The following is a 57671-nucleotide window of genomic DNA, read 5'->3' as shown; positions in this document are numbered from 1 at the left end:
GTCGAAATACCCCGCCTGTATCTGCTCAACGACAGCGACGGCTGCCCCAGCAAGGGCGAGGTAGCCTGCCGGCAGCGCAGCTACGTGGTCAAGGGCGACGTGGTGGTGTTGGCCCAGCACCGTGGCGGCTACGCCTGCGCGTCCTATCCCAACAAGGTGGGCGTCAGTGCCGGCTGGGTCGCCGAGCGCAGCCTGCAGCCCATCGCCAGCACCGCCACGCCACCCGCAAGTGCGTGGAACGCCCACTGGCATAACGGCGACAACACGCTACAGCTGACCGCCAATGGCGACGGCAGCATCACCGTCAATGGCGACGCCTACTGGCCCAGCGCCAATCCCAGCCCGGAGCAGGTGCCCGGCGGCCCACACTTCGGCGCGGTCACCGCACGCAGCTTTGCGGAGGGCAACCGTCTGGAAGTACGAGAGGATGACTGCACGGTACGTCTGCAGCTGCTTGGCGACTTATTGATCGTTGCAGACAACCTGCAATGCGGCGGCGCGAGTGTGAGTTTTAATGGGGTGTATCGGCGGGATAAGTGAAGCTTCACCGACACACTGATTTGCTGCTGGATGCGCCGGTCTTCGTGGCACTGGATCACCGCAACATGAGCGCACCGTAACCTGACCCCGTTCTTGGGCCACGCCTGCGACTGCGCTTGGGCGGTGGTTGGTGTTTGGGTATGTATAAGCTTGCGTGGCGGCGGCGACCTTGGCACTCAGGCGATTACCGGTGGCATCGTAGCTATAGCCGTCGATCACCGTCTCGGTAGTCCCATCCTTGAGCGCAGTGAGTCGGCCGAGCGTGTCGTAGTCCAAACAACGTTCTGATGTTGGGTTGGCGGCCGGGGTTGGGGCAATGAGGTACCGACCGGACCGAAGCCAATTCATCCTCTTAAGGCCCCTACACAGTTCTGCATGGATTATCTACTCAGGGAAAGGCCACTTCTTATGCCAAGGCAATTCACACCCTAGCCATTCCGTACCCTCTGAGAATATTGTTTTAATCTTTTCATACCGGCCAAGCATCTTTAAATGTAAAATTTGATCTGAATTTAAAAATTCAATTGAATTTCTCAAAATTAATTTTTCTTCTGAATTTTCTTTTATCTCAATGATGCAATCATGCTCATCGTCAAACAAAGTCCACACCCAGTAGCCGATTGACTTAACCGCATTATCGTCAGTTTTTTTTGGCCAATTACCCTCAAATTCATCCGAAGACAATCGATGTTCATCCAGCTTAAGCAGGAGTTCAACTCCGATATTTCTAGCAGCATGGTCGATCACTGAGCACCTCGACATTTTATAAAAGCATTCAGCGCTTCAACGTGCTCTGTTATTGCACCAATCCCTGCCCCGATAATACCTGCCCTCTTAATCACTGTTCCTATTCCGAGTCTACCAATGGTTCTCCCAACTCCATTTCCCAGGTAACGTCTGGAGTAGCTCGTGTAACGCCCGCTGGGACCTCCACCTGCTACACCACCGCGAGGCTTAATTGCTGATTTATTGACTACTTGCGCCGACCCACCAAAGATTGCGGAACCGGCGCCAAATCCCACAATCGAATTAACTGACTCTTCCATAGAGTAGGTACTTAAAGCAGCATCAAGACAGTCTTCTTTTGGTTTGTCTTCACATAGACCGGAAGGATCTACGTGGCTAACTGGGCTTCCTTCAACATAAACGTATGTACCAATTCCTGCTCTTAAGCCAATCGGATCACTCTGCCCATACCGACCAGTCGCCGCATCGTAATCCCGGAAGTAGTTCTGATTGAATCCGCTCGCTGCGTCAAAGCGCTGCCCTGGGAACCGCATGTCGAACACCATCGCGGTGCCATCCCCATCCGGATCCTGGTTGGGCGCAGTGTTGCCAAAGGCTTCGCCTTTCAGGCTCCAGCTCCACACGGCAACGTCGCGGGCGGCATCGACGACAACGCGAGGGCTGCCGAGGTGGTCGGGTTCGATGTAGTGCAGTTGACCGCCGTTGGCCAGCAGGCCTACCGGCAGGTCATCCAGCCAGATTGCTTGCTGCTTGGGTGCGCCGTTGGTGTCGTAGTCACCGAGCCAGTGGCCGGCCTCGTCGTAAAGCGTATAGGTGTTGGTGGTGCCCAGATAGCGGCGTACCTGCTCGCCTCGGCCGTTGTAGCGGTATTTCATGACCGCGGCGCCTGCGCGCTTGACCTGGGTCATGCGACCGGTGGTGTCGTACAGGTATTCGCGTGCCTTGCCGCCGATGGTGAGGGTGTTGCCCATCTTGTCATAGGTGCGCGCCACGCCTGCCACCGCACTCAGACGATGGTTGGTGGTTGGATATGTGTAGGTCTGCATGACGCCACCGACCTTGGCACTCAGGCGATTGCCGGTGACATCGTAGCTGTAGCCGCCAATCACGGTATTGGCGGCGCCGTCTTTCAGCGCTGTGAGCCGACCGAGGGCGTCGTAATCCAGTCGCAACTCCGGTGTCGGGTTGCCGGCCGGGGTCAGAGCGGTGAGGTCGCCAACAGCATCGAAGCCGAAGCCGATTTCCAAGCCGCCTGCGCGGGTGTCTTGGATGATGCGCGGTGGTAGTCAAGATCGTACATACGCGCCAGTTTGCGGCCGTTGCCGTAGGTCCACCTGGAGGATGGGCTGAATGCGACAAGTCAGCATATTCAAACTTTTAATCCCCTGGAATAATAGCGACAACACACTTAGTCAAAAAATTAGCTATCCACAGCCAGATTAGCGCAAGAGGCAAGGTCCACCAGCTCGGCCCATTAAAAGCACCCCATGCTCCAACAACCCCCAGGAAAAGTAGCAAGGAGTAGATTACGACTGCGATTTTTCGCTTGCTCTCAATATTCATTTCCAGACTCGCAACTCTCGATTGGATGCTGCCTTTCAAAATAATCAGGTAAACTATTTTTACCGCAATCCAGTTCAGAACATGACATTTCCGTTGGAGACATTGCCCATACGAAGATATTCGCCCTACCCAGAAAAGTAGTCGGCTTTGGCACAATTTGCCCGTATTTATTAACAGTACTTATACCCCCCGTGACTTTCCCTACAATCCATGACGAAAATAATTTATCTAAAAAACCTATTTTGGAGGTAGGGGTTTTAATAATTATTGGACCTAGAGCCGGATTGTAGCCAGACAAAGGATTTCCTGTTAGGCCAAATACGTCAGAGGTGGTTAAGGGATTAGCATTTGAATAATCATAGGTAGACACTCCTCCCGCCAACCCAATCGGATCACTCTGCCCATACCGACCAGTAGCGGCATCATAATCACGAAAGTAGTTCTGATTGAATCCGCTCGCTGCATCAAAGCGCTGCCCAGGGAACCGCATGTCGAACACCATTGCGATGCCATCCCCATCCGGATCCTGGTTGGGTGCGGTATTACCGAAGGCTTCGCCTTTCAGGCTCCAGCTCCACACGGCAACGTCGCGGGCGGCATCGACGACAACGCGAGGGCTGCCGAGGTGGTCGGGTTCGATGTAGTGCAACTGACCGCCGTTTGCCAGCAGCCCAACCGGCAGGTCGTCCAGCCAGATCGCTTGCTGCTTAGGTGCGCCGTTGGTGTCGTAGTCACCGAGCCAGTGGCCGGCCTCGTCGTAAAGCGTATAGGTGTTGGTGGTGCCCAGATAGCGGCGTACCTGCTGGCCTCGGCCGTTGTAGCGGTAATTCATGACCGCGGCGCCTGCGCGCTTGACCTGGGTCATGCGACCGGTGGTGTCGTACAGGTATTCGCGTGCCTTGCCGCCGATGGTGAGGGTGTTGCCCATCTTGTCGTAGGTGCGTGCCACGCCTGCGACTGCGCTCAGACGGTGGTTGGTCGTCGGATAAGTGTAGGCCTGCGTGGCGGCGCCGACCTTGGCACTCAGACGATTGCCGGTGGCATCGTAGCTATAGCCGTCGATCACCGCCTCGGTAGTGCCATCCTTGAGCGCAGTGAGTCGACCGAGCGCGTCGTAGTTCAGACGAAGGTCTGGTGTTGGGTTGCCGGCCGGGGTCAGGGCAGTGAGGTCGCCAACGGAATTGAAGCCGAAGCCGATTTCCAGCCCTCCAGCGCGGGTGTCCTGGATGCTCTGCGGCCGGTAGTCTTGATCGTACGTGCGCGCCAGCTTGCGGCCGTTGCCGTAGGTCCAGCCGGCGGATGGGCCGAACGGATAGTAGGTCGCTCCGCTCAGCAGACGCTGGCGGCTGCCGGCCGAGGCAGTCACCCCAACTTCGGTCGTCTGCCCTTGTGCGTTGCGGACGTAGTCGACCGTGGTGCCGTCCGGGTAGACCATCGACCGCAGGCGGCCGCCGGTTGTGTAGTCGTAGCGCAGCACCAACACCTTGCCGTTGACCGTCTGCACTTTGCGCACCACCTCGCCGAAGCGGTTGTAGCAGTATTGGGTGGTACCGCTGCCATCCTGGAGCTTGGCCAGGCGCCCGACGGTGAACGTCTCACCGCTGGCGCACACGTTCTGCGTGACGTCATAGGTATAGCTGACATTGAAGGCGGCGGTCGGGTAGCTGATGCTCAAAACCCGGTTGAGCGCGTCGTAGCCATAGGTGGAGATGACGCCGCGCGCATCGGTCTGCGTGGCGCGGTTACCGGCGCTGTCGTAGGTATAACTGGTGGCGCCGGTATCCGGGCTGGTCAGTTTCAGGATGTCGCCTAACCCGTTGTACGTGTAGCGCGTGTCCAGACGTTTCGGGTCCTTGACCTGCAGCGGGCGATCCTGCGTGTCGTAACCCACGTTGGTTTCGGCCTTGATGCCATCGACATCCTGCAACGTGCGCGCAAGCCGACCGAGTGGGTCGTGCTCTTGCAGGGTTCTACGACCGAATGCGTCGGTGATCAAGCGCAGGTTGCCGTTTGCATCGTAGGCGTAGTCGGTAGGATTTGCGGCTGCGTCCGCCTGCGTTTCCAGTTGCCCCAATTGATTGTAAATACGGCTCAAACTGCGCTTGAGCGCACCCTGCGCGTCCTTGGTCTGCTCTTCCAGACGATTGCCAGCCTTATCAAGCACGTAATGGAGGGTATTGCCCAGCGTATCGGTGACATCGGTGAGGCGTTGGGCCTGGTCGTAGACAAACGTGGCGTAGCTGCCATCGGGCTGGGTGATGCGTTTGACCAAGCCGGTGGGCCAGTACTCGAACGTGGTCACGCGATTCTGCGCGGAAGTCGCGCCATGCACGGTGGTCGATGCCAACCAACCACGCGGATGGTAGCTGTAATCGGTTAGTACCCGGTTCTCATCAACGGCAGAAAGAACGCGGCCTGCTGCGTCATAGCTCAGATTTTCCCGGATCTGGCCGCGGGCGTTGATAGTTTGCTTGAGGTCACCCTTACGGTACAGGCACGGTCCGGTGCCGGTCTGGCACCCAGCGGCATCGATGGGGTAGTAGTTGTAGGTCGTACGGTCGTCGATATCCGTGCGCGGGCCATCGATGGACTTCAGTAAGCCAAGTACGGGACAGTCGCTACCGGCAGCCACATCGGCTGGCTCGCAGTAGTTCATACTGAGAACCCTGGTCTGACCACTTGCGACGTCGGTCGTGATGACTTGCTGCGGCTGCAGTCGCGCATTTCGGACATAGCCTACTTGCTTGTCACTTGATTGAACTGACATCAATCGATTGCTGTCGACAGCGGTGCGCGTACTTGTGATTCGCTGACTGGGTAAACCAGCCGCCTCGGTGACCGTGTGCACATTGACTGGCACGCCAGCATCCGCAAGTTCGGCATAGGCGTGTTGCGTGATAACCCCGGCACGATCGGTAGAAGCTCTCAAGCGCCGACGAAAATCAACACTTGCGTCCAGATAGTCGCTGCTGAGAGTACCTGCGCTGTCGGTGACGTCATCTATTTTTCTAGGACCTGCGGAACGCTGGCTCAACGTATATGTCGTCTGTTCCCCCAACGCGTCGGTTACAACGGTGGCGCCATCGGTGTAATCAAGCGTCACACCGTCTGCGCCATCGTGATGTTGGCTTGACACAACACGCCCCGTAGCGTTGTAGGCGAATGTGCTGTAGCGCATTCCATCCTCCGCGACCACACCGGTCAGGAAGCGGTAAAAATCCTCGTCTTCATACAGATACGACCTGACCCGGCCGTCCGCATGGGTCACGCTCTCCAGCACCGCGCTGTCCGGGAAAGTGTCAGAGTAAGCGTAAGTAGCCAACGCGACTCCGTCCAGCGCAACTCGAATAAGCTGGGCATAACGGGAGCCATCAGCGTAGTTAAAAACCAACTTGCGTCCGGTAGAGTGCGTAATCGATTCCAACCTCGAGGATCGATCGTACGCGTATCGAAGATAACTACCGTCGTCCTTCGACACCAAGCCCAACGCGCCTGTAGCATCAAATTCCGAAACCGTTTCCGACCTAAAAAGTCTCCACCCGTTGGCTATTTTCTCAAGCCGATCCCCAGAGCCATCAGAAGCAATAAAAGAATTTCCGACCGATTCGAAATTACGTTGAAGCCCGTTTCCTTCAGCAAGTATTGCGTGAGAGCCATTTGAAGAAACACTGATTTCATGTGAGTTGAACCAGCCCGCCCCAAGGTTCGATCGCCGTCCAACCTGCGAGGACCGGAACGTTCGAACGAGACGTATCCATCCAAGATCGAAATCCTGTTCAGGTTGTGATTTTTCACCGGTCTTTACATCGCACGGATTGCCAACCGAACACGTATCCTCTAAAGAAGGCCCGGTCAAGTAAGCAAATATTTCCAGATTTACACAGGCTTGATAATCATCGTTCCAGGTCGTATATAAAGGACAGAATAGCCTGCGCTGGCGAGTACCGAACCCAGTGTGCTCTACGGGTAAGCACGTTCCATCGTAATAAAGCACGTTCGCTATAACATCAAAACGTTTTGAATCAATACGACCCTCGAATTCCGCCGAATATGGCGTCCATTCGGTTGCTGGCTTCAGAGAAACCTTGCCACATTCGTTAAATTGAGTGTAGAAGGACTCAATACCTGCAGCCATCTCGACCTCAGTTGCGTAGGAGCTACCTAGTGCAGAGTAAGTCCATTCGGGATCGGATGGTTGATCGTTACCAAGCCAGTATGTGAGCGTAACTGTCTGGTCTTCGTTCGTTTTTGTTTCTTTTACGTGCGTAGCTAAACGATACGCATACTCTGCATCGCTAGGACCAGCGATCTGCGCCATGGCCTCAATTGCACGATGTTGATTGTCAAAAACGCCAACGGTTGTCGTCGGAATTTCTGGGTGCTTGGCAGAAACCGTCCATTCTTGCTTGACCTCCTGCGCACAGACTCCGCAGACAGTGCTTAGCAACAATGCGCAAGCGTAACGACGCAGCCGCAGGGGCTTCAGAACTTCCATGTCCTATTCCTTCAAATTTTGGCAGCTGACGATGCTGCAGACGACATCAAGATGCCGCAGCTAAAAATCATCGTTATCATCTCCCGCAGAAATTTTCTTCGTCAAGCCTTGTTGATCGGCTTCAACTACGCAGCAGCCCGGCACGCAGCCAGTGCGTGGCTAATGTACATTTCCACCATCTTGATCGAGATGCCCATTGCTGCAGCCACTTGCGGGTAGATGAGGCTGCCGGTGCGATTGCGGGTAAAAGCCTGGCGTCACCCGTGCGGAGGGAAGGGGGGTCAGGTTCTAAGGTATCCCCACGTTTTACACCGTAAGCGTCATCTGCTCGCGCACTGCCGCAGGCAGTGCGCGCAAGCGCCCTATCCACCGTGAGACGGGTTCCATCGGCCACTGCCTGACCAGCGCTTCTCGGCCGATGCGTAGCGTGGAGTAAAGCTTGCGTGTGCTGTTGCGAGGAGACAGCCACTGGGCGATACCGGTCGCTTCGCATCCCAGCCCCGCCAACCAGCTGGCGAATGCAGCCAACGTATTGATCAGCAGCAGGATCTGCAGTCGCTCGCCGCGTCGGGTCAAACTGTCTTCCAGCGCCTGGCCGTAGCGATGTGATTTCAGATCGCGAAATGCAAGCTCGATCTGCATCCGTCGTGCGTACACATTGACCAACTGCTTTGCGCTGGGCGCCTGCAGCTGCGGGGATGCAACGATGAGCCAAGGCTCGCGCTCGCGCGCTGCGGCCTTCAGACTCGATGACGCACGCGAGACTTTGGCGGGTGAGCGGCGATTGCACTGTTTGCGCCCTTGCCGTGCCTTGGCGTAAATCACCAACCTGCAATCGAGTGGATCGCTGCGATTGGCCTGCATCGGCGGTAACTCGCATGCACGATTGGACGCCAACACATGCAGTTTCCGGCTGTCGATCCACTGATCTGCTTCATCCCGCACGTCCTGCGGCTTGACTTGCGTGCGCCCGCGCAGTCGCCCAACCCAACACCAGCCCATGGCCGATACAGCGCGGAACCACGGTGTCCGGAAGCCGGCGTCAGTGACCAGGATCGGGCGAACATCGTCCGGAACCAGTGCCCTCAGTTGTTGCAAGAAGCGTCTTTCTGCACCAGGCGATCCCTGCTGCTTTCCTGGCACTACCATGTCCAGCAAGGTAAGCGTGCGGCCGCCCACCGGCACCGCTGCGCGCAGCAGACACCACGATTTGTCTGGCTTCAGATCGCTCCAGTCGATGACGATTACCGGCTGCGCGCCGCGCAGCAGCCAGTGCGCCATCTCGTGGTCGATCACTGATCGCTCGACCTGCAAATTGCGATTACTCAACAGGCGATCAACTGCCTTGAGCGGCGCGCGCACCCGCAGTGCGCTCGGCCACGAACGTGCGATGTCCATCAGTGTCAGCCTGCGTCCGTGCAACAACGCCTCGACCGCATGCAGCAACGCGCGTTCGCGCAACGCATGCATCCCGGACAGTGAGTTGGGCAGGCACTTCTGCAATACTTCGCTGGCGCGCATGGTCGTCAACCTTCTCTGGCTTAGTCACCTTGAAGATTGCGCCATGCGCGCACTTTCTTCCAGGCAATTACGTCGCAAGTGATTGATTTGCCAGGAGGAAATGTGGGGAAACCTCAGAGTCAGATTGACTTATTAGTTAAACCTTACCCCGCTGTTTCCTTAGGGGTCAGATCGCCCTAAAGTGAACCTGGCCCGCTCGACTTAGAGCCTGTTTAGGTCGAAATCAGCGGCAGTTGCACACGACTCAAGCTTGTCGAGATAGATGATCAAGTTTTCCCCCTTCTCGTGGAGAATTTCTGCGTATTCATCCTTGCTGAGGTGGTCGGTGTACGAGCGATTGACCTCCAAGTCGTCGCGCAGGCTGCTGGAATGGATGTGCTCGCGACCAAGATATACAGCGCTTATGAGTTGCTCTTGTACATTGGAAGGAAGGGTGTCTAAGAAAACTTGTGCATCCGCGACGGACCGCGGAATGCTGGATTTAAGGAACCTCTGAACAACGCACCACAGATACGCGACACTACCCGCCTGATGTTGAGGGGTGATCCATGCAACTGACGTTCGGTGACGCTGAGGGCCTGGGCAAGCGCAAGCAGACGCGCCGGGAGATCTTTCTGGCCGAGATGGAGCAGGTCGTCCCGTGGCAGCAACTGCTCGGGCTGGTCGCGCCGCACTATCCGGTCTCGGGGCGGCCAGGTCGGCAGCCGTACGCACTGGCGACGATGTTGCGGATTCATCTGCTGCAGCAGTGGTATGCGTTGAGCGATCCGGCGATGGAAGAAGCACTGCACGAGATCCCGACCTTGCGGCGCTTTGCCCAGCTCGGTGGCTTGGACAACGTTCCGGACGAGACCACGATTCTCAACTTTCGCCGCCTGCTGGAGACCCATGGCCTTGCCGCGCGGATGCTGGAAGCGGTCAACGCGCATCTGGCGCGCAAGGGCCAGAGCCTGCGGTCGGGCACGATCGTCGATGCGACGCTGATCGCGGCGCCCAGTTCGACCAAGAACGCCGACCATGCGCGCGACCCTGAGATGCATCAGACCAAGAAGGGCAATCAGTGGTATTTCGGGATGAAGGCGCACATCGGCGTGGATGAATTTTCCGGGTTGGTGCACCACGTCCATTGCACAGCCGCCAACGTCGCCGATGTCACGGTGACGCACGCATTGCTGCATGGCAAAGAAGACAGCGTGTTTGGCGACAGCGGCTACACCGGTGCGGATAAGCGCGAAGAACTGCAGGACTGCGAGGCTGCATTTTTCATTGCTGCCAAGCGTTCGGTGCTTCAAGCCATCGGCAACAAGCGGGAGCGTGCTCGGGAACAGCGCTGGGAACACTTCAAGGCCAGCGTGCGTGCGAAGGTGGAGCATCCGTTCCGGGTGATCAAGCGCCAGTTCGGTTACACCAAGGTCCGCTATCGCGGCCTGGCGAAGAACACCGCGCAGGTGCTGACGCTGTTTGCGCTGTCAAACCTGTGGATGAAGCGAAAGCAGTTATTGCCTGCTATGGGGAGCGTGCGCCTGTAACGCAGGCAACACCCTGCAAACGCGCCGGAAACGGCAAAAAAATCGAGGATCTGAGCGCCGTCAGCCTGGCCGATGTAGTTGGGCTCATCCTCCGACGCCGTTGATCAGACCATCCTTAAGTTTATCTATTGCAGCGTAGATGTTCATGCATGCTCCTGCTGAAGTGGACGGCGGCTCTATGGGCATAACGCCTGAATTAACTCATTCCGCGAGCGGTGTCGATCTATATGAATTGCTAAGTAGTCACTGGCTCGTTAGCCGTATAAAAATCAACTGTAATGCCTGCCTCTATGAACATGTCACGAGCAGTCTTTCCACTTTTATCCCAATGAGATTCTGACTCACCAGGCGCAAGGGCAACTACTCTTTTTATTCCCGCCTGAATGATTGGACCGGCGCACCGCGCGCAAATTGGTTTTCCCCATACATAAATCGTTGAACCCTCTGCGCGAACACCTGCTGCGATAATGGCGTTGACTTCTGCGTGTACGACTAATTCTAACTTTACATCTTTGTCAGTCAACCGCTCTGCGGAGTCCTCAACACCGATAGGGAATCCGTTATATCCAATTGACACATTTCCGCCCTTCTTCGAGAAGAGAACTGCTCCAACCTTAGCGTTCGGGTCTTTAGACCAGGCTGATATGTATCTGGCCAAATCACAGAACCGGACATCCCACTTCTGCATCGGCCTTGATTCAATTAAATAATCCATGTATATCTCCTTGACACCTAACGCCTAAGTTAGGCCGCGCCGCGAAGCGACGTCGGCTTGCAAGAATTTTTTAGAGCGCGCCCCCCCCCCCCCCCTAGAAATCAACTAGCTCAGCGATTTTTGCAGCTACTTCAGACATCGAGTCCTCTGCGGTGTCAAGACCCGTTCTTGAAGCGAGCATTGGACTTATCTCGCGAAGCGCCTCGTATGTTGTCTTGTGAACGATAGGCACAAGTCGATTTCCCGCAAGCAGTGTTGAGAGCTCCTTGTCTGCGACACTTTCTTTTGGAAGGCGTGCCAAAAGTGCAGGTGTCACAAGCACGAGGCCGACTTTGGAGTTGGCTAGGCCCTTATCAATTGCGCGCATCATAGGGACGCCAAGTCCAAGGTCCTTCTCACTGAACCAGACTTTTACCCCTGCAGCTTCAAGAAGGTCATGCAGTTCTTTCGCAGCTCCCTGACGATCATCCCAGGCGTGGCAAAGAAATACATCTCGTTTGTCTGGGTGCCGCGCGACCTGGACCTCCACAGCCTCGCGGACCGGTGCAAGTGATTGCACCTCGGCCGGTGTGTAGAGAATAGTCGATCCTGTCTTTGACCAGCGCGGCTTTGAGCTCTTGCGCCCACTGCCGCTGCTTGAGCTGGTATAGCTAGGGCTACTCGTTGATGGGTAGTAGGAACCGCCATTTCCGCTGCTGTAACGAGAGCTGCTGCGGTAGCGACAAGCAGGACACGCGGCGGCTGCCGCTGCTGAACTGTGGCCACGAACTGGTGCTGTGCATCTTGCCATGAATCATTCCTCTGTCTGGGGCCTAATCTTCAATTAGGGGCGACAATGATTGGTGCGCTCTAACGTTTGAATTAAGCCAAAAGGGATCGGGTTCGGCTCGAATCAATTTTTAGTACTCATAAATCGATGAAATCCCCAGACTCGGCATCGTAGAATCGGGCACCAAGCAGATTGCACAACCTATGCAAGATTGCAGACTCTCTTTGGCCCCAGACGCCTGATACGGATATGGTCCGCGGCTCTCCGCTGTCCTCAGGTTCCTCGACTCGGAAATTTAGTGCCAAGCTGGTGTCGTCAGCTTGCATGCAACTTCCGATTGCAGCCAGGACATCTGCCCTTGAACCAAGCGACTCTGGCGCCCAGTCCTCAGACAACTCATCCAACTCTTCATTTGCTCGCAAGATAATTCCGATGCTTGCCATGAGTTCTAACGCCTGAATTAAAAAAACACGCTAAGCGGGTTCGGCTTGAATGAGTTGCTACGGCACGCCCCAAAGCGAAGCAGTCAGCACTGATAGCGGTCACGGATGTGATCGTTGTAGTAACGGCCTTGTGACCCCGCATCGCGGAGCCCCTGAAACACGTGCGAGGGCACACCGCAGAAGTCGTATGTGTGGCCCTGCACGAATTGAATTTTCATACGCATGCTAGCCGGGTCGTAGCCAATAGCGCTGATGGCCGACGAGGTGACGCGAATCATATCCATCGATTTTCCTAGCGTTTGAATTAAGTCGCACCACATCGTGGCTTCTGCTTGCATCAACTGTCAGCGCTAAGCTTCGTCACCTTGCGATGGCGAGCCAGCAGCATGCGGAGTATCAGAAGTGCCGGGAACGCAAGGACGGCGATTCGCAGTTGGAGCGTCGGCATCACGCCCTCCTTCGGCCAGAAAGAAAGCCAAATCGCGAGTGCCGCGAGGCAGCACAGTGTCAGCATCAGCAATCGCTTGGCAGCGCGTAAGGAAAACGGCGTTGCCAATGCAGGAGCGGCCATCACCAGAAATCCGATGCCGCTGATCAATGCGCCCGTCTGTCCCTCACGTACCTGGCCTGCTGTAACCAGCGCCACCAGCAATGCGCCTGTCGCCGCGAGCATGACACCGGCAAGGCCAGCCAGCAGCTTTAGGAGTTTTTGATAGCGCATTCTTCGCGTCCTAGTTCTTGCATTACGCTGCACTTCCGAGTGGCGTTGGCTCGAGGCCTGCTAGGACTTGTGACGCCGATAGTGGTTGTTGGTACTTGTGCTGCGGTAGCTGCCACCCTTGTGCGAGGCGCCGTGGCCTGCGCTGTAGTGGCCGCCATGACTGGTGGTGTGGTGCGTGCCGGCGGCCCTAACACGCGCCTGCGCGGATGCGGTAAACAATCCCAATGCGGCCACAGTCAGTGCCACGATGCTCCATCCCTTGCTCAACATTGTTTCTTCCCCCTGAAGAAATGTGTGGCTTTGCGGCTGCATTAATACTGCGTGCCTTGATCCTCGCCGAGTTTTTGGGTTGCGTCAATGCGCTTGCGCGACTGGTCGCTGGCTTTATCGGCTTTTTCTTCATCCGTCCTGCGTACACCTTCTCCCGCGTGCGGGAGAAGGGCTTGGTGTCTCGGGTTATTGACTGTTTTCTGCGATTGCCGGCTTCGCCTGCGCGGGTAGAGCGAGATTATTGTTGAGGTCGGTAATCTCTGCGACGTTGCCGTCGGTGATGACGCGCAGTTGCGCGGCTTTTGCGCTTGCTGCGTTGGTTAGCGGCAGGCGTACCTGCGTGGTGATGGGCTGCAGATCGCGTGGTGCCGCAAGTGCCGGGAATGCAGCTCTTGCCAACTCCTTGCCACGCGCATCTTCCAGCACCACAAACCCGGCCGGCGCGTCAGCATGGCCGAGGCTGTGCACGGTCACTTCAATGGCGTCTGCAGTCACGCGCACGTCGCCATGACCAATGCCCAGGTCCGGGCGTAGTTCGACCGGGGTGGTGGCTGCGATGCGTTCGAGCTGCAGGACGGTGGTGCGGCCTGCGGGGAAGTCGATGTCGAGGGATGCGCTTTTTTCGAAAGCCACTTCGCGCGTTTTGCCTGCGCCATCGAGCTTGTCGTCATTGGCTTTGCTCACGCCTTGGGTGATGCGCCATTGGCCCGGGGCGACGTTCCAGCCGGTCATGCTGGCGCGCTGCGCTTTGTTGGACGTGTTGTAGGCGATGACGGTGAAGCGGTCTTGCTGTGGTGCGGGGATGGCGATGGCTACTTGCGTGGCGGCCTCTGGGTCATTGAAGCGCCAGCTCACGGTGTGGCCGGGGTAGGTCTGGTTGCGCTTGAGGGCCACGCCGCCAAGGCGTGCGCGTTGCAGGTTGACCGTGGGGGATTCCACGCGGTCGCTCCACCAGTGGCCTTCGGTGTTCATGTAGAAGTTCTGCAGTTTCTCGCGTGCCTCGCTGCGGTAGAGGGTGGCGAGATAATCGAGATTGCCGGTTTGTTCCCAGGCCACATGGTGTGGGAAGTCCGGGGCGCTGCCGTCGTCCTTGTTTGCGGCGTCGATGAGCTTGCCGCTCCAGTCGCTGCGCTTGCCCATGACATCGAGGAAGTTTTCGTTGAGCAGCGAGAGGCCATTGGGGCCGCTGTTGGCGACGCGGTAGTTGATGGGCTTTAAGTAACGCGCATCGCCGGTGAAGCGGTAGGCGGCCCAGAAGGTGTGCAAGGTGTCGGCGCCGCCGCTGCCTTCGAACAGTTCGCCGCCGCGGGTTTTGCCGGTCTGCCAGTTGATCTCGTTGGGCAGCGCCCAGTTGCCCTTGCCGTTGGTGTAGGCGTGGGCGAGATAGCCGTCGGCTAATCCTGTGACGATGCGGCGGCTGTTGGGGTCGGCGTTATAGGCGCCCAGGATGATGGCGGGGTGCACCACCGGGAACGAATACGGTTTTTGCCATTGCCAGTTGGGTTCGCGGTAGACCTTGCGGCCGCCGAACCAGTTGCTGGCAAACAGCAGGTGGCCTTGCGGGTTGACCTGGATGACATTATCGAAGGCCTTGACGGTTTCCATCAGGCGCTCGACGGTGCGCGGGTCGCCCCAGTTGAGGTACAGCAGGGCGCTGTTGAGGTTGATGCCTTCTTCGTAGGCATGCAGCTCGTCGGTTTCGATGGTGGACAGGCCGTTGGTGAACATGCCGTTGCGGTAGTTGGCATCGGACAGCGCCAGCATGGAGGCGTTGAGCATGTCCGGGTCCACGCCCATCAGGGCAACGCCGGGCCATTGCTGCACCAGGTCCGAGTCGTCGGAGATGCCGCCGCCGAAATCGCCGTAGGCCACCTGGCGCTGCTCGATCCACCAGCGGATGTAGCGGCGCGTAGCGCTGAGGTCTTGCAGCTGCCAGAACGCCCAGGCCGGCACGCCCTTGGGCACGCTGGGCATCTCGACAGGCAACGCGCCCTGGTTGGCGTAGCTGATGTCGTTCCAGTACTGGCGGCCGAGGGCGTGGTCCGGGTCGACGCGCAGCAGGTCGGTGATGTCGGCATCCAGGCGCTTGTAGAGCAGCTGGCGCTTGGAGGTGGTGTGTTCTTCCACCAGAAAACCCCAGTTGTCCTTGACCTGGTTGAAGCGGTCGGCGACGTGCTCCTTGATCGCCTCGGCGCGCGGCTTGAACACCAGCTGCAGCTGGGTGCCATCGAGCGCGTTGGCATCGAAGCCGGGTGCGGCGGCGGCGATGCTGAGCATCAGGCTGTCGTTGCTCAGGATGCGATCGCGCAGATCCAGCCACAGCGTACGGGCCTGGCCGGGGGCGACCGCGACCGAGACATCGATCATGTCGCGTGCGGGCCAGATGGGGTCCTTGATGCGGATGTTGAGCGGGATGCTGCCGTTATGGGTGGCCGGCAGGTTGAGCGCGGGCAGCGTGATGGCGATGCCATCGAGGCCGTCGTGCATGTTTTCCCAGCCGTAGGACCAGCTGCGCATCAGCGGCTGGTCTGGCGGCGGGTCGCCCAGGCTGGACGGCACCAGGATGTGCACGATGGGGTGCTGCGCGCGGCTGGCGGCGGTCTTGTCGCTGGGGCGCTTGCGGGCCGGGGCCTTGGTGGGCAGCGCGACCACGGTCTGGCGCTCGCCCGGCGGGTAGCGGCCGGCGATGACATCGCGCAGCGTGGCGAGGTTGTCGTAGTCGGGCTGGATGTCGCTGCGCACGGTGTAGCTGAGCTGCGCGCTGACGGCGGGCACCTCGCCCGGCTGGACGTTGTAGGCCCAGATTTCCTGGATGGGGGTTTCCTGCGCGGTGTTGGCAAAGCGCAGCGTGCCACCACGGCGCTCGGCAAACGTATCCACGCTGCGCACCACGCCTTGCTTGCGGTCGAACAACGGTTGCGCTTGCGCGTTGGTTGCACCGGTGGCGGTGGGCGCGGTGTAGCTGGCCTGGCCATAGGCGGCGCCGCGCAGCTCGATGCGGTTGACCGGCTCGTCTGGCAGGGTGAGGTCCAGCGCCTTGCCGCCTTCGACGTAGGTGTTCCAGTCCGGCAGCTGGAAGTAGTCGTTGCGGCCGGGCAGGCGCGAACGGTTGTAGACACCGGGCCAGGTGGTTTCGGCGATGCCGTCGGTGGCCTTCCACATCCATTGCTTGAGATCGCGCGCGTCGGTGAATTCCACCTTGCGGATGCGGGTGACCGGTGCGGTGAGCGCAGGCGGCGTGTGGCCGTTGTCCCAGCCGTAGCGGTGCAGGAAGGCGGCGTGTTGCGCGTCGTTGGTGGGTGCTTCAGCGCTGGTGGGCTCCTGCAGGCGCGCCAGTGCGGCGGCGCCGGCGCCATCGAGCATGCGGTCGTAGATACGGATCTCGTCGAAGTCGCTGCCGCGCAGGAAGTTGTAGCGGCTCTGCACCTGGTGCGGCGACATCACGCGGCCGGCCAGGCCGAACTGGTCGAGCGCGGCGTCGAAGTCGAGCGCGCCGCCGTTGGCGCAGGGCGCACCGCAGTCCACGCGTGCGGCTTCCTTGCCGTCCACATACAGGCGTACGCCGCGGGTTTCATCCCAGGCGAAGGCAATGTGGGTCCAGTCGCTGGCAGTGGGATGTTTATCCAGCTTGAAGGAGACGCGGGTGCGCGCGAGGTTGGCGTCGGTGACGAAGGCATCGAAGCCGTGGCCGTTCCAGTCGATGCGCAGCCAGGCCATGTCCCAGCTGGTGTGGTCGGCGTAGCCGACGCGGAAGATCACGAACGGCGCTTCGCCAACGGCGTAGCGCGCGCGCCAGAAAAAGCTCAGCGTGCCGCGCTGGGTGTAGAGGTTGCCGGGCGCATTCCACGACAGCACGCCGTCGTCGGCCCATTCGATGGCGTTGCCGCGTTTGCCGGTGGGCACCAGCGCGATCTTGTCGCGGAAGTTGGGCACGCCATCGCCGCGTGCGACATCGGCCTCCAGGCTGCGGTCGGCCGAGACACGGAACAACAGTTCCGGCGCGGTGGGGGTGGCCGCGCTCAGCGGCAGCGCGATCATGCACAGCATTCCCAACAAAACCTTCGACACGCTCACCTCGTACTGTTCACCACGTACTGTTCACCACGTACTTTTCACCACGTAAAGCAGCCACCGCCTGGTTGGCGGTGGCGGAGACGCACTTGCTCAGCCCACCTTACAGGCCATTGGCGGCGCGCCACTTGGGCACGTCCTCCTTCAACAACTTGTCCGGCCAGGTGCCATGCCAGGCGTAGCCGACGCGGCGCTCGTTGGGCACTTTCATGTAGTCGGTCAATGCAACGCCTTCGCGGTTGGCATACAGCGGACGTTGATTCTGCAGGTCGTAGAAGCGCGCCCATAATGACGCACCCGGTTGCGCGACGAGGATCACATCCTTGCCGGTTTCCTGGGTGGGGTCGTCGATCTTCTTGGTGGCCAGGTCGCGCATGCGATGGGTGTCGAACCAGGTGGCGGCCGCTTGCACCGCGGTCTTGATCTTGGCCGAGGGGCTGGGCTGGCGCATCAGGAACCGCACGATGCTGACCGACTCACTGGACGACAGCGAAGCGAGCTCATACGCGCGCGCCTTGGCCGGCTTGAGCGTGACTTCGTCGTACTGCGCGCCCCAGATGGTGAGCGTGCCGCCGATCTTGACCTGGGTGGCGAGCACGCATTCCAGGCCCTTGGTCACCGCCTGCTGCGCGCGTGCGCCGTGGCTGCCACGCAGCTGCGCGCCGGTGTCGCCCTTGCCCTCGCCGATGTCCTGCAACAGGTTGAGCACGCGCACCATGGCGTCGTCGTTGTAGGTGATCTGGTGGTGGTAGGACGACAGGTCCGGATAGAACTGCGGCCAGCCGCCGTTGGCGTATTGCGCCTTGAGCAGGTACTCCACGCCACGACGTGCGGCGGCAATGTACTTGGCGTTCTTTTCGTTCTTGAAGGCGGTGGACAGGTACGTGATTTCATACGTGGTCGCCTTGTTGTCGATGGTGGCGTCGTCCTTGCGCCCGGGTTGCTTGAGCTCGGCGATTTCGGCGGCGGTGAAGGTGCGGGTGTAGTCCACCGCCACGCCCTTGTACTGCTTGGACCAGCCACCGGAGGCGGTCTGCAGCAGCAGCATGTTGTCGGCGATGTGGTCGGCCATGGCCGCCAATGGTGCGAGCAACAGGGCGCCGGCGAAGGCGAGCGTGGACAGGTGCAGCGTGCGCGAACGGTTCATCAGAACGGCCTCCAGGAGCCCAGCACGGTGGAGCGGTCCAGCGCAGCGGCCTGTGCGGCGGTGAGCTGGCGTGACCATTTCACGCGGCGCGACGGGTTGGCCCCGGCGCCGGTGTTCTGGTATTCGCTGTAGCGGGCGGTGGCCTCGTTGGCCGCGTTGCCCCAGTTGTTCCAGCCCTCGGGCACGATGTGCGCGCCGAGCTGGCTAGTGATGAAACTCACGCTGGCGTACGGCCGCCACGGCCGGCCCAGGAACACGCGCGAGACACCGCTGGCGGCGGTGATGCGTGCATTGCGAAACACGAAGCCGCGTGCGCTCTCCTGCGGCGTGGAAGCAGCGGTGAGATAGCCATCGCCCAGCGAATGCAGCTGCACGTTTTCGAACAGGGCAGTGCCGGCGCCGAAGACGAAATCCACGGTGCCTTCGACATAGCAGTCGAGAAAATACGAGAGCTTGGCGCCGCGCAGGTACAGCGTGTCTTGGTAGCCGAGGAAACGCACATTGCGGAACGCCGCGCGGTCGCCATCCACGCGCACCGCCACCGCCTGGCCCACCGGGCCCGCGTGGTTGCCGAAGCTCAGTTGCTCGGCGGTGAAGTCGTTGCCGGCGATGATGACGCTGGACGAGCCGGAGGTACCGTACTCCTTACCGGTGGCCGGATTGATGCGCGCGGCGTAGTTGTCGTAGGTGATGACGGTTTGCGTGGTGCCAGCGCCAACCATCTTCAATGCCGGTGCGTTGGCCGGCACCACCAGCAGCTCTTGATACACGCCCGCGCCGACGCTGATCTGCGCGCGCTTGCCGCCCTGCACGGCGGCGTCCACCGCGGCCTGCACGGTGCGGTAACCAGCGTTGCCCTGCTTGGCCACGGTATAGACCGGGTCTGCAGCGAAGGCCGCGGTACTGCCCAGTGCGCTCATCGCCAACACGGCGCTGGCGGCGATGCTGCGTAACACGCGTCTGCGATGTTCTTGCATGGCGGTTCTCCTGTCAGAACTTGTAGCGCGCGCCGACGTAGTACTGGCGCCCGGTGACGGTGTATTTGTCGGGCAGTTCCAGTGCGGAATCGACGTAGCGGCGGTCGGGGGTATCGAGCAGGTTGATGGCCTCAAACGTCAGCGACAGGTGGTCGCTGATCTTGTAGGACATGTTGAAATCGACGTTTTCCACGCTGTATTTGCCGGTGACATCGGCGGTGGCCAGGCGCTGGCCATCGAGGTTGTAGACGTCTTCCTGGGCGAGGATGTTGTTGATGTAGCCATCGCGGTAACTGGTGGATACGCGCGCACTGAAGCGGCCGTCGTCGTAGTAGACGGTGGCGTTGTAGGACTGCGGCGAGAGGTTGAGCAGGTCGCGCTCGGTGGTGGTGGTGGTGATGCTGGTATTGCTGTTGCCGGCGGTGCTGAACAGATAATTGATCTTGGAATCGACCTGCGTGTAGTTGAGCTGGATGCCGAAGTTGCGCCAGAAGCCGGGCAGGAAATCGAACGCCTGTTGGTAGGTCAGCTCGAAGCCCTTGAGCGGGCCGCCGGGCGTGTTGAAGTAGCTCTGCACATTGAAAATGGTGTCCGGCGTGAAGCCGGCCGGCAGCAGATCCAGCGAGTAGCCCATCGCTTCCCAGGTGGTGAGTACGCGGGTGCGCTGCACGTAGCTGTCGATGTCCTTGTAGAACACCGCCGCCGACAACAGCGAGCCTTCGCGGAAATACCATTCGGCGCTGAGGTCGTAGTTGGTGGAGCGGAACGGGTCGAGCTTGGGGTTGCCCAGGTTGATCGAGAAGAAGCGCCCGTCATCGAAGAACTGGGTGGGGCCGCCGCTGACGCTGGGCGACAGATAGGCCAGCGTGGGCCGCGCCATGGTCTTGGCCGCGCCGAAGCGCAGCACTACCTCATCACTGACATCCCAGGAGAGATTCAACGAGGGCAGGATGTCGCGGTAATTGTGATTGACGGTGGTGGGCACCAGCAGGCGCTCGCCGGCCGCGGCAGTAGCGCTGGCCACGCCGAAGAACGATTCGCAGGCTGGCGAAATCGCACCGCTTGCGGTGGCCGTGCACGGCGCATAGCCGCTGGCGGCGATCTGCGTCTGCACATAGCGCACGCCCAGGTTGCCGCGTAGCGCGCGGCCCCACAGGTCGGTGTTGAAGTCCAGCTGCAGGTAGGTGCCCAGGCTCTTTTCGTTGACCTGGAAATTGTTGTTGGACGAACCGAAGTGGCCGACATCGGCCAACCGGTAATCGCCGCCCGGCACGCCGGTGTCGCAGTTGCAATTGATGTTGAGCAGGTCGGCGACTTTCTGGAAATCCGGAATCACCCAACTGGTGGGGAAGTTGCCGTTCAAGCTGCGGCCAAAGCCATCCAGCGTAGTGCTCAGATCACCCACGCCCACGCCGGCCGGCAAGCCCTGCGCCAGGCGCCCGTAGGAGACATGCCGCGACTCCGACGTCTCCATGTCGTAGTCCTTGTAGGCCAGACCGGTGCGGAAGGTGAAGGTGGGGCTGATGTTGAATTCCAGGTCCACCTTGGCGGTGTCGAAGGTGTTGCTCACCGACTGCGGGTTGAGCCGCACCTCGCTGATGTTGGTGCCGCGCGCAGTGCCATTGCTGTTCACCGGCACCGCGCCATAGCCCAGCCATTGCCAGTTGTTGGCATCGGCGGCATTGAATGGGAAGGTCATGCTCGGGTAGTCGCCACCACCGCGCCGGTCCAGCACGAAACCATCCAGGTTGGTGTTGTCGAAACTCACCAGCGAGAACACCGGCCGCTCGTAATCGGAGGTGGAATGGCCGACCAGCGCGGTCATGCGCACCTGGTCATTGAAGCGGTGCTGCAGGTCCAGGCTGAATTGCTTGAACTCGGTGGATTCTTCGATGCTGCTGGATTCGGTGCGGTAGTCGACGTTGTCGAATACGCCGTAAACCAAGCGGTTTTGCTCGTCCACTTGCGCTTCGCGCACCGCAATTTGGGTCTTGCCGCCGAAGTTGGCAGTGCGGTGCAGGTTGGCGCCGACCGAATCTTCGCGCTGGTCCTTGTCCAGCTTCGAATACAGCATGTCGAAATTCAGCAGCGTGTCGTCGCTGACCTTGAACTGCAGCGCGCCGGTGACGCCCAGGCGCTTGATCTCGTGATCGGTGCGGATGTAGCGCGGGTAGCGTGGAATCCACGCATCGGTGGCTGTTTCGTAGGCCTGGATGTTTTCCGGTGTGTTGGCCGGGCGCGCGATGCCGGTGCCGCAGGTGGTGGCGCTGATGCCGTAGCTGCCCCAGCCGTTGTTGCGGTCCTGGTTGGCCTGCGAGCCCACGCCGGCGCGCGTTTCGTTCGACAACGGGTTACGCGGGGTCTGCGGGTTGTAGCCCACCGGCGAGCAGAAGCCGTAGGTGCCGTTGTTGGTGGCGGTGCTCTGGTTGGAGTTGCGGTAGTTGCCGTGCTCCCAGCGCACCGGGTTGTAGCCTTCTTCGCGCAGATGCCGCTCGCTGTAGGACACCGACATCAATGCGCCGAAGCGGCCATCGGCCCAGATGTTGCTGATCAGGCCGGAAAAACGCGGATCTTGTTCGCGCGAGAGATCGTTGTAGCCGTACTGGGTGGAGGCGGCTGCTTCGAAGCCGTCGAAGTCGAACGGGCGCGAGCCGCGCAGATCCACCGTGGCGCCCAGCGAGCCTTCGTCGGTCTGCGCCGACTGGGTCTTGCTGATGGTGACGCGGCTGAAGAGTTCCGAGGCGAAGGTATTGAAATCGAATCCACGGCTGCGGTTGACGCCATCGCTGCCGCTGCCGGCGGTGGCCAATGCTTCCAGGCCGTTGATGCGCACGCGGGTGAAATCCGAGCCCAGGCCGCGCACCGAAATCTGCTTGCCCTCGCCGCCTTCGCGGTCGATGGACACACCGGCGATGCGCTGCATCGATTCGGCCAGATTCAGATCGGGAAACTTGCCGATGTCTTCGGCGTAGATCGCATCCACCTGCTCCACGCTGTAGCGCTTGGCGTCCAGCGATTGCTGCAGGCTTTCGCGATAGGTGGCCTTGACCTGCACGCGGTCCAGGTCCACCGCATCGGCCGGGGTGGCCGGTGGGCCCACGGTTTGCGCGGCAGCGCCAACACCGTGCAAGGCCAGAACGATGGCCACCGACAAACGCGCGGCGGACAGGCGGGCGCCCGCCTCTTGGGCAGGACGACACGAACGGGCTTGCATGATGCGGCTCTCTCCAGGGCACTGGGGTGCAATGACGCGCTCAGCCCCCCTAGGCCACCGGCGTCGAACGAAACATCACGCCCACCGCGTTGCATGCGTGCGTCTCGGCAGCGCATACACGGCGATCAAGCGTTTGCAATGGGGCCCGCTGCGCGTGTGCGCAGCGGGCGGGTGACACTCAGAACTTGTAGCGCAGGCCCAGCAGGTACTGGCGGCCGGTTTCACCGTATTGCAGCGGCAGCTGGCCGGTGCGCGGCGACGACACCCATTCGTCGGAGGCTTCGTTGGTGAGGTTGATGCCTTCCAGGCTCAGTTCCAGCTGCTTGCTGATCTTGTAGCGCAGCGACGCATCGAGGATGGTGGTGCCGGTCATGCCGTGCACGCCGTCCACGTTGAAGCCGGCTTCCGCACCCGGTGCCTGGGTGAGGTAGTCGTCGCGGTTGGTGGCGGAGATGCGGCCTGCGAAGGTGTCGCCTTCGTAGAACAGCGTGGCATTCCACGACGAGCGCGACAGGCCGAGCAGGTCGTTCTTCATCACCGGTGCGCCACTGCTGGCCAGGTACTGGATCTGCGAATCCACCCAGGTGTAGTTGAGCTGCACGCCCAGGTTGGCCCACTTGCCCGGCAGGAACGTAAACGGCTGCACGTAGTTGGCTTCCACGCCCTTCAATTCGCCGCCCGGGGTATTGAGCGGAATGCTGAAGGCGAAGTCGTCGTTGACGCTGGCGCCGGTGCCTTCCAGCAAGGAGGCCGGCAGGCCGCTGCTGGAGTACGGACGCACTTCGCGCGCGGTCTGGATGAAGCTTTCGATGTCCTTGTAGAACAGGCCCACACCGACCATCGCGCCTTCGTTGAAGTACCACTCCAGGCCGAGGTCGACGTTGGTGGCTTCGATCGGGTCCAGATCCGGGTTGCCGCCGGCCACGGTGCGCGCACCACCGGCCACGGCCACGGTCACGCCGGGCGTGAGGCTGCCCAGGCCGGGACGCGACATCACCTTGGCGGCGCCAAGACGCAGCAGCAGGTCCGGTGCCAGCTCGGCGACCAGGTTGAACGAGGGCAGCGTGTTGTTGTACTTGCGGCCCACGGTGGTCAGCGCCGGTGCGTTGTTGATCAACGCATAGCCGGTGGATTCCTGCTCGGTGCGCACGTAACGCACGCCGAAATTGCCGGAGAACGGAATCGAGCCCAGGTCGGTGGAGAACTCGCCCATCAACCACACGCCGCGGTCTTTTTCTTCGACGCTACGGCTGTTGTTGACGCGCGGGGCCACAGCGAAGGTGCCGCTGTTGCTGTAGATGCCGAACTGGTCGGCCACGGCATCCAGGTTGGGCACGACCCACGCAGCGGGGCTGCCGTTGATGCCCTTGAGCCCGGCTTGTTCGGTGAGATCGGCCGGCACGATGCGCGTGCCATTGGCGAAGGTCGGCACCGACAATTCGTTGGCGCGGCGCAACTCCACCGTGCTGAAGGTGTAGTTCTTGGCCAGCACGCCGCCCTTGAGGCGGAAGCCGGGGCTGATGTTCCAGTTGAAGTCGATCTGGCCGGTATCGAAGTCGTTGTCCACGGTCTGCGGACGCAGGCGGATTTCCGCCAGTTCCCAGCCGGTGGGATCGGTCGGGTTGATGCCGTAGTTCAGCACCGGCGCGCGGTTGTTGCCGCGGTAGTCGTAGCTGTACCCGTCGACGTCGTACTTGTCCATGATGATGGTGGTCTGCACCGGGTTCTCGTGCGCGGAGCGCGAGGTGCCGATGCGCGCGTTCATGCTGAAGTCGTCGCTGAAGCGGTGCTCCACGTCGAAACTGATCTGCTTGAACTCGGTGTTCCACTCGTCGTGGCGGTTTTCGGTACGGATATCGACGTTGTCGAATTCGCCATACACCAGGGCGTTGTTGCGGATCTCGCCGTTGCGCACAACGGTGGCCGGCTTGCCAACCAGCACCGGGCGCGCATTGCCGCCGCGGCTGAAGGAGATCGCTTCGATGTAGTGCTCATCGCGCTTGGCATCGATCTTGGAATACAGCATGTCCAGCGACAGCGTGGTGCGGTCGGAGGGCTTCCACTGCAGCGAGCCGGTGACGCCCAGGCGCTGCTGGTCGTGGATCTGCTGGGTGTAGCGCGGGAAACGCGGGTGATAGACATCGGCCGAACGCGCCGCGGCAAACGGCGAGGTGGCGCTGAAGCCGCCGTTGCTCGGCCCATTGGCCCAACGGCCGGTGTTGGAGCCTTCTTCCAGCACTTCGCGCTCGGTGTAGGCCACCGACAGCAAGGCGCCGAAGGTGTTGTCGGCCCAGGTGTTGGAGATCAACGCGGCCACGCGCGGATTGGCCTTTTCGGCCATCGCGTTGTAGCCGGCCTGGCCGCTGGCGGCGAAGGTGAAGCCGCTGTAGTCGAACGGGCGCGCGGTGCGCAGATCGACGGTGGCGCCGAGCGAGCCTTCTTCCACGTCGGCCGAGGCCGTCTTGCGGGCGATCAGCTGCGAGAACAGGTCCGAGGCGAACACGTTGAAGTCGAAGCCACGGCCGCGGTTGGTGCCGCCGCTCTGGTCGCCGGCGCCCACGGTGGTGAGCGCTTCCATGCCGTTGATGCGCACGCGGGTGAACTCCGGGCCCAGGCCGCGGACCGAGATGGCGCGGCCTTCGCCGGCTTCACGGGTGATCACCACGCCGGGGATGCGCTGCAGCGACTCGGCCAGGTTGAGGTCGGGGAACTTGCCAATGTCCTCCGCGACAATGGCATCGACCACGCCGGCTTCGCCGCGCTTGATGTCCAGGGCCTTTTCCACGCTGGCGCGGTAACCGGTCACCGTGACGGTGTCCAGGTCCACGGCAGGTTCGGCAGGGGTTTGTGCTGCATCTTGTGCGGCCGCGTGGCCGCTCAGTGCCAGGCCGATCGACAGCGCCAGCAAGGTAACCGGTGTCTTCCGGTTGGTGGTCCGAAATTGCATGTCCTCCCCTCCCAAGGGTCCATGAACAATGTGAAATGTCTGGTTGTGAGCGGCAATGACACCGCTGGTCAAAACGACGTTACCAGCTGAATCGCCCCGCAACATCTTGCAGCGCAGCAGAAAACGTCACCAAATTCGCCCCAAAGGGATGCAAGCCGTCACTGGGCGTCGCATCATGGTCATCGCCGGACGTGTCAGGCGACAGCTAGAATGACACCGATGGTCATCCTAACGCGCGCGGAATCCCCCACCCCGTGACGCACCACACAGCCGAGGTAATTGCCGTATGAGTCGTGCCCGCATCCTGTGCTTTGGTGAGTTGTTGCTGCGCCTGGGGGCGCCCGGTCACGAGCTGCTGTTGCAGCAACCGCGACTGGAGGTGCACTGCGGTGGCGCCGAGGCGAACGTGGGCGTGTCGCTGGCGCACTTCGGCCATGACGTGGCAATGGTGAGCACGGTGGCCGACAACCCGCTAGGCGCGGCGGTGCTGGGCGAGTTGCGCCGGCACGCCGTCGATACCCGCCACGTGCGGCGGGTGGATGGCCGCGTGGGGCTGTACTTCCTCACCACCGGTGCGATCCACCGGGCCAGCGAGGTGGTGTACGACCGCGCCGATTCGGCGTTTGCGCTGGCGCCGGCCGATGCCTACGACTGGCCGCGCCTGCTTGACGGTGCGCAGTGGCTGCACCTGTCCGGGGTCAGCCCTGCGTTGGGCGCCGATGTGGCCCAGGCCACGCTCGCCGCCGCCCGCGCCGCGCGCGCGGCCGGGGTGAAGGTGTCGTTTGACGGCAACTACCGGCCCAAGTTGTGGCAGCGCTGGCAAGGCGATGCGCGCGGCATCCTGCACGACCTGTTCGCGTGTGCGGACGTGGTGTTTGCGGACTACCGCGACATCGGCGTGGTGTTGGGCGGCGAGTTCCCGCAAGACACGCTGGAAGCACGTGTGGAAGCGGCCGCGCAGCAGGCGTTTGCCGCCTTCCCGCAGCTGCAGCTGATGGCCTGCACCCAGCGCGTAGCGCATAACGTGGACCACCACAGCCTGGGCGCGATGCTGGTGCCGCGCGATGGCGCGGTGGCGTTTGCGCCGGCCGAAGAACTCACCCCTATCATCGACCGCATTGGCGGTGGCGATGCATTTGCAGCCGGTGTGTTGCACGGCCTGATCGAAGGCTGGTCGCTGGACGACACGGTGCGCTTCGGCCTGGCCGCCGGCTGCTTAAAGCACTCAATTCCGGGCGATTTCAATCCGCTCTCGGTGGCCGATGTGCAGGCGTGTGTGGGCGATGCGCGGTTTGATGTGAAGCGGTGAATCGGGAGTGGGGAATCTGACGTGGGGGATGCGCGGCGTCCCCTGCCCATGCTGCCTTCCCTTCAATCGGGGACCGGCGCCTCTCGATAGACTGCAGGCCTTTCCGGATTTTCCGAGATATCTATGGATGCTTCCCATCAGACCGTGATGCTGCCATGAGCCGCATCGCGATCGCCGCCGCCCTCGTCGCCGCACTGATGGGCGGCGTATGCCCCTGCCCGTCCTACGCACAGACGCCGTCAGCCCAGCCGGGATGGATTGCCAGCTGGGCAACCAGCCCACAGGCCGGGGAGGCCGATGCGGAAGAGCCGCTGGCAAACATCGACGGGCAGACGGTACGGCAGCGTGTTCGCATGTCCATCGGCGGTACCCAGCTGCGTGTACGCCTGTCCAACGAACTGAGTGCATCACCGCTGACCATTGGGTCGGCCTCCATCGCCGTGGCGAAGGATGCTTCGACCGTGGAACCAGCTTCGCTGCGTCAGCTCACCTTCGGCGGGCAGTCCTCCGTCAGCATCCCCGCAGGCGCTCCCATCCTCAGCGACCCGGTCGATCTGCAGGTTGCGCCGGGTGCACAGGTCGGCATCAGCCTGTTCTTTCCGGAGCGGGTCACGTCCAACACGCTGCACTCCCTGGCGCTCAAGCGCGCGGTGGTGAGCACACCCGGCGACCACACGCGAGAGACGTCCATCGCGCCGGCCGCGACGTCCACCTCGTCCATCGCGATCAGTGCGGTGTTGGTACCGCAGGCACGTGCGCAGCGGTTGCTGGTGGCATTCGGAGACTCGATCACCGACGGTGCGGGGTCCACGACCGACGCTGACCGCAGCTGGCCAGCCCAATTCGCACAGCGCGTGGCAGCGACCGACCCTGGCCTGTCCGTGGTGAATGCCGGGATCGCAGGCAATCAGTTGTCGCATGAGGGGTACGGCGCAAGCGGCTTGGCCCGCTTCGACCGGGATGTCCTGGCGCTGCCGGGCGTGACGCACATCGTGCTGCTGGAAGGGATCAACGACATCGCCGCGCCGGGGGTCAAGATCGGTTCGCGTTACTTTGCGCCGCCGACAGAGGTGAGAACCGCGGAGTACGTGATCAGCGCCTACCGGCAGCTCATCGCACGCGCGCACGACCATGGGATCAAGGTAATCGGCGCGACCTTGACGCCGTTCGCCGGCAATACAGTCCCCGGCTTTTACTCGCCGCAGAAAGAGGCGGCTCGGCAGACGGTCAACGCATGGATCCGCAACAGCCACGCGTTCGATGCAGTGATCGATTTCGATGCGGTGCTGCGCGATGCCGAGCATCCGCTCCAGCTTCAAGCCCGCTTTGCATCCCGCGACCGGCTCCACCCCAACGATGCCGGCTATGCGGCCATGGCGGACGCGATCGACGTGACGCTTTTCCGCTGAGCGCGCGCTACCTGTTAGTCGCTGCGCTGACGCGTATCAGCGCGCTACCTGTTATTCGCTGCGCTGACGCGTATCAGGCGGGCGCGCGGGCGCGGCGTTTGTTGGTGAACCATTTCAGCGCCGCGCTCAGCAGGACCACGCACAGCGAGGCCGGTACGCTGAAAAAAAGCGTGATCATCAGTGCGAACTGAAGCGGTGGCGCCGAGCCGTCTTGCATGACCACCGCACAGACAACGGCGGTAGTGATCACCAGATTGATGATGGCCTTGAGTGACCAGTGCAGCGTGGCGAACCGCAACAGCACGGCACAAATCACGCTGACCAACAGGGCCAGCAGCAGAAAAATGATTAATTTGTCCAACACGTCGTGCGCTCCATGCTGTGCGGATGAGATTCAAGGACGACGCTGCTTTTTAGCGATGTACAGACACGTCAGCGATTCGTCGCAACGCCTTGGCTGGCAGGCCAAAGCGTATGCGTCAAAGACACTGCGTGCTGCACAAGAGCCGTGACATGACGCCACGGCTCTTGCGAATCCCTAATCCCTAATCCCGACAATCAACCCAACTCGATGCAATCGAACTTCACGTCCGGATCCACATCGGCGTCGTAATCCACATCTTTGCGCTCGAAGCCGAACAGCTTGAGGAACTCGTGCTTGTAGCCGGCGTAATCAGTGAGTGCGAACAGGTTCTCGGTGGTGACCTGCGGCCACAGCGCCTTGCAGGCGTCCTGTACGTCGTCGCGTAGCTCCCAGTCGTCCAGGCGCAGGCGGTTCTGCTCATCCACTTCGGCGGGCTGGCCGTCTTCGCGGTACAGGCGCTCGCGGAACAGGCGGTCGAGCTGTTCGATGGTGCCTTCGTGCAGGCCCTTTTCCTTCATGATCTTGTAGACCATGGAGATGTACAGCGGCATCACCGGGATGGCCGCGCTGGCCTGGGTCACCACCGACTTGAGCACGGCCACATTGGCGCCGCCGCCACTGGCCTGCAGGCGCGCATCGAGCCGCTGCGCGGTGTGGTCCAGGTCGACCTTGGCCTTGCCCAGCGCGCCGTGCCAGTAGATCGGCCAGGTGATCTCGGTACCGATGTAGCTGAAGGCCACGCTGCGCGCGCCCTTGGCGAGCACGCCGGCGCTGTCCAGCGCGTCGATCCACAGTTCCCAATCCTGCCCGCCCATCACGGTGATGGTGTCTTCGATCTCCTGCTCGGTGGCCGGCTCGATCGAGGCCTGGATGATGGTGTCCTTGTTGGTGTCGATGGCGGTGGCGGTGTAGGTGTTGCCGATCGGCTTGAGCGCCGAACGCTTCACTTCCCCGGTGCTCGGCAGCTTGCGCACCGGCGAGGCCAGCGAATACACCACCAGGTCCACCTGCCCGCCCATGTCGGTCTTGATCAGCTCGATGACCTTGGCGCGTGCTTCATCGGAGAACGCATCGCCATTGATCGATTTGCTGTACAGGCCGGCGGCCTTGGCATGCGTGTCGAAGGCGGCCGAGTTGTACCAGCCGGCAGTGCCGGCCTTCTTGTCGCTGCCGGGTTTTTCGAAGAACACGCCCAGCGTGTCCGCGCCGAAGCCGAAGGCCGCGGTGATCCGCGAGGCCAGGCCGTAGCCGCTGGATGCGCCGATCACCAGCACCTTCTTCGGGCCGTCGTTGCGCACGCCGCGCGCACGCGTGGCGGCAATCTGGTCGAGCACATTGCGCTCGCAGCCGAGGGGATGCGTGGTGGTGCAGATGAAGCCGCGCACTTTGGGATGGATGATCAACGTGGACTCCTGGTCAGCAAGATGCTGGCGGCATCTTAGGGCCTGACAGCGCGCTGGGGTAGGTCGCACACGCCACCCAGGCGGTGCTTACACACGCACGCAGGGTGTGAATCGCTTGTGCGCCAATGCACTGCGCGCACCGGGCAGCGCGTGCGCATGCAGCGCGCGGACATGCAACGGCGCGGCACTGAATGCGCTGGCTGGCGTGACGGCCAGTGCGTGCATCGGACTACGCGCGCTTCCACACGCTGCTGTATGGAAGCGCATCGGTCGGCAGCGCTGCGCACGCAACCGGTGCCTGTGCCGCAGGTGCAACGCCGCCCGCCGATACCGAGGCAGCGCGCCTTCACCTCAGCGCGTGGGCGCCCGCAATGCACCTTCACAGCACACCTTGGCGTGACCCCAGACGCCGCGCGGCGAACAGAGACCATGGTCGAATTTCGGCACCAGTGGCTGTGCTATGTTCCGGCCCTGCCGTGCCGTGCCTGTCCGCGCCCTATTGGCGATCGTCAAGGCCCCTTTCAGCTGTACGACCGGTAGTCAAGCGAATGTCCCTCCGAAGCGAGCGCGTCACGCAGCTGGGCTCTGTCCCGCGGTTCCGCCTTGGGCCATTGCTGGTCGAGCCGGAGCGGCTCATGCTGATTGGCGACGGCGAACGCATCACGCTGGAGCCGCGCATGATGGAGGTGCTGGTGGCGCTGGCCGAGCGTGCCGGCGAGGTGATCAGCGCCGAGCAATTGCTGATCGATGTCTGGCACGGCAGCTTTTATGGCGACAACCCGGTGCACAAGACCATCGCCCAGCTGCGCCGCAAGCTGGGCGACGACAGCCGCCAGCCACGCTTCATCGAAACCATCCGCAAACGTGGTTACCGGCTGCTGCCGAAGGTGATCTTTCCCGAGGATTACCGCGGTGCGTTGCCGGGCATGGGTGCGTGGGGGCACGGCAGCCCGTACGTGGGCCTGCGCGCGTTCGACCCGGACCATGCGGAGGTGTTCTTCGGCCGCAGCCACGCCATTGCGCAGGTGCTTGCCGCGGTGCGCGCGCAGTTGCAGAGCCAGCGCGCGCTGGTGCTGCTCAGCGGGGCCAGCGGCTGCGGCAAGACCTCGTTGCTGCGCGCCGGTGTGGTGCCGTTGCTGGCGCAGCCCGGCGGGCTGGATGGCCTGCAGGCGGTGGCGGTGGCGTATTGCAGCCTGGCGGCGTGCCGCGGCGGCGATGTGGCCGACACGCTGACGCGTGCATTGGCCGAGTGGGCAGCGGACGGGCGCGCGGTGTTTTCTGCCGCGCAGATGGCCACCTGCACGCAGTGGCTGACGCAGCCGGCGGCGTTGCATGCGGCCATTGCCGAGGCGATGCGCCACGCCGCCCCCGCCCGCGAGACCGTGCAGACCCACCGCCATCTGTTGCTGGTGATCGACCATGCCGAAGCACTGGTGGCCACACCCGGCATCACCGCGCAGGACCGTGCTGCGTGCACGGCGTTGCTGCAGGCGCTCTGCAGCAGCGCGCACGTGGCGGTGCTGATGGCGACCCGCAGCGATTTCTATCCACGGCTGATCGAAGCGGTGCCGGAGCTGGTGGAGCTCAAACGTGGCGATGGCCATGTGGATCTGCTGCCGCCACGCGACGGCGAGATCGGCCAGATCATCCGCGTGCCTGCGGCGATGGCCGGGCTGCGTTTCGAAGAAGACCACGACAGCGCCAGCCGCCTGGACGATGTGCTGCGCGACGCCACCGCGCGCCAACCCGATGCACTGCCGCTGCTGCAGCATCTGCTGCAGGCGCTGCACGAACGCCGCAGCGACGATGGCCTGCTCACCTTCGCCGCGTATCGCGCACTGGGTGGACTGGAAGGCGCACTGGCGCACCATGCAGAACAGACCTTCCGCGCCCTGCCCGCACCTGCGCAGGCGGCCCTGGGCGACGTACTCACCCAGGTGAGCGTGATCCACCCCGACAGCGCAGCAGTCACCGCGCGGCGGGCGGTGTGGTCGGCATTGCCCGATGCCAGTGGCGCGCGCGCACTGGTGGATGCCTTCGTGCAGGCGCGCCTGTTCGTCAGCGAACTGGTTGCCGGCGAGCCGGGCTTTGCGGTGGCGCACGAAGCCCTGCTGCGGCAATGGCCGCGCGCCAGCGAATGGATCCATGAAAACCGCCGCCTGCTGCAGGCACGCAAGCGCCTGCAACTGGCCGCGCAACGCTGGGCCAGCGAGGGCCGCCGTGACGATCACCTGCTCAACAGCGGCCGCCCCCTGAGCGAGGCACGCGAAGCGGCGCGGCGCATGCCGCAGGACCTGGACGCGCTGGACCTGGCGTTCCTGCACGCCTGCGAGCGCGCGCACCGGCAACGGCGCGGGCTGTATGCCGCGGCCGCGGCCTTGCTGGTGGTGCTGGCCAGCGCGTCGCTGCTGCTGGGCTGGCAGGCGCGCCAGGCGCAGCAAGTGGCCGAACAACGCCGCGACGAAGCGCAACAACTGGTGGGCTACATGCTGGGCGATCTGGCCGAGCAGTTGCGCACCGTGGGCAATCTCAAACTGCTCGACAGCGTGGGCACGCGCGCACTGCGGTATCTGGAAGAACTGCCCAATGCCAGCATGCAGGCCGGCGATCTGATCAACCACGCCCGCGCCCTGCGCACCACCGGCGAAGTACTGATGAATCAGGGCAAGCTGGACCAGGCGCATGCGGCCTTCACCCGCGCCGCAGCCACCGCCGCGCAGGCACGTACGCTTGCCCCGGATGTCTTGGAGGCGCATGCGGAAACCGGCCAGGCGGCGTATTGGCTTGGCGCCATGGCCTACCGCAACAAGCAGTTCCCGTTGGCGCGCAGGCACTGGGCGCAGTATCTGGCCGCGAGCGAATGGCTGGTGCGCGCCAAGCCGGACGATCCGCGCTGGCAGCTGGAGTTGTCGTACGCACTCAACAACCTGGCGATGCTGGCGACCACGCAAGGCAATGCCCCAACGGCAATTGGTTTTTTTGCGCGCGACATCGCACTCAAGCGCGTGCTGGTAGCGCGCACACCGGACAACGCATCGCTGCGTTATGAATTGATCGACAGCCTCTCGGGGCTGAGCCTTGCGCAGGAAAACCAGGGCCTGCTGGCGCCGGCCGAGCAGGGCTATCGCGAGCAACTCGCCATGCTGCGGGTGCTGGTGGATAAAGACCCGGATGCACATGCGTGGCGGCGGCGTCTGGCCGGCTCGTTGATTCGCACGTCCAACCTGGCGCTGGCGCGTGGCCACTTGGTGCAGGCGCAGCAAGATGCGCGAGAGAGTCTGCGTCTGCTGCAGCCGTTGGCGGCGCTGCAGCCGGACAATGTGGCGTGGCGGCGCGACCTGGCGCACGCCTATGCGCAGGCCGGTTGGGTGGCCGCGCTGGATGGGCACGCAGGGGACGCCGCGCAGCAGCTGGCGCGTGCGCAGCAGACCATGGCCGAGCTGCTGCAACAGGCGCAGCCACTACCGGAGTGGCAATGGCTGGATGCGGTCATCGCGCTGCGCATGCAGGCCGCGCGCGCACCACCGCTGGCGCAGGACTTCGCCCCGATCGTGGCCCGGCTGGAAACCCTGCACCGCGCAAAACCCGATGAAGTGGTCGGTATTTCAGCGCTGGCCCAGGCGCTGGTCTGGCACGGCGAACAACGCGCCGCCGCCAGCGATGACACCGGTGCGCGCACGGCGTGGCAACGCGCGCTGGCGGTGCTCGGCAAGGACGCGGGCAACAGCCGCGACAAGAATTTGCTTGACCCCTGGATCCGCGCGCACGTGCATCTGGGGCAACGCACCGCCGTTACGCAACAGCTCGGATGGCTGTACCAAGCGGGCTACCGCCACCCGGGGTTCGTCTCCCTCTATGCCCCGCTTTTCAAAGGACAGGACAAGTCATGACGGAACAAAAGGAAATGCACACGGAGCTCTCCGTTGCTTACGTCGATTTTGGCGGTAATACCGGGAAAGGCAAATACATCTATCGCTTTGAGCCCGACCTGATGCTTCTCGAGCCATTAGCGAGAAACGTGACGATCAAATATGCCTTCGACAAGGCTGTGCCTTTCAACTTTCGCATCAGAAACCTGATCAGCTCGGACTCGCAGAACCAGATCAGTCAGATCAAGTACGACGGCGATGGCCGCTGGGTCTCTTTCGTCAATGCCAATGACCGGGCCACACTGATCTTCTTCACCGTCATCGTCGAAGACATGCAGCGCGAGACGCGTTTCAGCTGCGACCCGCAGGTCGGGAACGACCCGCAAATCTCCCCGCAGTAAGGCATGGCCGCACCTGTCTGGCGGCCGGCCGCTGGACAGGTGTTTGCGTTGCCGCCGATGGCGCGTCACAGGTGGATGAGATGTACCGACTGAGCGCGTGATGCTGCAACGGCGCGTTGTCGGGGTGTTCGCTGGACCATGCCCGCAAGACGGGCGCATCGCTCGGACAGATCCCACGCTGCCCGATATTCAGGGCGCTGCCAGCACTTTCAGATCGCCCCTGCGCGCACCCATGCGTGCGGCTGCAACCGTACGCCCGGCTCGGGCTCGTTGCTGAAAGCCACGTTGATCTGGCCGCGGATGGCCAGCCCGCCCGGTACCCCGCCGTGGCCGTTCCAAGGCGGACAGCGGCGGTGGCGCGCGCAGGCCATTGAGCCCACGGCGATCGCCGGGCTGGCGCAAGGCCGGGGCGCCGCCGCCCCCGGTGCCACCGCGCAGGGGGTGATCAGCACCTTGAGGTCGCGCTCGCTTCGAGGCAGCGTATGCAGCGCAGCGCGTGCCCAGGCACCGGGGAGTTCGGGCTGGGTGGGTGCCGCCCAGGCGCTGGTGGAGAGCAGGACGATCAACACGATGAGGTATCGGACCAGGCGCATGACGGACTCCGCAGCGGACCGGAGCGCGATGCTTCCCCGAGCGGCTCTCATCGCCGAGGACGGCCTTCGTGCTTGGCCCGGCACCGGCGTGTCCCTGGCGGACCACGCCCGCCAGGGAGCACGGTTCAGTTCACGATTTTCTTGCAGTCCTTCAGGGTGCTGGTTGCGTTCTTCAGCGCGATTGCATGCCCCGGCTGGCCGGCCTTGATCTTGGTGATCAGCGTGGCCATCGCGTTCTTGCCCGGCTGATTCCAGTTCTTGTAGCTCGGCCCTCTCTTGAAGGCGTCCAGGTCCTTGAGCGTGCTGTCGAACGCGCCGTTGATCAATGTGCGCCGGTCCACGCAACTCTGCCATGCCGCCAGACGCAGGCGGTTGGCGGCATTACCGGCCGCCTTCTGGCATGCCAGCGCGTCGCAGGCGGTCGGGTCATGCAGGCCTGCATTTTGGTCCACGCAGGTGCTGCGCTTGGTGTCGTACGGGATCAGCTGGCAGCCTTCCTGCTTGGAACGTGCAATCACATCGGTTTCGGAAACGTCGGTGCCCTTGAACAGCGCCTGTGGCGGCGCAGAGGGCGCGGCCCGCGGGACGGGCGTGCTGCATGCCGCGAACAGCATCGACAGCGTCAGCAAGACAAACTTATGGAACAAGCGCATGGCGGTAGTCCTGGTCGGAGACCGGAGCGCGCAATGCGGTCTCCGGGCGGCGCGTGGGCCGCAGCGCCACCCTGCCGGCAACCGGCCGCGCGGACCTGACGGACAGCTTACGGTTGCGGCCGACGCGTCCCGCCACCTGTATTGCACATCTGCACCAGGCGACCCCGCCAGCGCCATGCAGCGAAAAAATCCCAAGCGCTTCATAGGCTTGCAGTCCGGCAGGTTGCGGTAAGGCAACGCCGAGGCGCGGCGCGGCAGGGTGGGCTGTGTCCGGCTCCGTGCCGACCGGACGCCACCGCCGCGATGTCGGCGGCCCCAGGCACCTGCCGCAGCAATCGCTGCGGTCCACCGAGACGCACCCATGCTCACCCATACCAACAATGCTTCCGACACCCCGACCGCCGAGGCGCACGATTCCCCGGTGTCGCTGTTCCGCCAGACCGCCGCGCAGCGTCGCCAGGCCGATGCCGCCGCGCTGCAGGCCGCCGACTACGACCAGAAGCCCTGGGGCCTGCTGTACCGCGCGCTGACCGATGCCATCGGGGCCACCCCGGATACGTTCCAGATGGTCTATCCGTTCACGACCTGGGCTTGGCCGATGCAGCAGGCGGGCTTCATCGGCACCGCACAGTACGACTTCTGCTCCACGTCGCCGCAATGGAGCGCGGTCGGCGCCTTCGTGTCCAGCGGCGATCGCCTCAACCAGGCCTACCAGGAATTCCTCAACGTGATCCCGGCCGCGACCGACGACGCCTCACTGCGGCAGAAGATCAAAGCGGCCGACGACGCGCTGACCGCCGCCAGCAACGGCTACACCATCGCCTACAACCAGGCGCGCTCGGTGTATCAGGACGATGTCACCGACAACGACCCGACCTTCACCAAATGGCTGGGTTCGCCGGCCGGCGCCGGTTGGCAGAACAAGATCAGCACCATGCAGGTCAAGATGGACCAGGCGCAGCTCACCTACAACGCGCTGGTCGTGCAGGCCAACACGCCGGGCCTGGGCGAGGCTCAGAAGCAGATGGCCAATGAGAACTTCTACGCCAAGCTCAACGATCCGGCGCTGTCCAAGTTCCCGCTGGTGCCTAACTGGTCGGTGGCACAAAGCGCCAGCGAGTGGATTGATGCGGTGCAGGCCGGCCAGGGCCCGGCGGGCGCCACCATGGGCTTCACCAACCGCGATGCGGCCTACGACTACAGCAAGACCTGGGCCGGCGGTTCGGCCAAGATTCGCCAGCTGTTCTGGGAAGTCCGAGTCGCCGGCAAGTGGCAGCGCATCGACGAGTTCGAGACCGACAACGAACTCGACGTTTCGGTGGAGTTCGAAGCGCTGGACCTGATCCAGATCCAGCCCAGCGACTGGTACAACGGCCCGTTCGTGCGCAGCAAGCGCAACGGCCCGTTCGTAAAGGGCTATAGCGCGTTCGGCGAGGACGGCACCCAGGCCGTGTTTGGCGAGAAGGGCTTCTTCGGTCTCCTCAAGACCGGTATGTACGTGGGCTACAAGCCGACCTTCACCATCACCACCAGCAAGTCGTCCTTCAGCAAGTTCTCCGAGATGTTCAAGGTCTCGACCGGGCTGCGCATCGGCCCGTTCACCTTCGAAGCCGAAGGCGGCAGCGAAAAGGCCGGTTGGAGCCTGAGCGAATCAGGGCAAAGCTTCACCGGCACCACGACATCCGAGCAGCCGCTGATCGTCGGGATCGCAATTTCCAAGCTGCCGCAGGAGTAAGCGCTGGCGGGCCGGCACGCCTGCAAGGGCGCACCGGCCCGCTGTCGGTACTCGCGGATCGCTGCAGCTGCGGCGCCGCGATTTAGAGCAGCTATCAAAACTACTGCGCAGCCGCCAGGCGGGCTCGGCCGGTGCTCGGAATCGGCATGTACCCCCGTACACTCCGGTTCCTCCGCGCCGTCCGCACCCACCTGACGGCTGCTCGCTACGTTTTGTTAGCCGCTCTTATAGTCTCGGTCGCGCTGCGGGTATGGAATGGCAGCAGCGCCGCCCTCAAATCACCCGCAACGTAATCGCCTTCAGCACCGCGCGGGTGCGGTCGCGGGTGCCGAGCTTGTCCAGGATGGTGGAGACATAGTTCTTCACCGTGCCTTCGGCCAGAAACAGGGTGCGGGCAATTTCCTTGTTGGAGTAGCCGCCGGCGAGCAGGCGCAGGATCGCCACCTCGCGTTCGTTGAAGGTCTCGCGCGGGGCCTGCTGGTCGCGGAACTGGTAGCGGGCGCGTACCGGGTCGGTGCTGACCGGCTGCAGCAGGGTCTCGCCGGCGGCCACGCGGGCGATGGCTTCGTGCAGGTCGTCCGGCGCGGCGTCCTTGAGCAGGAACCCCTGCGCGCCGGCCTCGCAGGCACGCAGCAGCAGCTCGCTGTCGTCGAAGGTGGTGAGCAGCAGCACGGGGGTACGGTCGCCGCGCGCGCGCAATTGTTCCAGCGCGGCAATGCCGTCCAGGCCGGGCATGCGGATGTCGCTGAGCACCACGTCCACGTTGTGCGTGGCCAGCGCATCGAGCAGGGCCTGGCCGTCGTCGGCCTCGCAGACCACGGTGATGCCCTGCTGCTGCAACAGCGCGCGCAAGGCCGCACGCACCAGCACCTGGTCATCGGCCAGGGCGATCCGGAGCGCGCTCATGCCGGCAGCCTGGCGGTGAGGTGCAGGCCGCCGTGGGCGGCGCGGCGCAGGTCGAGCTGCCCACTCAGGGCGGCCAGGCGTTCGCGCATGCCGGCAATGCCGTTGCCTTCGTGGATCTGCTCGGCGCAGCGGCCATCGTCCTGGATGTCCACACACAACGCGCCGGCGTCGCAGCGCACCGCCACGGTCACCGTGTCGGCATCGCCGTGGCGGGCGGCGTTGGTCAGCGCTTCCTGCACCAGCCGCACCAGCGCTTCGGCCACCTGCGGGTCGCTCACGCGCACCTGCGCATCGATCTGCAGCCGCAATGCCGGCCGCGGGAACGGCGCGGCCAGCGCGTGCAATGCGGTGTGTAGATCCAGCCCGGCATCGTCGCGCAAGGACTGCACCACGCTGCGGATATCGCCCAGCAGCTCGCCGGACAACTGCTCCAGCATGCGCAGGTCCTCGCGCGGGGCCAGCGCCGGTTCGGCCCGCAGCAGGCGCAGGTGGATGCGCATGGCGGTGAGTTTGTGGCCGGCCACATCGTGCAGCTCGCGGGCCAGGCGCAGCCGCTCGGCGTCGCGGGCGCTGTCGGCCAGCAGCGCGCGGGTGGCCAGCAGATCGGCATTGACGTAGACCAGCGCATCGCGGGCGCGCTCGGCGCTGCGCGCATAGTTGGCGGTGAGCGCGGCAAACGCCTGGAAGCTGGTGTAGATGGCCACCATCAGGAAGGGACGCGGCACACCCGCCAGCACGAACACCGCGTACATGGCCGCGTTCAATACCAGCATCAGCGCCAGCACCTGCGGCGGCGGCCAGCGCATGGCCGCCTGCGCGGCCACCAGCACCAGCAGCACCGGCGAGGTGCCGGTGCGTGGTTCCAGCCAGATCAGTGCCACCGCCAGCAGGGCCTGCAGCAGCAGCGCCGCATGCTGTGGCAGCGGCCGTGGCGGCAGCAACGCGCGAAACAGGAACAGGGCGGTGAAGCCGATCACCGTGGCCCAGCGCCACAGCCCGTGCGGCGCAAGATCCTGGCCGAACGACAGGGCGACCGCGGCGATGGTGAACACGCCGGCCAGGTTCAGGGGTTTGAGCAGATCACGCAGGAGAGTTGTCATGCGGCGATGCTGACCGCCGCACCCGCCAACAGCAATGGCGGCGATGCAGAAAGTGACTTCCGGCAGGTGGGATCGATGACCTGCGGCCACTGTGGCCGGTGCCGCGCCTGGGCAGACTGGGGTCACTGGCCGAGTGACGGTTCTGCCAGGTGATGCAGGCCCCTGGAAACACGCTGCAGGGCACCCGCAGCACCGGCCTTGCAGATGCGGCCCTTCTCCACCATGCACACCGTCGCCCTGGCACATCGCTCCTCACCACCGCCCTCATTCCTGGAGTCACCCATGTCTGCATCTCACCTGCTCACCGCGCTCAGCCTGCTTTGGGTGGGCTACGAACTCTGGTTGCGCCGGCAACGTCGCGCCCCTGATGGCGGGGCGCACGACCAAGGCACGCTGGGCCAGTTGTGGCGGGTGTTGTCGCTGTCGATCGCGGTGGCGGTGGGGCTGGCCTTCGCCGGCATCAGCCACTGGCCGCCGGCCTGGCAGGAGCCGCTGCGCTGGGGTGCCTGTGCACTGATCGCCGGCGGCCTGGGGCTGCGGGTGTGGGCGATCCAGGTGCTGGCGCGCTGGTTCACGGTGGATGTCACCATCCAGGCCGACCACCAGCTGGTGCGGAGCGGCCCATACCGCTGGTTGCGCCACCCCTCCTACACCGGCGCGTTGCTGTGCTTCTACGGGATGGCGCTGGGCATGGGCAATGCGCTGTCGCTGCTGGTGATCGTGCTGCCGGTGACCTGGGTCTTCCTGCGCCGCATCCGCGTGGAAGAAGCCGCGCTGCGCCGCGCCTTCCCCACCCGCTACGCCGACTACGCCACCCAGAGCTGGCGCCTGCTGCCACTGGTGTGGTGAACACGTGCGTGGTCACAGCGGGATCCCCGTGTGGCTACGCTTCGTTGGGATGGACAGCGATTCGGTGTGCATGGCGCCTGCGGTGCCGCCGCTATGCTGTGGCACCGCCGCAGGAGCGGCGTGATAGCGAAGATGCCGTGATTCGGCCGCGGCTGCGCATCCGGGCACATCCGCGGCGGCCGCCTGCATCGCTGTACACCCACGTGTGCGCGTTGGCCGCGACGGTTCGCGCCACGGGCGATCGTCTTACACTCTGAGGCTGCCCCCGCCGCTCCCCGCCTTCGATGATCATTTCTGCCGCTTCCGATTACCGCGCCGCCGCCGAAGCCCGCTTGCCGCCGTTCCTGTTCCACTACATTGATGGCGGCGCGTATGCCGAGCACACCTTGCGGCGCAATGTCTCGGACCTGGCGGATATCGCGTTGCGTCAGCGCGTGCTGCGCAATATGTCCGATCTCAGCCTGAGCACCGAGCTGTTCGGCGAGACGCTGGCGATGCCGGTGGCGCTGGCACCGGTGGGGCTCACCGGCATGTACGCACGCCGCGGCGAAGTGCAGGCCGCGCGTGCAGCCGCTGCGCGCGGCATTCCGTTCACGCTGTCCACGGTGTCGGTGTGCCCGATCGAGGAAGTGGCACCAGCGATCGACCGCCCGATGTGGTTCCAGCTGTATGTGCTCAAGGACCGCGGCTTCATGCGCAACGCGCTGGAGCGCGCCAAGACCGCCGGGGTGACCACGCTGGTGTTCACGGTGGACATGCCCACGCCCGGCGCGCGCTACCGCGATGCGCACTCGGGCATGAGCGGGCCTAACGCGTCGCTGCGGCGCATGCTGCAGGCGATGACGCACCCGCGCTGGGCGTGGGACGTGGGCCTGCTCGGCAAACCGCATGACCTGGGCAACATCTCCACCTACCGCGGCAGCCCCACCGGATTGCAGGATTACATCGGCTGGCTGGCGGCCAATTTCGACCCCTCCATCTCGTGGAAGGACCTGGAATGGATCCGCGAGTTCTGGACCGGGCCGATGGTGATCAAGGGCATCCTCGACCCGGAGGACGCACGCGACGCGGTGCGCTTCGGCGCCGACGGCATCGTGGTGTCCAACCATGGCGGGCGCCAGCTCGATGGCGTGCTGTCCAGCGCGCGCGCATTGCCGGCGATTGCCGATGCAGTGAAGGGCGAGCTGAAGATCCTGGCCGACTCGGGCATTCGCAGTGGGTTAGATGTGGTGCGCATGCTGGCGCTGGGTGCCGATGCCGTATTGCTCGGCCGCGCGTTCGTCTACGCACTGGCCGCCGGCGGCCAGGCCGGCGTGGAAAACCTGCTGACCCTGATCGAGCGCGAGATGCGCGTGGCGATGATCCTCACCGGCACGCATTCGGTGGCCGAGATCAGCGGCGACGCGTTGAGCCGGGTAACGCGCGAGGCGGCGGTTGTGCCTTGAGGCTGGAAATTGGGGATTGGGGATTGGGGATTGGGAATCGGGAATCGGGAATCGGGAATCGGGAATCGGGAATCGGGAATCGGGAATCGTTAGAGCATCGCGCGCGCACGGTTTTCGATGTCCTGGGCTTGCTGCTGTTGGTTGAGCTAGCAACAGACATGGTTACCTCACAGCAACCAACTCTGCGCCTTTCGTAGGAGCGCGCTTGCGCGCGCGATGGAGCGTTACCGGGAAAGCCTCATCGCGCGCAAGCGCGCTCCTACGTGGCCTGCGATGCCGCCGCGCGCACCTGATTGCATTGAAGACATGGAACCTAATCCAAGCCGGCACATCCGTTGTGTCTGGTCTGACCCCACCTCTCCGGACACGACAGCTGTCGTAGGAGCGCGCTTGCGCGCGATCGGGCATCACCGGGAAAGCCTCATCGCGCGCAAGCGCGCTCCTACGTGGCTTGATGCCCGGATGAACCCCAGATTGCATCGAGGTCTACGGCGCACAGGGCCGAGCCGACGCATCTTGGTGCGTGGTCTGATGCCGCGGCACTCCCGCAGCCGTCGGCAGTCGTAGGAGCGCGCTTGCGCGCGATGGGGCATTCCCGGGAAGGCTTCATCGCGCGCAAGCGCGCTCCTACGTGGCTTGATGCCCGGATGAACCCCAGATTGCATCGAGGTCTACGGCGCACAGGGCCGAGCCGACAAATCTTGGTGCCTGGTCTGATGTCCCGGCATTCCCGCAGCCGTCGGCAGTCGTAGGAGCGCGCTTGCGCGCGATGGGGCATTCCCGGGAAGGCCTCATCGCGCGCGAGCGCGCTCCTACGTGGCTTGATGCCCGGATGAACCCCAGATTGCATCGAGGTCTACGGCGCACAGGCCGAGCCGACAAATCTTGGTGCCTGGTCTGATGTCCCGGCATTCCCGCAGCCGTCGGCCGTCGTAGGAGCGCGCTTGCGCGCGATGGAGCGTTACCGGGAAGGCCTCATCGCGCGCGAGCGCGCTCCTACGTGGCTTGATGCCCGAATGAACCACATATTGCATCGAGGTCTACGGCGCATAGGCCGAGCCGACGAATCTTGGTGCGTGGTCTGATGCCGCGGCACTCCCGCAGCCGTCGGCCGTCGTAGGAGCGCGCTTGCGCGCGATGAGGCATTCCCGTGACAGCTTCATCGCGCGCGAGCGCGCTCCTACGTGAGAGGTGCTGCCCTCAGCTATTCCGATCATATCTAGCGCACGCCACCGGCAAAGTGCCGCAGGCCCATCATGCATGATCTGCACCTGGCACCTAGCCGGACAAAATCTGCACCTGGCACCTAGCCAGGCAACACCTGCTTCAACGCCAGCACATCCGCCCAGGGATCATTGCGCTGACGCTTTGCGCGCTGCACGGCCTTGTCCAGCGGGAATGCATCCGGGCCGCTGAGTTTGCCCAGTTCTTCCCAGCGTAGCGGCACCGCCACGGTGGCGTGCTCGCGCGCGCGTAGCGACCACGAGCACACGCTGGTATTGCCGCGCCCGTTGCGCAGCCAGTCGACAAAGATCACGCCGTGACGCTTGGCCTTGCTCATGGTGGCCACATAGCGCTCCGGGGCCTGAGTGGCCAAGGCCTGTGCGAAGGCTTCGCAGAAATCGCGTGCCTGGTCCCAGCTGGCCTGCGGCACGATCGGCACCACCACGTGCAGTCCCTTGCCACCCGACAGGCGCACGGCGCTTTCGAGCCCGGCCGCACGCAACTTGCTGCGGATCTCGCGTGCGGCGGCTACCACCTGCGTCCAGGCCACGCCTTCGCCCGGATCCAGGTCGAACACCAGCCGGTCGGGGTGCTCGGGGTCATCCACCCGCGCGCCCCAGGGATGCAGCTCCAGGGTGTTCATCTGCACCAATTCCAGCAGCCCGGCCACATCCTCGATGTACAGATAATCTTCGGTGCCGCTCTTCTGCTTCAGCGGGATCGCCTTGATGTGCGCGCCAAGATGGCGGCCTTCGTGCTTCTGGAAAAAGCACGCACCTGCAGCGCCATCGGGGCAGCGCAACAACGACAACGGCCGGCGCGCGATCTCCGGCAACACCAGCGGTGCCACCGCGCGGTAATACGCGGCCACATCGCCCTTGCTGATGCCGGCGGCAGGGAACACCACGCGCTCAGGATGGGTAATGGCAACGCCGTCTGGCGCGTTGGAGGCCGATGCCCTCGCTTTCCGTATGGATGACGCTGCCGTTGCTGTCGAGGTTTTCCTTGCCGATGACGTAGCTGGTGTGCGTGCCGTTTTGGACGATGCGGCCTTGCTCGGCGCGGCCGGCTTGCCGGACGCTGCGGACCCGCTGGAAACGCTGCGCTTGCCCGACTTCGGAGTAGACGATGCGCTGGCGGTAGACACCGCACCTCGTTTGGCCGCACGCGGCGAGGCAGTGCCCGTGGCCGCTGCGGACGACTTGCCCGGCTTTCCTGGCTTGGCAGCGGAACTGGCGGCCGGTGTCACACGTTGTTTGGCGACACGCGACGGTGTGCTGACATCCGCTGCAGTGGACGACTTGCCCGCCTTGCCCGGCTTCGCAGCCGAACCGCCAGCCGATACCGCCGCAGTGCGCGTCGCTGCAGCACGTGATGCCTTGCCCGCAGCAGCTGCAGCCGTCCGCGTGCGTGCTCCCCGCGACTTGCCCGGTGTGGCGCGGTCGCCGCCCAGATCGCTCATTGGTTTGTCCTCGCGTAAACGCTTGAAGGCCGCCTGCCGCAGCAGGCCCTGCTTGGCCCAGCCACGGAACGCCACCTCGGCGATCAACACCGGGCGCACCCAGTGCACATCGCGCGGCCGGCTGGGTATGTGCGCGGGTAATTCCAGCGTGGGCTGCGGGCTGTGCAATGCCTGCAATTGCGCGGTGATCTCGCCGAGCAGCGCACTATCGAAACCGGTCCCAACCCGGCCCACGTAGCGCAGCTGCGTGCCGTCGAGCTGTGCCAGCAACAGGGCGCCAAAGCCGCTGCGCGCGCCCTTGGGGTCGGTGTAGCCCACCACCACGAACTCGTCGCTGTCTTCGTGCTTGGTCTTGACCCAATCGGCGCTGCGCCCGCCACGGTACGGCGCGTCCGCGCGTTTGCTGACGATGCCTTCCCAGCCTTTGTCGGCACTGGCGGCAAACACCTCCGGTCCGCGGCCGATTACATGCGCGCTATAGGCCAGCGTGCCCGGCGTTTCGCCGAGCAACGCACGCAACAACTGCTTGCGCTCCAGCAGTGGGGTGGCGCGCAGATCCACGCCAGCAACGCCGAGCAGATCGAACACCAGGTAGCGCAACGGCTGGCGCGCAGTGCCGTCGATGGCACGTTGCAGCGCGGAGAAATCGCTGCGGCCTTGCGCATCGAGTACCACCAGTTCGCCATCCAGGCGCGCATCGCGCACCGGCAACGCCTGCACGGCCGTGGCAACTTCCGGAAAGCTGTCCGTCCAGGCCTGATCGTTGCGCGAGCGCAGTTGCGCCCGGCCATCGACCAGATCGGTCAACAACCGGTAGCCGTCCCACTTGATCTCGTGCGGCCACTGCGCACCATCCGGCGCCTCAGCGCGCAGCAACGTCAGCTGCGCGCGCAAGCCGGTAGGGCAGGCCGCATCGCGCGCGCCCGGCAAGGCCAGTGCGCGCGTGCGCCAGTGGGCCTGTGTGGCTGCGGAAGCACGCGGGCGGCTGGCGGATGCGGATTTTTCTGTCACCAACGCCTCGGCCGGCGTGCGTCGACGACGGCTGGCCTTGGCACGGCGCGCCGGTGCGGCTGCAGCCGATGGAGTCTCAATCGCCTGCGCTGTGGCATCGGAATCGGCTACCAACGCATCGGCGTCCAGATCGGCGGCATGGGCATCGTCGCGCTTGATCAATAACCACTGCGGCTGGCGTCCACGCAAGCGTGTGCGTACCAGTGCAAAGCCACCGCGCAGCTTGTCGCCCTGCAGGTCAAAGTCCAGCTTGCCGGCATCCAGCGCCGCCAACGCGTCGCCATCGCAGTGCCAGGTGCCGTGGTCGAATACCTGCACGTGCCCCGCCCCGTACTGCCCTTGCGGGATGTCGCCTTCGAAGCCCGCGTACGCAAGCGGGTGATCCTCCACCTGCACCGCCAGGCGTTTTTCGCCAGCACGCAGCGACGGGCCCTTGGGCACCGCCCAACTCTTGAGCACGCCATCGGCTTCCAGGCGAAAATCGTAATGGCGCGAGCTGGCGTGATGCAGTTGCACCACGAAGATCGGCTGCCGATGCGCTGTCGCCGCGGCGTCCTCGGCCGGCTCCGGGGTCTGGTCGAAGCGGCGCTTGCGAGTGTAGTCGCGCAACGACATCGGCGCTTACCCGGCCTTGCGCCGCGGCGCCGCCTTCTTGGTGGCTTTCGTGGCGGTTTTCTTGGTCGCTTTCTTTGCCGCCTTCTTGGTGGCGGTTTTCTTGGCCGGCGCCGTGTCAGCCGCGGCCGTGGTTTTCTTTGCCGGGGTACGCGTGTTGGCTTGCAGGCTCTTTTGCAACAACGACATGAAGTCCACCACGTTGGTGGTGGCGTCTTCGTGCGGGGCCGGTTCGTCGTCCACCTGCGTGGTGCCGCCCTTGGCCTGGATGCGCTTGCGCAGGATCTGCTCGAGCTTGCCGCGAAACTCGTCGTGGTAATCCTCCGGCTGCCACCTGCCGGACATCGACTCGATCAGCTGCTTGGCCATCTCCTGCTCCTTGGCGGTGATGCGGTACTCGCTCACCGCCCCGGACGGCAGCTTGAAATCTTCCGGGTCCACCACTTCCTGCTGATAGCGCAGCAGCAGCAGGATCAACGCATCGCCCTGCGGCATCACGGCGGCCAGGTATTCGCGGGTGCGGATCACCACCTTGGCAATGCCCACCTTGCCGGTATCGCGCATGGTCTCGCGCAGCAGCACATAGCCTTTTTCGGCCTTCTTGCCGGGCACCAGGATGTAGGGCTTTTCGAAGTAGCGCGGGTCGATGTCGGCGGCATCGACAAAGGTCTCGACTTCCACCGTCTCGTGACTTTCCGGCGCTGCGGAGCGGATGTCCTGCTCCTCGACGATCACATAGCTGCCCTTGTCGTACTCGAAGGCCTTGACGATCTCCTTCCACGGCACTTCGTCGCCGGTGTCGGCGTTGACGCGCTCGAAGCGGATGGGCTTCTTGTCGCGCGAATCGAGCATGCGGAAATGCAGGTCCACCTTGCGCTCGCCCGACATCAGCGACACCGGCACGTTGAGCAGGCCAAACGACAGCGTTCCGGTCCAGATCGGTCGTGCCATCAGTGCGCCACTCCGTGCACGGCCGCATCGGGAATATGGTCCAGCGCCAGCCAAGCGTCCTCGACCACATCGCGGGCATGCGGCCAGTCCAACCGCGAATCGCCACGCATGCTTTCCCACTGTGCGGCCAGTGCCTGCTCGCATTGCAGATCTGCACCGCGTGGCCAGTCGGCAGCGTGGGTGACGCGGGCGAATGCATACGCAGGAGAGAGATCGCGCCAGGTGGGCCCGCCGCGCCGGCGACGGCGCTGGAAATCGGCCACGCTGTAACAGTGGAAATCCTGCGCAACACCTACCGCATCGCTCTGCGGCGTACGGCACTTGCGCTCGGTTGGTGCCGGCGCAGCGTGCGCGCTGAACAGGCGACGATCGGGGCGACGGTCCAGGGGGCGCATGGCGGACTCCACGTGCTGGCGTTTGGGGGAGCACAGCAGTAACGCGGGCGCCGTGAGCCATGCGTGAGAAATTCGCTTGCAAACTGCGATTTGCGTCGCCTTCACCGCCGAGGCGGTGAACTGCGTACCCGACATCTGCTGGAGACCTACCATGTCCCGTGACCCCCTGCGCGAACAACCAACGCACCCCGGCGAACAGCACGGCAAGCGTGACGCCGAACATTACGAAGACCGTGGCGCTGGCGATGCCCCCGAGACCGTCATTCCCGCCGACGACGATACGCCCGCCAAGACGCCCGGCACTGCGCCGTAAGCGGCGCGCGTTGGACTGCATGCGGCATGTTGCAGGCGCCGGGAGGCTGCGGCGGGAAGGCTTCATCGCGCGCAAGCGCGCTCCTACCAGGGCGTGGTAATTGCGCCAAGGTGTCGTGAGCGCGAGCGCTAGGTGTTTGAGGCTTTTAGCGCATTCAGAACTGGATGCGCTGTGCCTTGGGAATTTCTCGGAAAACTGTGGCGAGTGATCCGGGCGCGCGGTTGATCTTGGCCCTGCGCGCTGTTTGGTATTCAGCCAACAAGCGAGGTCGTTACACGTCTGCCAACCCCCGCGCAGGGTTACACCCGCTTGGCCAGCTGCAGCTGCGCGAATTCGTCGTCGCTAAACAGGCGCGAGCGCACCAAAAAACGCACGCCCTCGCCGTTTTCCAGCGAAAACATCCCGCCGCGCCCGGGCACCACATCGATGATCAGCTGCGTGTGCTTCCAGTATTCGAACTGCGGCGCGCTGATATAAAACGGCGCACCACCGATCTCGCCAAGCAGCACATCACGGTCGCCCACAATGAAGTCGCCCACCGGGAAGCACATCGGCGACGACCCATCGCAGCAGCCGCCAGATTGATGGAACAGCACGTCACCGTGACGCGCACGCAAGGTGTCGATTAGCTGCAGTGCGGGTAGGGTCGCCATGACCTGCAGCGGTAACGTGACCTCGGTTGTGTTGTGCACTATCTCTCTCCGTTGCTCGCTCAGCAGCTCTGCACACTGGCAAGCAGTCTGCTCGAACTTGCTGACGCGTCGCCGTGAAGGCGTTTGTCTGCATCAATGCCCTTCGCGGCAAGCGCACCGCGGCATGCGGCAGGATGGACCTACCACATGCCGCTCGCCTTGCATCAGAAGAACCCCAGCGCCTTCGGCGAATAGCTCACCAGCAGGTTCTTGGTCTGCTGGTAATGGTCGAGCATCATCTTGTGGTTTTCGCGGCCGATGCCCGACTGCTTGTAGCCACCGAACGCGGCATGCGCGGGATAGGCGTGGTAGCAGTTGGTCCACACGCGGCCGGCCTGGATCGCGCGGCCCATGCGGTACAGGCGCGAGGCATCGCGGCTCCACACGCCGGCGCCCAATCCGTACAAGGTGTCGTTGGCGATCGCCAGGGCTTCGGCCTCGTCCTTGAAGGTGGTCACCGACACCACCGGGCCGAAGATTTCTTCCTGAAACACGCGCATCTTGTTGTGGCCCTTGAACACGGTCGGCTTGACATAGAAACCATCCGATAGCTCCCCGTCGAGCATGTTGCGCTCGCCACCGATCAGGATTTCGGCGCCCTCCTGCTTGCCTATGTCGATGTAGGACAGAATCTTCTCCAGCTGCTCGCTGGAAGCCTGCGCGCCGACCATGGTGTTGGGATCCAGCGGGTTGCCCTGCTTGATCGCGGCCACGCGCTTGAGCGCCTTTTCCATGAATGTGTCGTAGATCGATTCCTGGATCAGCGCGCGCGACGGGCAGGTGCAGACCTCGCCCTGGTTGAAGGCAAACAGCACGAAACCTTCCACTGCCTTGTCGAGAAAGTCATCGTCTTCGGCCATGACATCGGCAAAGAAGATGTTGGGCGATTTGCCGCCCAGCTCCAGCGTCACCGGGATCAGGTTCTGGCTGGCGTACTGCATGATCAGCCGGCCGGTGGTGGTTTCGCCAGTGAAGGCGATCTTGGCGATGCGCGGATTGCTGGCCAGCGGCTTGCCTGCCTCAAGCCCGAAGCCGTTCACTACGTTGAGCACGCCGGGCGGCAGGAGATCGCCGATCACCTCCATCAGCACCAGGATCGAGGCCGGGGTCTGCTCGGCCGGCTTCATCACCACGCAGTTGCCGGCGGCCAGGGCGGGCGCGAGTTTCCAGCAGGCCATCAGCAGCGGGAAATTCCACGGGATGATTTGCCCGACCACGCCGAGCGGCTCGTGGAAATGATAGGCAATGGTGTCGCTGTCGATCTCGGAGATGCCGCCTTCCTGCGCGCGGATGGCACCGGCGAAATAGCGGAAGTGGTCCACGCATAGCGGCACGTCCGCATTGAGCGTTTCGCGTACCGGTTTGCCGTTGTCCCAGGTCTCGGCGTAGGCCAGCAATTCCAGGTTCTGCTCGATACGGTCGGCGATCTTGAGCAGCACGTTGGAGCGATCGGTGGTGGAGGTCTTGCCCCACGCCTCCTTGGCCGCGTGCGCGGCGTCCAATGCGGCTTCGATATCTGGCGCGGTAGAGCGCGCGATCGAAGTGAACACCTTGCCAGTGATCGGCGTGGTGTTGTCGAAATACTGACCACCCTGCGGCGCCACCCACGCCCCGCCGATGAAGTTGTCGTAGCGTGGTTTGAAGATGGATTGCGGGTCGGTGTTGAGGGACTTGGCGGAAGGAAGTGCATTCATCGGAGTCTCCTGCAGGCGGCGAATCCGCACGTGTATACCCAAGCGCCATTTGCACGCAATGGTGCGCGCGACGCTGTTGCATTGCGTCATCGCTGCGCAGTTGTCGTAGTGCGCATCGAGCTGCAATTGCGCTGCAGCGCGTCATTGCCGAACGCCCCCGTGCAATCTTCAGCCGGCGTGAAATCCACGCCGGTGCGTGCGCGGGCGTGTCTGGCTCATGCGCGACTCAACCCTGCGATGCGGCGCCAGGCAGTGCAGCCATCGCGGCCGTGCAGTCCGGCACGCGCTCCAGTTCCGAGGCCTGCAGCTGCCAGCCGGCCTGCGCTGACGTTGCGTCCCAGCGATAGGTCCAGTGCAGGCGTGTGTCGCCGGCACAACTGTCGATACTCACTGCATCGCCCGTCTGCCCCCGCTCCGGGAATGCCACATCGGTCCTGGTCAGCAGTGCCCGGCGTGCAGGGTCGGACGCGTGCATGACGTAGCTGGTGCGCACCTGGCCCAACGCGGCGGCCGTCGCTGGTGGCCGCATCTTTGCAGGCTGCTCAAGCAACCAGCGATGCACCTGCGACACGGCCGGGCTATCGGCGGGAAACGTGCGGATCACCCGCAGTTGCGCCTGTTCAGTGGCAGGTGCAGCTGCAACCGCTTGCGCGCCGGTGGCACACAGGGCTGCAAAGAAAACCAAGATCATCGAACGCATCACATGCTCCGTGCGGTGTGCTTGGCCGCAGCTTAGCATCACGATTCCGGCGGGCACTATGGCGTTATCGCTCCACAGATCCAGATGCCATTGCCGGTGGTGTGGAGCTCACCCATGTCGCGAGCTGCTCACGTGGCTCGACCAGCAACATGCCGTCATCTTGCTCAGCCATCGCATACGGCATGCCCACGCCCGGGACCATGAACACCCTCTTGCGGGACGGTGTGACCTGCGTGCCGAAGACGTTCTCTCACCGCAACGCACGTTTTGTGCGCCGAACAGTTGCGCGGTAACCGCGTTGCCGCGCCGCGCGCGGAACGCGTGCGGTGGACTGTAGTGCATGCGCCCTGCCTGCCGACAGCCGTGACTATGCCGAACCTGCCGCACGCCAGGCGTGCACCGCTGCGGTCACGCGCGCGCCATGCACCGAGGAGATGTCACGCGCGGCAAAATCCCGCGGGCACTGCTGTACCTGCGCTGCAAGCTGCAGGCAAGCGGCGTGACCATGCGCTACTACGGTGTCACGCTCACCGGCATCCAACGCCAGCAAGATCGAGAAGCCCGTTGCAGACATGTTGCAGTTCACGTCCAGCCAATACCCATCATCTGCATCACGCAGCAGAAACCAGTCGGCCGGTGCGTGGTCTACGACGATCATGCGGGCCTCTCGTGTATGCAGGCGATAGCAGTCAGTGGGGAGGAGCGCGCTTGCGCGCGATGCGGTGTTGTCTGGTGCATCTGCATGCGTGCCAAGCCGCGCCAATCAAGTGCCCGGTGACGCTCTAAGGCGGCGCTCTACACACTTGAGACATTTAGCACATGAAGCAGAAGCGCGCGCGTGGCCAGGCGTCATGGGAATGCCCCATCGCGCGCGCGCGCGCTCCTACGAGGCAGTGTGCAGTCGGGCGCGTGCTTCATGGCGAGCGCCCGTCAGCTGCCAAAATCCCACTGCAGGCCTACGGTGTAAGTGCGGTCCGGGCCGGGTTCGTAATAGCGGCCGTTGCCGTCGTTGACGATCACCGAGCCTACATACGCGCGGTCCAGCGCGTTGTCGATGCGGGCGAAGGTACGCAGCGCGCCGTGGGCGGTGGTCCAGCGCCGTGAGGCTTCCAGGTTCACCAGCGCGTAGCCGGCGGCGCGCTCGGTGGCTAGGTCGTTGACCACGGTGGCATCGGAGACCACCGATTCGGCGGCGAACTGCCACTGCAACGGCTGCCATTGCCAGCGTGCGAACAGCTGCTGCCGCGGCACGCCTGGCAGCCGCGCGCCGCTGGCCACCGGTGCGGTGGGCGTGGCGCAGCCGCTACTGGCGCAGGTGAGGTAGCCGTCGCGCACGGTGGCGTCGACGAAGGTGTAGGCCAGTTGCACCTGCTGGGTCTGGCCGATTGGCTGCTGCCAGCTCAGCTCCGCGCCCTGGCGCCGGGTGGCGCCGATGTTGCGGAAGGTGCTGCGGCCGTTGGTGTTGCTGGCCACTGCCAGTTCGTCGTCGGTGTCGGCGCGGAACAGCGCCAGTTCCAGCGCCGCACCGCTTTGCGAGCGCCACTTGGTGCCCACTTCGACGTTGCGGCTTTTCGCCGCGCCCAGGTCCAGCGCCAGGCCGGCGCCGCCGTCGCTGCGGTAGCCCAGTTCGTTGAAGGTGGGCGTTTCGAACCCGCGTCCCACCGAGGCATACACCCGCAGATCGTCGCTGGCGCGGAACACGATGCCGGCCACCGGCGTGGTGGCCGAATAATCGCGCTGGCCGCTGTCGTCCGGGTTCCGCCCGACGATGTAGTTGTCGTCCGAACGGAAGCGCACCGCGCTGTGGCGCACGCCCAGCAGCGCCGACCAGCGGTTGCTCCACTGCCACCAGGCCTGCGCGAACTGGTCCACGTTCTCGACCTGATCGCGCTGGTTGCGGCGCAGCGCGCCCTTCACCCCGAGCGTGGTGCCGACGAAGTTTTCGTAACCGGTGCGGTGCTGGCGCTGGCGGTCGACGTTGGCCCCCACGGTGAGCTGCAGCGGCCGCCCCAGCGCCTGGCCTTGCCAGGCCCAGCGCACGTCGGCGCCTTCGTAATTGCTGTCCAGGTCGATCACCCCGCCCGAGTGCAGCGGATTGCGCTGCACCGCCACCGGAATCGCCAGGAACTGCTCCACGCTGCGCTGGCCGCCGTAGGCCATCAGGCGCAGCGTCTGGGTATCGAATTGCTGGGTGAAAATCGCTCCGGCCTGCGACTGCCGCACCGACTTGCGGGTGTTGAACTGCGTGGCCACGGCGGTGGCCTGGCGCGGGTCGGCGGTAACCTGTGCGCGGGTCAGGCCCAACGGGTCCTGCGCGTCCGGGGCATCCAGATAGTTGAGCACAAGGTCCAGCCGGCTGCCGGGCGCCAGGTCGAAGCCGAGCTTGGCGTTGACCGACTCACGCTTGGCGCGGCTGTGGTCGCGAAAGCCATCGGTTTCGAAGTGGTTCGCGGCCAGGTTGTAGTGCACCGCACCCTGCTGGCCGAGCAACTGCGCCCCGGTATTGACGGTGGCATTGCTGCCGTAGGTGGCACGCAGCCGCCATGGGTCGCCGGGCTTGCCGTCGGCGCTCCACAGCTGCAGCACGCCGCCGGAGGAGTTGCCGTACAGCGCCGAGAACGGCCCGCGCAGCACTTCCACCCGCTGCGCGCCCAGTACATTGAAGTGCGAGAGCTGGCCCTGGCCGTCGGGCATGCTGGCCGGGATGCCGTCCACCAGCAGGCGCACGCCGCGCACGCCGAAGGTGGAGCGCGCACCGAAGCCGCGGATCGACAGCTGGGTGTCCTGCGCGTAGTTCTGGCGGTCGCGCGCCACCAGCCCGGGAATGCCGTCCAGTAGTTCGGATACCTGCGCGCCGCGGCGGTTGTCGTCGTCGGCCACCACCACCGTGAACGAGGCCGGCAGGTCGAAGTCGTCCACGCCGTGCACGCGTGCGGCATCCACCTGCACGGCGGGCAACGCGGCAATCGGCGGGGCCGCGTCGGCGGCCAGGGCGAGCGACGACGCGCTCGCTACGAACAGGCCGCACGCGGCGGCCAACAGGGTCAGTCTGGGCATGGCGCTAGTGTCCCTCATCCGTACTGTGGCCGCATCGTTTCGTACGGAACGAAGCATGCTACCCCGCGCCGTGCCCTGTTAGGATGAGGCGGTTTGGCCGTGCCGCGGCCCGACGCCCGGCAGTATCCCCACCTTCCGTCCTCCAGCGAGTCATGCCGTGTCCTTCTTTGCAAATGTAGAACAGGTTCCAGGCGACCCCATCCTGGGCCTGACCGAGGCCTACAACGCCGACAGCCGCCCCAACAAGGTCAATCTGGGTGTTGGCATCTATTACGACGAAAACGGGCGCATCCCGCTGTTGCGTGCCGTGCAGAAGATCGAGCAGCAGCTCGCGCTGGATGCCAAACCGCGCGGCTACCTGCCCATCGACGGCCTGGCCGCCTACGACAAGGCCACCCAGGAGCTGCTGTTCGGCGCCGAGTCGGCGCTGGTGGCCTCCGGCCGCGTGGCGACCTCGCAGACCGTTGGCGGCAGCGGTGCGCTGCGCGTGGGCGCGGACCTGCTCAAGAAGCTGCTGCCCACCTCCACCATCGCCATCAGCAACCCCAGCTGGGAAAACCACCGCGCGGTGTTCGGCGCGGCCGGCTTCGAGGTGGTGGATTACACCTATTTCGATGCCGCCAGCCACGGGCTGAACTTCGACGGCATGCTGGCCGACCTGGCCAAGCTGGAGCCGGGCACGGTGGTGCTGCTGCATGCCTGCTGCCACAACCCCACCGGTGCCGACCTCAGCCGCGAGCAGTGGAAGCAGCTGGCCGGCCTGTTGAAAGAACGCAACCTGTTCCCGTTCGTGGACATCGCCTACCAGGGCTTCGACAAGGGCATCGAGGCCGATGCGTACGCGGTGCGCCTGCTGGCGGCCGAAGGCATCGACACCTACGTGGTGGCGAGCTCGTACTCCAAGTCGTTCTCGCTGTATGGCGAGCGCGTGGGCGCGCTGTCGGTGGTCTCGGCCACGGCCGCCGAAGCCAAGGCGGTGCAGTCGCAGGTCAAGCGCATCATCCGCACGATCTACTCCAGCCCGTCCACGCACGGCGCCGCCCTGGTGGCCGGCGTGCTGACCAGCCCGGAGCTGCGCGATGTGTGGGAGCAGGAACTCACCGAAATGCGCGAGCGCATCCACGCGTTGCGTGCCGGCCTGGTCGCCAAGCTGGCCGCGCTGGGCGCACCGGAGTTCGAGTTCATCCAGCGCCAGGCCGGCATGTTTTCGTACTCGGGCCTGACCAAGTCGCAGGTGGACCGCCTGCGTGACGAGTTCGCGATCTATGCGGTCGGCACCGGCCGCATCTGCGTGGCCGCGCTGAGCCAGCGCAATCTGGACTACGTGGCCCAGGCCGTGGCCACGGTCAGCCGCGGCTGATCCTGCGCCGCAGCTTGCGCGATGAAGAGCCGGGAGCGCTGACGCCTCCCGGCTTTTTTGTGGGCGACGCGCGCTGCGATAGGCGCGCAAAGATGCAAAGCGCGCAGCCGGTGATCGAAATCTAACGGCGCAATGGCGACAATGGCGGCCCACTTCCTGCACAGGCTGCCCGCTCCATGTCGCGTCCCTCGCTGACCCGCTTCCTGATCGAAGAGCAACACGCCGGCCGTATCGACCCGGAATTGCGCCAGCTGATCACCATCGTCTCGCGCGCCTGCAAGCGCATCTCCATCGCCGTCAGCAAGGGCGCCCTGGGCGGTGTGCTGGGCGATGCCGGCACCGGCAACGTGCAGGGCGAGGCGCAGAAGAAGCTCGACGTGCTGAGCAACGACATCCTGCTCGAAGCCAATGCCTGGGGCGGCCACCTCGCCGCGTGCGCATCGGAAGAGATGGACCACAGCCAGCCAGTGCCCGACCAATACCCCAGCGGCGATTTCCTGCTGCTGTTCGACCCGCTGGACGGCAGTTCCAACATCGACGTCAACGTCTCGGTCGGCACCATCTTCTCGGTGCTGCGCGCGCCCAAGGGCACCGAAAAGCCCGGCGACGAACACTTCCTGCAGCCGGGCACGCAACAGGTGGCCGCCGGCTATTGCATCTACGGCCCCAGCACCATGCTGGTACTCACGCTGGGCCACGGCACCCACGCGTTCACCCTGGAGCGTGAGGAAGGCAGCTTCCTGCTGACCCAGGCCGACATGCGCGTGCCCGAAGACACTGCCGAATTCGCCATCAACATGTCCAACCAGCGCCACTGGGAACCGGCCATGCAGGCCTATGTGGGCGACCTGCTGGCCGGCAAGGACGGCGCGCGCGGCAAGGATTTCAACATGCGCTGGATCGCCAGCATGGTGGCCGACGTGCACCGCATCCTGACCCGCGGCGGCATCTTCATCTACCCCTGGGACAAGAAGGACGCGGCCAAGCCCGGCAAGCTGCGCCTGATGTACGAAGCCAACCCGATGGGCATGCTGGTGGAACAGGCTGGCGGCGCCGCGACCACGGGGCGCGAGCGCATCCTGGATATTCAACCGACGCAACTGCATCAGCGCGTGCCGGTGTTTTTGGGCTCGAAGAATGAGGTGGCCGAGGCGACGCGGTATCACGTGGAGTTCGACAAGGCGCAGGGTTGAGATTTGGCCGCTGGGTTGCCCATAAATTAGACGGCCCGATGACACCTACGCCCATGGGTGTCATGGCTGCACAAGCAGACATCGTTCCGGCTAGTCACTGACGGTTGGCAGATTGACTCCTTGTGAGTGCGGGGGCGTGCGGCCGCGGCTACCGCGAGCGTTAGCCGGCCACAGGCTGACTTCGGAAGTTATTCATGACGCCAGTTGATACGATCAATCTCAGGTCTTAGGTCTTAGGTCTTAGTTCTTAGGTCTTAGGTAATAGGTCATGCTTATCCCACATGAATCAGCAATGCTCTTCATCGAAGGCTACAAGAAGGTCTTGTTTCGCATCCTGGCTGATGCCGGGCTGCTGAAAACCAAGTCCACTCAACGCGACCTAGTCACTGCCAGGACTTATGCATCGCAGAATCCAGGATTGATCGGCAAGACTATAGATGCGCTGCGGACGCTAGACGAGCCACTTGCATCTTCAGTGGCCGGCGCCGTGCGAAACATTCAGATAAGGCGATGGATTTACCTTCGACAGACCAAGCGCCATGCGGTCTTCCTCGACACCGAAACTGAAAGTGCATTTGAGGTTCGAGCGTTAACCGACCCACTGAATGTGTTGGCCCACGATCCGCCAATGTTTGTAGAAACTGGCGTGTTTGCATACGAAGGCATGGTGGTTTGCGACGGGCTTCTGCTCACCCCAATTCTCATCGGGCGTAGTTATCAGGATACATTCAACGCCGACTACACGCGCTTGCGCAAGGCCGGGCACCTCTACAAAACGGCAACGCAGTTCAATCATTTATTCATGCTGGACAGCCCTGATAACGCCTGACCGGCAGCAGGCGGACTGCGAGCCCCGTCGAACAGCGCAGTACTACCCATACCGCTCGCGCTCGCCGGATCACCGTGCATATCACTTGACCATTTTCACGCCTCTACGCCACCCTCGGGGTTTGCACGTGCGCAGCGTGCGCTTCAGTGGAGAACGCCACGTGGACCGTCGTACCTTCCTCACCTTGTCCGGTATCGGTGCTGCCGGGTTGCTGCTGCCGAACACGCGCCTGATCGCGGCCGAGCAGTTGCTCAGCCCGGTGGATGCAGCGCGCAATCGGCGCCTGGCCGACACCGCGCTCACCACCGCCAAGAGCGCGGGCGCCAGCTATTGCGATGTGCGCGTGGGCCGGTATCTGCGCCAGTTCGTGATCACCCGCGAAGCGCAGGTGGAGAACGTGGTCAACGCCGAATCCAGCGGTGTGGGTGTGCGCGTGCTGGCCGATGGTGCGTGGGGTTTTGCAGCGACCAATA

42 protein-coding genes, 1 other RNA gene and 2 pseudogenes (2 of these 45 running past the window's edge) are annotated in these 57671 nt (G+C 63.6%); 15 read left to right on the top strand and 30 right to left on the bottom strand.

The annotated features are described in order from the left end of the window. Positions 1–540, top strand: the 3' portion of a protein-coding gene (locus XCC_RS00700) for a hypothetical protein (RefSeq protein WP_011035389.1). It extends 132 nt beyond the left edge of the window; only the last 540 of its 672 coding nucleotides appear in the window; the start codon falls outside the window, past its left edge; the stop codon is at positions 538–540. A 93-nt stretch (positions 541–633) separates the two neighbouring features. On the opposite strand, the pseudogene XCC_RS22720 reads toward XCC_RS00700, so the two are convergent. The 6 genes and pseudogenes from XCC_RS22720 to XCC_RS00680 form a co-directional block, all read right to left on the bottom strand. After that, positions 634–861, bottom strand: a pseudogene (locus XCC_RS22720) (type IV secretion protein Rhs); the annotation flags it as partial. Between the two features lie 63 nt (positions 862–924). Further along, positions 925–1287 carry a hypothetical protein gene (locus XCC_RS00695; protein ID WP_138922016.1) on the bottom strand — a complete coding sequence of 121 codons (363 nt, stop codon included), beginning with the start codon at positions 1285–1287 and terminating at the stop codon, positions 925–927. Further along, positions 1284–2638 (bottom strand): annotated as a pseudogene (locus tag XCC_RS00690) (RHS repeat-associated core domain-containing protein); the annotation flags it as partial. The gene XCC_RS00695 and the pseudogene XCC_RS00690, both read right to left, overlap by 4 nt. A 201-nt stretch (positions 2639–2839) precedes the next feature. Beyond that, positions 2840–7345, bottom strand: a complete 4506-nt coding sequence (locus XCC_RS00685; RefSeq protein ID WP_011035387.1) for an RHS repeat-associated core domain-containing protein — start codon at positions 7343–7345, stop codon at positions 2840–2842. Positions 7346–7470: 125 nt separating this feature from the next. Further along, entirely contained in the window at positions 7471–7554 is an 84-nt protein-coding gene (locus XCC_RS22600) for a hypothetical protein (RefSeq protein WP_337998494.1), read from the bottom strand. A gap of 97 nt (positions 7555–7651) precedes the next feature. Continuing rightward, positions 7652–8866, bottom strand: coding sequence for an IS4-like element IS1481A family transposase (locus XCC_RS00680; RefSeq protein ID WP_011035386.1), 1215 nt, complete (start codon positions 8864–8866; stop codon positions 7652–7654). A gap of 548 nt (positions 8867–9414) precedes the next feature. Here XCC_RS00680 and XCC_RS00675 point away from each other — a divergent pair. Next, complete coding sequence (locus XCC_RS00675; RefSeq protein ID WP_011035385.1) at positions 9415–10395, top strand: IS5-like element IS1646 family transposase; 981 nt, start codon at positions 9415–9417, stop codon at positions 10393–10395. A 235-nt stretch (positions 10396–10630) separates the two neighbouring features. On the opposite strand, the gene XCC_RS00670 is transcribed toward XCC_RS00675, so the two are convergent. The 10 genes from XCC_RS00670 to XCC_RS00625 form a co-directional block, all read right to left on the bottom strand. Continuing rightward, entirely contained in the window at positions 10631–11110 is a 480-nt protein-coding gene (locus XCC_RS00670; protein WP_230309674.1) for a dCMP deaminase family protein, read from the bottom strand. A 94-nt stretch (positions 11111–11204) separates the two neighbouring features. Beyond that, on the bottom strand, positions 11205–11900 hold the full coding sequence (locus tag XCC_RS00665; RefSeq protein ID WP_080506172.1) for a toll/interleukin-1 receptor domain-containing protein: 696 nt from the start codon (positions 11898–11900) through the stop codon (positions 11205–11207). Positions 11901–12405: 505 nt separating this feature from the next. Then, positions 12406–12606, bottom strand: a complete 201-nt coding sequence (locus tag XCC_RS00660) for a KTSC domain-containing protein (RefSeq protein WP_043877683.1) — start codon at positions 12604–12606, stop codon at positions 12406–12408. 53 nt (positions 12607–12659) lie between these two features. Then, on the bottom strand, positions 12660–13043 hold the full coding sequence (locus XCC_RS00655; RefSeq protein WP_011269458.1) for a hypothetical protein: 384 nt from the start codon (positions 13041–13043) through the stop codon (positions 12660–12662). A 60-nt stretch (positions 13044–13103) separates the two neighbouring features. Next, positions 13104–13313 (bottom strand): hypothetical protein, encoded by a 210-nt coding sequence (locus XCC_RS00650; protein WP_043877682.1) that lies wholly within the window; start codon positions 13311–13313, stop codon positions 13104–13106. A gap of 186 nt (positions 13314–13499) precedes the next feature. Continuing rightward, positions 13500–17360 (bottom strand): LamG-like jellyroll fold domain-containing protein, encoded by a 3861-nt coding sequence (locus XCC_RS00645; protein ID WP_175422435.1) that lies wholly within the window; start codon positions 17358–17360, stop codon positions 13500–13502. Positions 17361–17487: 127 nt separating this feature from the next. Then, positions 17488–18531 carry a pectate lyase gene (pelA, locus tag XCC_RS00640; RefSeq protein WP_011035380.1) on the bottom strand — a complete coding sequence of 348 codons (1044 nt, stop codon included), beginning with the start codon at positions 18529–18531 and terminating at the stop codon, positions 17488–17490. After that, positions 18531–19508, bottom strand: coding sequence for a pectinesterase family protein (locus XCC_RS00635; protein ID WP_011035379.1), 978 nt, complete (start codon positions 19506–19508; stop codon positions 18531–18533). The genes pelA and XCC_RS00635 overlap by 1 nt, the downstream gene beginning before the upstream one ends. Before the next feature lie 13 nt (positions 19509–19521). Beyond that, the gene (locus tag XCC_RS00630) at positions 19522–22722 is read right to left on the bottom strand and encodes a TonB-dependent receptor (protein WP_011035378.1); all 3201 of its coding nucleotides are present in this window, start codon (positions 22720–22722) and stop codon (positions 19522–19524) included. 178 nt (positions 22723–22900) lie between these two features. Next, positions 22901–25669, bottom strand: coding sequence for a TonB-dependent receptor (locus tag XCC_RS00625; protein ID WP_011035377.1), 2769 nt, complete (start codon positions 25667–25669; stop codon positions 22901–22903). Between the two features lie 286 nt (positions 25670–25955). Here XCC_RS00625 and XCC_RS00620 point away from each other — a divergent pair, with 286 nt between their 5' ends. Continuing rightward, on the top strand, positions 25956–26978 hold the full coding sequence (locus XCC_RS00620) for a sugar kinase (protein WP_011035376.1): 1023 nt from the start codon (positions 25956–25958) through the stop codon (positions 26976–26978). A gap of 155 nt (positions 26979–27133) precedes the next feature. Then, positions 27134–28387: an SGNH/GDSL hydrolase family protein gene (locus tag XCC_RS00615; RefSeq protein ID WP_011035375.1), complete on the top strand. Its 1254-nt coding sequence runs from the start codon at positions 27134–27136 to the stop codon at positions 28385–28387. Between the two features lie 73 nt (positions 28388–28460). Here the strand turns inward: XCC_RS00615 and XCC_RS00610 are convergent, their stop codons facing one another. Both XCC_RS00610 and fabV read right to left on the bottom strand, forming a co-directional pair. Next, positions 28461–28748 carry a hypothetical protein gene (locus tag XCC_RS00610; protein ID WP_029217001.1) on the bottom strand — a complete coding sequence of 96 codons (288 nt, stop codon included), beginning with the start codon at positions 28746–28748 and terminating at the stop codon, positions 28461–28463. Between the two features lie 197 nt (positions 28749–28945). Then, complete coding sequence (gene fabV, locus XCC_RS00605; protein WP_011035373.1) at positions 28946–30154, bottom strand: enoyl-ACP reductase FabV; 1209 nt, start codon at positions 30152–30154, stop codon at positions 28946–28948. A gap of 548 nt (positions 30155–30702) precedes the next feature. On the opposite strand from fabV, the gene XCC_RS00600 reads away from it, so the two are divergent. Both XCC_RS00600 and XCC_RS00595 read left to right on the top strand, forming a co-directional pair. After that, positions 30703–34044: a winged helix-turn-helix domain-containing protein gene (locus XCC_RS00600; RefSeq protein ID WP_011035372.1), complete on the top strand. Its 3342-nt coding sequence runs from the start codon at positions 30703–30705 to the stop codon at positions 34042–34044. Next, positions 34041–34424, top strand: a complete 384-nt coding sequence (locus XCC_RS00595; protein ID WP_011035371.1) for a hypothetical protein — start codon at positions 34041–34043, stop codon at positions 34422–34424. The genes XCC_RS00600 and XCC_RS00595 overlap by 4 nt, the downstream gene beginning before the upstream one ends. A 209-nt stretch (positions 34425–34633) precedes the next feature. On the opposite strand, the gene XCC_RS00590 is transcribed toward XCC_RS00595, so the two are convergent. Continuing rightward, complete coding sequence (locus XCC_RS00590; RefSeq protein WP_019237083.1) at positions 34634–35017, bottom strand: hypothetical protein; 384 nt, start codon at positions 35015–35017, stop codon at positions 34634–34636. A gap of 125 nt (positions 35018–35142) precedes the next feature. Then, positions 35143–35670, bottom strand: a complete 528-nt coding sequence (locus XCC_RS00585; protein ID WP_019237082.1) for a hypothetical protein — start codon at positions 35668–35670, stop codon at positions 35143–35145. Positions 35671–36031: 361 nt separating this feature from the next. Here XCC_RS00585 and XCC_RS00580 point away from each other — a divergent pair, with 361 nt between their 5' ends. Next, complete coding sequence (locus XCC_RS00580) at positions 36032–37405, top strand: hypothetical protein (protein ID WP_011035368.1); 1374 nt, start codon at positions 36032–36034, stop codon at positions 37403–37405. Positions 37406–37551: 146 nt separating this feature from the next. Then, positions 37552–37626: non-coding RNA, sX9 sRNA (locus XCC_RS00575), on the top strand. Positions 37627–37678: 52 nt separating this feature from the next. Here XCC_RS00575 and XCC_RS00570 read toward each other — a convergent pair. Further along, positions 37679–38311, bottom strand: coding sequence for a response regulator transcription factor (locus XCC_RS00570; protein ID WP_011035367.1), 633 nt, complete (start codon positions 38309–38311; stop codon positions 37679–37681). Further along, positions 38308–39411, bottom strand: coding sequence for a sensor histidine kinase (locus tag XCC_RS00565; protein ID WP_019237081.1), 1104 nt, complete (start codon positions 39409–39411; stop codon positions 38308–38310). The genes XCC_RS00570 and XCC_RS00565 overlap by 4 nt, the downstream gene beginning before the upstream one ends. A 282-nt stretch (positions 39412–39693) precedes the next feature. Between XCC_RS00565 and XCC_RS00560 the strand changes: the two genes are divergently transcribed. Together XCC_RS00560 and lldD are read left to right on the top strand one after the other, a co-directional pair. Further along, the gene (locus XCC_RS00560) at positions 39694–40260 is read left to right on the top strand and encodes a methyltransferase family protein (RefSeq protein WP_019237079.1); all 567 of its coding nucleotides are present in this window, start codon (positions 39694–39696) and stop codon (positions 40258–40260) included. A gap of 284 nt (positions 40261–40544) precedes the next feature. Continuing rightward, positions 40545–41705 (top strand): FMN-dependent L-lactate dehydrogenase LldD, encoded by a 1161-nt coding sequence (gene lldD / locus XCC_RS00555; protein ID WP_011035364.1) that lies wholly within the window; start codon positions 40545–40547, stop codon positions 41703–41705. Positions 41706–43011: 1306 nt separating this feature from the next. Here the strand turns inward: lldD and ligD are convergent. Genes ligD through XCC_RS00540 form a run of 3 tightly spaced genes read right to left on the bottom strand, consistent with a single transcriptional unit; the run spans position 43012 to position 47360 of the window. Then, positions 43012–46017: a non-homologous end-joining DNA ligase gene (ligD, locus tag XCC_RS00550; protein ID WP_011035363.1), complete on the bottom strand. Its 3006-nt coding sequence runs from the start codon at positions 46015–46017 to the stop codon at positions 43012–43014. A 6-nt stretch (positions 46018–46023) separates the two neighbouring features. Then, complete coding sequence (locus XCC_RS00545) at positions 46024–46965, bottom strand: Ku protein (RefSeq protein WP_011035362.1); 942 nt, start codon at positions 46963–46965, stop codon at positions 46024–46026. Next, positions 46965–47360 carry a hypothetical protein gene (locus tag XCC_RS00540; protein ID WP_016944732.1) on the bottom strand — a complete coding sequence of 132 codons (396 nt, stop codon included), beginning with the start codon at positions 47358–47360 and terminating at the stop codon, positions 46965–46967. Before XCC_RS00540 ends, XCC_RS00545 begins: the two co-directional genes overlap by 1 nt. A gap of 151 nt (positions 47361–47511) precedes the next feature. Here XCC_RS00540 and XCC_RS22030 point away from each other — a divergent pair, with 151 nt between their 5' ends. Further along, positions 47512–47673 carry a hypothetical protein gene (locus XCC_RS22030; RefSeq protein WP_011269456.1) on the top strand — a complete coding sequence of 54 codons (162 nt, stop codon included), beginning with the start codon at positions 47512–47514 and terminating at the stop codon, positions 47671–47673. 299 nt (positions 47674–47972) lie between these two features. On the opposite strand, the gene XCC_RS00535 is transcribed toward XCC_RS22030, so the two are convergent. The 5 genes from XCC_RS00535 to XCC_RS00515 form a co-directional block, all read right to left on the bottom strand. Then, positions 47973–48326, bottom strand: a complete 354-nt coding sequence (locus XCC_RS00535; protein WP_043877681.1) for a DUF779 domain-containing protein — start codon at positions 48324–48326, stop codon at positions 47973–47975. A gap of 203 nt (positions 48327–48529) precedes the next feature. Further along, positions 48530–50059 carry an aldehyde dehydrogenase gene (gene adh, locus XCC_RS00530; protein ID WP_011035359.1) on the bottom strand — a complete coding sequence of 510 codons (1530 nt, stop codon included), beginning with the start codon at positions 50057–50059 and terminating at the stop codon, positions 48530–48532. A gap of 226 nt (positions 50060–50285) precedes the next feature. Further along, positions 50286–50759, bottom strand: a complete 474-nt coding sequence (locus XCC_RS00525) for a hypothetical protein (RefSeq protein WP_016944730.1) — start codon at positions 50757–50759, stop codon at positions 50286–50288. A 367-nt stretch (positions 50760–51126) separates the two neighbouring features. Continuing rightward, complete coding sequence (locus XCC_RS00520; RefSeq protein ID WP_016944729.1) at positions 51127–51417, bottom strand: hypothetical protein; 291 nt, start codon at positions 51415–51417, stop codon at positions 51127–51129. A 272-nt stretch (positions 51418–51689) separates the two neighbouring features. Beyond that, complete coding sequence (locus XCC_RS00515; RefSeq protein ID WP_043877680.1) at positions 51690–53816, bottom strand: TonB-dependent receptor family protein; 2127 nt, start codon at positions 53814–53816, stop codon at positions 51690–51692. A 157-nt stretch (positions 53817–53973) separates the two neighbouring features. Here XCC_RS00515 and XCC_RS00510 point away from each other — a divergent pair, with 157 nt between their 5' ends. The 4 genes from XCC_RS00510 to XCC_RS00495 form a co-directional block, all read left to right on the top strand. Then, positions 53974–55176: an aromatic amino acid transaminase gene (locus tag XCC_RS00510; protein WP_011035355.1), complete on the top strand. Its 1203-nt coding sequence runs from the start codon at positions 53974–53976 to the stop codon at positions 55174–55176. A 176-nt stretch (positions 55177–55352) separates the two neighbouring features. Continuing rightward, positions 55353–56369 (top strand): class 1 fructose-bisphosphatase, encoded by a 1017-nt coding sequence (locus tag XCC_RS00505; protein ID WP_011035354.1) that lies wholly within the window; start codon positions 55353–55355, stop codon positions 56367–56369. A 292-nt stretch (positions 56370–56661) separates the two neighbouring features. Then, positions 56662–57198: a hypothetical protein gene (locus XCC_RS00500; RefSeq protein ID WP_016944727.1), complete on the top strand. Its 537-nt coding sequence runs from the start codon at positions 56662–56664 to the stop codon at positions 57196–57198. A gap of 160 nt (positions 57199–57358) precedes the next feature. Further along, on the top strand, positions 57359–57671 hold the beginning of the coding sequence (locus XCC_RS00495; RefSeq protein ID WP_029217041.1) for a TldD/PmbA family protein. It continues 1316 nt past the right edge of the window; the window shows 313 of its 1629 coding nt (coding positions 1–313); it begins with the start codon at positions 57359–57361; its stop codon lies off the right edge, out of view.

Source organism: Xanthomonas campestris pv. campestris str. ATCC 33913 (genome assembly GCF_000007145.1).
Taxonomy (GTDB): Bacteria; Pseudomonadota; Gammaproteobacteria; order Xanthomonadales; family Xanthomonadaceae; genus Xanthomonas; species Xanthomonas campestris.
The sequence above is the reverse complement of the archived record's forward strand: the minus strand, read 5'-3'. Positions and strand labels throughout refer to the sequence as shown.

Coding starts and splice junctions, on each gene's coding strand:
- XCC_RS00580 (WP_011035368.1), top strand. CDS start 36,032: ATGCTCACCCATACCAACAATGCTTCCGACACCCCGACCGCCGAGGCG.
- XCC_RS00670 (WP_230309674.1), bottom strand. CDS start 11,110: ATGGATTATTTAATTGAATCAAGGCCGATGCAGAAGTGGGATGTCCGG.
- ligD (WP_011035363.1), bottom strand. CDS start 46,017: ATGTCGTTGCGCGACTACACTCGCAAGCGCCGCTTCGACCAGACCCCG.
- XCC_RS00635 (WP_011035379.1), bottom strand. CDS start 19,508: ATGCAAGAACATCGCAGACGCGTGTTACGCAGCATCGCCGCCAGCGCC.
- lldD (WP_011035364.1), top strand. CDS start 40,545: ATGATCATTTCTGCCGCTTCCGATTACCGCGCCGCCGCCGAAGCCCGC.
- XCC_RS00655 (WP_011269458.1), bottom strand. CDS start 13,043: ATGCGCTATCAAAAACTCCTAAAGCTGCTGGCTGGCCTTGCCGGTGTC.
- XCC_RS00525 (WP_016944730.1), bottom strand. CDS start 50,759: ATGCGTTCGATGATCTTGGTTTTCTTTGCAGCCCTGTGTGCCACCGGC.
- XCC_RS00620 (WP_011035376.1), top strand. CDS start 25,956: ATGAGTCGTGCCCGCATCCTGTGCTTTGGTGAGTTGTTGCTGCGCCTG.
- XCC_RS22030 (WP_011269456.1), top strand. CDS start 47,512: ATGTCCCGTGACCCCCTGCGCGAACAACCAACGCACCCCGGCGAACAG.
- XCC_RS00535 (WP_043877681.1), bottom strand. CDS start 48,326: ATGGCGACCCTACCCGCACTGCAGCTAATCGACACCTTGCGTGCGCGT.
- XCC_RS00590 (WP_019237083.1), bottom strand. CDS start 35,017: ATGCGCCTGGTCCGATACCTCATCGTGTTGATCGTCCTGCTCTCCACC.
- XCC_RS00675 (WP_011035385.1), top strand. CDS start 9,415: ATGCAACTGACGTTCGGTGACGCTGAGGGCCTGGGCAAGCGCAAGCAG.
- XCC_RS00545 (WP_011035362.1), bottom strand. CDS start 46,965: ATGGCACGACCGATCTGGACCGGAACGCTGTCGTTTGGCCTGCTCAAC.
- XCC_RS00685 (WP_011035387.1), bottom strand. CDS start 7,345: ATGGAAGTTCTGAAGCCCCTGCGGCTGCGTCGTTACGCTTGCGCATTG.
- XCC_RS00520 (WP_016944729.1), bottom strand. CDS start 51,417: ATGATCGTCGTAGACCACGCACCGGCCGACTGGTTTCTGCTGCGTGAT.
- XCC_RS00500 (WP_016944727.1), top strand. CDS start 56,662: ATGCTCTTCATCGAAGGCTACAAGAAGGTCTTGTTTCGCATCCTGGCT.
- XCC_RS00570 (WP_011035367.1), bottom strand. CDS start 38,311: ATGAGCGCGCTCCGGATCGCCCTGGCCGATGACCAGGTGCTGGTGCGT.
- XCC_RS00585 (WP_019237082.1), bottom strand. CDS start 35,670: ATGCGCTTGTTCCATAAGTTTGTCTTGCTGACGCTGTCGATGCTGTTC.
- XCC_RS00630 (WP_011035378.1), bottom strand. CDS start 22,722: ATGCAAGCCCGTTCGTGTCGTCCTGCCCAAGAGGCGGGCGCCCGCCTG.
- XCC_RS00515 (WP_043877680.1), bottom strand. CDS start 53,816: ATGCCCAGACTGACCCTGTTGGCCGCCGCGTGCGGCCTGTTCGTAGCG.
- pelA (WP_011035380.1), bottom strand. CDS start 18,531: ATGAACCGTTCGCGCACGCTGCACCTGTCCACGCTCGCCTTCGCCGGC.
- XCC_RS00505 (WP_011035354.1), top strand. CDS start 55,353: ATGTCGCGTCCCTCGCTGACCCGCTTCCTGATCGAAGAGCAACACGCC.
- XCC_RS00680 (WP_011035386.1), bottom strand. CDS start 8,866: ATGCGCGCCAGCGAAGTATTGCAGAAGTGCCTGCCCAACTCACTGTCC.
- adh (WP_011035359.1), bottom strand. CDS start 50,059: ATGAATGCACTTCCTTCCGCCAAGTCCCTCAACACCGACCCGCAATCC.
- XCC_RS00595 (WP_011035371.1), top strand. CDS start 34,041: ATGACGGAACAAAAGGAAATGCACACGGAGCTCTCCGTTGCTTACGTC.
- XCC_RS00650 (WP_043877682.1), bottom strand. CDS start 13,313: ATGTTGAGCAAGGGATGGAGCATCGTGGCACTGACTGTGGCCGCATTG.
- XCC_RS00665 (WP_080506172.1), bottom strand. CDS start 11,900: ATGGCAAGATGCACAGCACCAGTTCGTGGCCACAGTTCAGCAGCGGCA.
- XCC_RS00565 (WP_019237081.1), bottom strand. CDS start 39,411: ATGACAACTCTCCTGCGTGATCTGCTCAAACCCCTGAACCTGGCCGGC.
- XCC_RS00600 (WP_011035372.1), top strand. CDS start 30,703: ATGTCCCTCCGAAGCGAGCGCGTCACGCAGCTGGGCTCTGTCCCGCGG.
- XCC_RS00645 (WP_175422435.1), bottom strand. CDS start 17,360: ATGCTGTGCATGATCGCGCTGCCGCTGAGCGCGGCCACCCCCACCGCG.
- XCC_RS00625 (WP_011035377.1), bottom strand. CDS start 25,669: ATGCAATTTCGGACCACCAACCGGAAGACACCGGTTACCTTGCTGGCG.
- XCC_RS00660 (WP_043877683.1), bottom strand. CDS start 12,606: ATGGATATGATTCGCGTCACCTCGTCGGCCATCAGCGCTATTGGCTAC.
- XCC_RS00560 (WP_019237079.1), top strand. CDS start 39,694: ATGTCTGCATCTCACCTGCTCACCGCGCTCAGCCTGCTTTGGGTGGGC.
- XCC_RS00540 (WP_016944732.1), bottom strand. CDS start 47,360: ATGCGCCCCCTGGACCGTCGCCCCGATCGTCGCCTGTTCAGCGCGCAC.
- XCC_RS00615 (WP_011035375.1), top strand. CDS start 27,134: ATGAGCCGCATCGCGATCGCCGCCGCCCTCGTCGCCGCACTGATGGGC.